The organism is Prevotella sp. ne3005 (assembly GCF_900110085.1).
Lineage (GTDB): Bacteria > Bacteroidota > Bacteroidia > Bacteroidales > Bacteroidaceae > Prevotella.
In genome coordinates this window covers 173,015-230,685 of record NZ_FOCK01000003.1, presented here as the reverse complement: position 1 = coordinate 230,685, position 57,671 = coordinate 173,015, and the positions used below count along the sequence as shown (strand labels likewise).

The following is a 57,671-nucleotide window of genomic DNA, read 5'->3' as shown; positions in this document are numbered from 1 at the left end:
TCAGTTTTGCACCGATGCACTTCCCTTACCTGAACCGTACACAGGAGGAGGCGGTCAACAAAGTGCTGCGTGCCAAGGATGTGGCTATCGTCCACGGCCCTCCAGGTACGGGCAAGACGACTACGCTTGTGGAGGCCATCTATGAGACGCTGCGCCGTGAGAATCAGGTGTTGGTCTGTGCACAGAGTAACATGGCGGTGGACTGGATCTCGGAGAAACTCGTCGACCGTGGTATCAACGTTCTTAGAATAGGTAATCCCACGCGCGTGAATGATAAGATGTTGTCATTCACCTACGAGCGCCGCTTTGAGGCTCATCCCGACTATGAGTTGTTGTGGGCTATCCGTAAGGCTATCCGTGAGCTCCGTGCCCACCGCAAGCGAGGTGATGAGAAGTATCATCAGAAACTGGAACGCCTGAAGGAACGGGCTACAGAACTCGAAGTGCGTATCAATGCTCAGCTCTTTGATGAGGCACGGGTTATCGCCTGTACCTTAGTAGGTTCTGCCAACCGCCTGTTGGAGGGACAGAAGTTTGGTACGTTGTTTATCGACGAGGCCGCACAGGCTTTGGAGGCCGCCTGCTGGATTCCTATCCGCAGGGTGTCAAGGGTGATTCTTGCTGGCGACCATTGTCAGCTTCCACCGACGGTCAAGAGTTTTGCTGCTTTGAAGGCTGGCCTTGGTAAGACGCTCATGGAACGTATCGTGGATAATAAGCCCGAGGTGGTCACCCTACTGAAGATGCAGTATCGCATGAACGAAGAGATTATGCGGTTTTCCAGCGACTGGTTCTATGGTAATCAGGTGGAGAGTGCGCCAGAGGTGAAATTTCGCAGCATACTCGATCTTGATATCCCCATGACATGGGTGGACACCTCACAATTCCAACTTCCTGAGAATGAAGAGTCGTTGTTCAAGGAAGAGTTTGTCGGTGAATCGTTTGGACGTATCAATAAGGCAGAGGCAGAGTTGACGCTGATGGCTCTGGAGAACTATTTCGGTAAGATTGGTAAACAGCGCATCCTTGACGAACGTATTGACGTGGGAGTCATCTCCCCTTATCGGGCCCAGGTGCAGTATCTCCGCCGGTTGTTGAAGAAGAAGGATTTCTTCAAGCCTTACCGCCATCTGATCAGTGTGAATACCGTCGATGGCTTTCAGGGACAGGAGCGTGATGTCATCCTGATCTCACTCGTCCGAGCCAATGACGAGGGGCAAATAGGCTTCCTTCGTGACTTGCGCCGTATGAATGTCGCCATTACCCGTGCCCGTATGAAACTCATCATCCTCGGCGATGCTTCTACCATGACTCGCCACCCCTTTTATAAAAAACTCTACGAATATATCGACGCGCTGTAAGTGCTTTTATTTTCCGTTTTCTCAAAAAAACAGGAAAAACTTTTGTTATGCAATTGATTTTTAGTACCTTTGCAGTCGATTTCACTTTTCATGGAGATGATAAAGATAAAGAAGGTAAACACCAAGAAAGAACTGAAACTGTTCATCCAGTTTTACTACGACCTGTATCGTGACAACGACTGTGCCGTGCCTTATTTGTATTCTGACGAGATGGCGACACTCCGTCGTGACAAGAATCCTTCGTTTGAGTGCTGTGACGCTGATTATTTCTTAGCCTACAAGGATGGTCAGGTCGTGGGGCGTGTAGCAGCCATCATTAACCGTCGTGCCAATGAGCGCTGGAACTGCCGTCAGGTACGTTTTGGATGGTTTGACTTCATCGATGACCCGGAAGTGTCTGAAGCGTTACTGAAAACAGTGGAAGAGTGGGGCCGCCAGCGGGGGATGAATGAGATTGCCGGTCCGTTGGGCTTTATCGATACCGACCGTGAGGGAATGCTCGTCGAGGGCTTCGACCAGCTGTCGACGATGTATATCAACTACAATTACCCCTACTACCCTAAGCACATGGAACGGCTGGCTGGTTTCAAGAAGGACAACGATTATCTGGAGTCGAAGGTGAAAGTGCCCGAAGTTGTGCCTGAGAAGTTTGCCAAGGTCACGGAGATGGTGCGTAAACGCTATGGACTCCGTGTGCATAAGTTCACCCGTAAAGAACTCATTGACGAAGGCTGGGGGCATGAGGTGTTCCGTTTGCTGAATGCCACCTATAAGGATCTATATGGTTTTTCTGAATTGTCCGACTCGCAAGTTAATAAGCTCGTCAACGACTATATCAAGATTGCCGACCTGAATCTTGTGACTGCCATCATGGATGGTGACAAGATGGTGGGCTTTGGTATCACCTTCCCCTCGTTCTCAAGGGCATTGCAGAAGACGCGTGACGGTCGTTTCCTGCCCTTTGGCTGGTGGCATCTGTTGAAGATCCTGAAATGGCACAAGACGCCTATTGTCGATCTGCTGCTCATCGGTGTCCTGCCCGAATATCGTGCCAAGGGCGCTAACGCCCTGATCTTCGACGACCTTATCCGCTGGTTCCAGCGGTATGGCTTTGAGTGGGCAGAGACGGGTCCGCAGATGGAGACCAATGAAGGTGTTCTCTCACAGTGGCAGTATCTGGAGGCCACGATACACAGAAGGCACCGATGCTATCGGAAATCGATCAGTAATCAGTAATAATTGAAATACGATGGAACTGGAGTTTATTCTAAGAATTTTTGTGGCAGCACTATTGGGTGGTGCCATTGGTCTGGAGCGTGAGTACCGTGCCAAAGAGGCGGGTTTCCGCACCCACTTCCTTGTGGCCTTAGGCTCTGCCTTGTTTATGATCGTGTCGGCCTATGGTTTTGAGGGGGCGATGCATACTCCTGAGCACCGTTGGGACGTGTCGCGTGTAGCTGCTCAGGTGGTGTCGGGTATCGGTTTCATAGGTGCAGGTACCATTATCTTCCATAAGAGTGAGAATGTGGTCCGTGGTTTGACTACGGCTGCTGGTCTTTGGGTGACCGCTGCCATTGGCCTGGCCTGCGGAGGTGGTATGTATGTATTGTCTATCGCTTCCACGTTCTTGGTACTTGTAGGACTGGAAGCTTTCAATTTCTTCTTGCATAAGTTTGATAAAAAGAGAAAACACGATTGATTCTCGAAATCCTGTCGATAGGTTTTCTCCCTTTTATGCCCCAATAACAATAATGCTTGTTAATGGGGCATTTTTGTTTTGTAACAGAGACTTTGCCAAATGTAACATTTTTGCCTATTGTTTCCGTTAGGTAAAGTCCGCGATACAAATAATAAAGTGTATGAGTTAAATTTGTAATATCTTTGCACAATGAAAGTTAAAAGCGCGAACCCGGGATGGGCTGTACACTTGAAAAAATATAAGTCAACAAACTTTTTATACATTATAATTTCTAACTAATTCATTAAATCATGTGGAATTTTAAATCACTGCAAAAGCCATTAATGGCACTGTTTCTGCTCTGTTTGTTCCCGCTGGGAGCTATGGCTCAGAGCCTAGTAAAAGGAACGGTGAAGGATGTAGCTGGCGAACCAATCATTGGTGCTAGTGTAAAAGTTCAGGGCGCCAAGACTGGTGCCATTACTGATTTCAATGGTGACTTTAGTGTTCAGGCTGACAACAATGCCACACTGGTTATCAGTTACATCGGTTATACCACAGAGACCGTGAAGGTGAATGGTCGTAACAACATTCAGGTCACACTGAATGAGGACGCCCAGACACTGAACGATGTGGTGGTCATCGGTTATGGTGTTCAGAAGAAGAGCGACTTGACAGGTTCTGTTGCCCAGGTAAAGGCTGAGGATCTGAAGCACCGTTCTACAACTGACGCTGCTGCTGCTCTGCAGGGTAAGGCCGCTGGTGTACAGATCCTGAACAGTTCTGGTAAGCCTGGTCAGGGTGCTTCTATTCGCGTCCGCGGATATTCTTCAAACTCAAGTAACATCGGTCCTCTGTTGATTGTCGATGGTCTTCAGGTTTCAAGCATCCAGTACCTCGACCCCTCAATGATTGAGTCAATGGAGGTGCTGAAGGACGCTGCTTCGGCTGCCATTTACGGTGCTGAGGCTGGTAATGGTGTCGTGCTGATTACCACTAAGTCTGGTAAGAAGGGTCAGGGTACCATTTCTTATGAAGGTAAGTTTACCAACCAGTCTCTTGGCCACGTAGGTAAGCTCCTTAACGCTAGCCAGTTCAAGGACTGGATGACCATGCAGCTCGGTGCAGAGCGCGTCAATGCCGATATGTCTGATGCTCAGACTCAGTATGGTTGGAACCCCAACACCAATACAGACTGGCTTGGTGAGTATTTCGAGAACACTTGGGCACAGCAGCACACGCTGACCTTCCAGGGTGCTAATGACCGCGGTTCTTACTTCCTGAGCGCAAGCTATGTTAATCAGGACGGTATCGTCAAGGGCAACAAGGATAAGTATGAGCGTCTGACTGCCCAGATCAATGCTGACTATAAGATTAAGGAGTGGTTGCAGATCGGTACCAACACCTCTGTTGAGAAATGGTCTACCCGTGGCGTTTCTGAGAACGGTTATGGTTCTTCTTTCGAAATGCTGCTCCTCATCGACCCGCTGACTCCGATGTACTGGACCAAGCCTGAGCAGATGCTGGGTGACTATCGTAATTACTACAATGAAATCCAGGCTGGTAACTCAAACTATACGCTCTTCGGTGACAATAATGGCTACTATGCCACCTCTTATTTCAACCAGCGTCTTGCCGGTGGTAACCCCTTCTCTCAGCGCGATCGTGCAGAGGGTAAGAACAGTGGTGTTAACATCAATGGTACTGTCTTCATGAACATTACACCTATTAAATATGTAACATTCACTTCTCGTCTCGGCTATCGTATCTCATTCAACAACAGCTCTAACTGGGAGTATCCATATTATCTGAATGCTCAGACCAAGGGTGACAACTATAGAATTGAGGGAGCCAGCAACAACTCTACCTGGTATCAGTGGGAAAACTTCATCAACTACAACCAGGACTTCGGTAAGCACAATGTTGGTGCGATGGTCGGTATGTCTTATCGTCAGTACGACTCAAACGGTGTTAGCGCCAATGCACAGGGTCCGGATATCCTGAACGCATACGAGGACAACTATATTTACCTCAATTGTGTAAATGGTAACGAAAGCACTGTTAAGAACTTCAGTGGTATGCCTAACACCACTCGTGCTCTCTCTTACTTCGGTCGTCTTCTCTACAACTACGACAACCGCTACAGCCTGCAGGGTAACTTCCGTGCCGACGCTTTCGACTCTTCTAAGCTGTCTAAGGACAACCGTTGGGGTTACTTCTTCTCTGCATCTGCAGGTTGGACATTCTCTAACGAGAGCTTCTTCAAGAATAACATTGATCCCAGCATCATCTCATTCGGTAAGATCCGTGCATCTTGGGGTACTAACGGTAACGTAAACGTGCTGAACAACTATGCCTACACCGCAGGTATTTCTCTGAACAGCCAGTGGTATCAGTATGGTGCAACCAACGCTGCTTCTTATGGTTCTATGCCTAACGGTATTGCCAACCCCGACCTTACTTGGGAGAAGTCTCAGCAGATTGACCTCGGTCTCGACCTCCGTTTCTTCAGCGATCGCCTCTCTCTGGGTATCGACTGGTATAAGAAGACCACAAAGGACCTTCTCGTTTCTGCTCCTGTAATGCCTGAGTCTGGTTTCTCTTCAATGACTATCAATGCCGGTGAGGTAGAGAATAGCGGTCTTGAGTTTGAACTCACTTGGAAGGATCATATTGGTGACTTCAACTATAGCATTTCTGGAAACTTCGCTACTCTGAAGAATAAGGTTACTTACCTTGATCCTTCTATCGAGCGTATTGCCGGTGCAACTGTTGAGGGTTCTAGCCCTGAGGTTGTTCGCTGCTACTTCGAGAAGGGTGAGCCCATCTGGTACATGCGTGGTTATAAGTATGCTGGTAGAGCTGCTGACGGTACTGCCCTTTATTACACAAAGGACGGTGGTACAACCAACGACCCGCAGGCTGAGGACATGACCAACGTTGGTTCTGGTCTTCCTTCTGTAACTTACGGTATCACACTGAATGCTGAGTATAAGGGTATCGACCTGACCATCTTCGGTGCTGGTGAGGGTGGTAACGATATTTACTACGGTCTCTATCGTACAGGTTACAACAACGTAGCCAAGGGCGTTTATGAGGACTTCAAGGATGGTAACATGCCTACAGCCGCTTCTGTAGCAGGTAGTGGTACATTCTGGCGTTCTTCAGCCATGGTTTATGATGGATCATTCTTCAAGCTCAAGCAGATTCAGCTTGGTTACACCTTGCCAAAGAACATTACTAGGAAGGCTTATATGGAGAATGTTCGTGCATACATCTCTCTCGATGACTTCTTCACATTCACCAAGTATCCTGGTCTCGATCCTGAAAACTGCACTCAGGAGTACAACTGCCCAGGTCTTGACAAGGGTGTATATCCTAACATGAGAAAGATGGTTCTTGGTATAAGTGTTACATTCTAATTGAACAATTTAAAATCGAATAGAAATATGAAAAAGATATTATTTTCCGTTGCTTTGCTGTCTGCAGGTATGATGCTTTCGTCATGCAACGACAAACTTGATGTTGAGCAGAAAGCAACCAGCAGCACTGGTAACTTCTATAAGACTGATGCTGATGCAGAGTCTGCTGTTACCGCTATGTATGCTACATATATAGGTGAGATTGGTGGTACTGAGGGTATCTGGAACGCCTATATCATGGGCTTGAACTATACTTCCGACGATGTATTCTCTGCAGGTGGTGATATCAATGACCACGCCGACTTCCGTGTCCTCGACGAGTTCCGTTATGACACGAGCTCTGGTCCTATCAGTACGCTTTATAACCACATCTATAAGGCTATCTACTCTGCAAACCTCGTTATCAACTATTTTGATGGTGATCTTGCTGATACGCCTTTGAAGAAGCAGGCAGTAGCTGAGGCTAAGGTTATGCGTGCATGGGCTCACATGCTGGCTGCACAGGTATATTATCGTCCACCATTGGTTGACCACCTGATCACAACCGAGAAGCCGACAAATGCTGAGTCTCAGAAGGCTATCTTCGACTTCTGCGTGAAGGATTGTGAAGAGGCTATTAATAATCTTCCCGACCGTAAAGGCCAGACCGATAAGGAAGGTGCTTGGCGCGTAACAAAGGGCTTTGCTCAGTTCGTTGGTGGTAAGGCTGCTCTCTTTGCTGGTGACAATGCTAAGGCTGCAAGTCTGCTGAAGCCGCTGGTAGAGTCTTCTAACTATGCACTGGTTCCGGGTAACCGTTTCCGCGACCTCTTCCATATTGAGGGTGACGGTTGCGAAGAGAAGATCTTCGAGTTCAACTATACGACCAATACTTCTCTCGGTGGTGTCTGGGGTGGTAGCATCCAGCGTGGCCGTTGGATGGTTGCAAACGTGCTCAACTGGCGTGGTGACGATATCCAGGGCGGTGGCAAAAACCCACAGATCTGCTCTACCGGTGGTTGGGGCGGTGGCGCTATCAACCAGGACTTCGCTCACAAGATGCTTGCTAACGATGGCGACAGCTATCGTCGTAAGGCTACATTCCTGACCTCTGACGAGTTCTTCTATGACGAGACACTCTGCGGTTGGCGTAGTGATGCTACCTGCACCACTCGTGCCCAGAAGGAGTTCGACCCGGAGCGTGGTATCACCAAGTCTGCAGGTTCTTTCTCTCGTAGTGACGTGATGGAGGTGAAGATGATGTGTCATCCTAAGGATGTAGACCTCTCTGTAGGTGACAACTGTAACAACACCAACCTGTGTATTGCCCGTCTGGGTGAGGCTTACCTGCTCTACGCAGAGGCTTGCCTTGCAACTGGTAACAACGCAGAGGCTAAGAAGTATATCAACCTTATCCAGCAGCGTGCCGGTTCTAAGACCATCTCTGACAATGTTGACATGCAGGTTCTGATGGACGAGAAGCAGTATGAGCTCTGGTTCGAGGGCTGCCGCTGGTTCGACATCGTACGTTGGGGCATTGCCAAGGAGTGCTACGACAAGGTTCTGGACAATATTCCTCTGCAGTGGGATGAGTACTTCCAGTCAGGTGGCACAAAGCCTCACAAGCTCGTTTACAAGGTTCATCATCCTTGGGCCGATGCTGGTGTAAAGCTTGAGTTTGTAAAGAACAAGAACGAATATTGGCCAATCCCGCAGACTGTTGTCGAGGTTAACGACCAGATGCATCAGGTATGGGGTGCATGGGCCAACTAATGAGACTACACTATAATAATAGTTAGTATTAGACACATTGTTTTGGTATTAAGAAGGTGCCGCGTCGGGATGACGCGGCACCTTTGCTTTTGCAATAAAGAGAGAGAAGAATTATTTCACGGAATAGTTGGGAATCTGAGCAGGCTCTGGAGCGATGGGCTCACCCATCTCTGAGGCCTCAGCATTCTTGTCGTCAAGCTTAAAGAGCATGAAATCAGGCTCCTCAGCTGTGCAAAGCTCCCAGCCTAAGCCTTCACCCTCACCATTGCCGTTAGGATCACTATATTTGGCGAAATTAGTCCAGGCAGTCAGCATCTTCTCTGCCAGATCCCAGTCGCCCTGGGTCCAGGGACGCCAACAGTGCTTCAGACTCTTGAAGACATACCAGAGGTCGCTGCTGTGGAAGGCACCCTTCAGTCGGCTGGTAATCTCTGGATGCTTACCGTCGTCGGGCAACGGACGTGCAAACTCATAAGCCCAGGCCTTGCCACCCTTCTCCTGACGAACCTTACAGAACTCGGCGATGCCAGGCCCCATCGAGCCAAGATCGTTCAGCGTATAGCCAATCATATAGGGCACATCGGCAATCGACCCCTCACGGGCGGCCTCGTCAAAGCTCTTCAGTGATACATAACCGTCGACGATAGGACGCTCCATCACATAGAGGTCGCTCTTGTTGACCATGTTATAGATAGAACAAACGGTATAGAGAATCTCCGTAGAGGCAGCGCGTAGCTTCTGCAGGTCTGTCAGTCCAGCCCAGTCCATCACCTTCTTGGTCTCTGCCTCAGCTTCTTTCAGCGTGGGGTTGTAGGTAAAGAACTTGGCCATCGGCGTAGCAGGCTTGGCCATCTCATTGTCCTTTGTCTGAACGTTCAATCCACCACCGCTCATGATGACGGCCTTGTGGAACAGGCCTCGGGCCAGGGGCGACTCACAGATCGTACGCACACTACCTGCACCGGCACTCTGTCCGAAGATGGTCACATTGTCAGGATCACCGCCAAACTGGGCAATGTTGGCCTTGATCCACTTCAGCGACTGGATCTGGTCAAGGATGCCGTAGTTGCCGGAAACGCCATGGGGACTCTCTGCCGACAACTCGCCATAAGGCATGAATCCGAAGATGCCGAGGCGGTAGTTGATGGTGACGAGCACCACATCCTTCGAGGCCCATTCCTGTCCGTCGAACTCAGGTTCGGTGCCCCAGCCCTCACGATAGCCGCCGCCATGGATCCACAGGGCCACGGGTAGCTTCTTGTCCACCTGGCCAGGAGCCTTGGTGTAGACATTCAGATAAAGACAATCTTCACTGTAGGGAGCCTCGTCTCCATATCCCCACTCAGAAGTGTAGTAACCAGGATAGTGTACGGCCTGATAGCCAGGATGCCCAAAGCGGTCACAGATGCGGATGCTGTCCCAGGGCACCACAGGCTGTGGCTCTTTCCAACGCAGGTCGCCGATAGGCGCGGCGGCATAGGGAATACCTTTGTACACAAATACACCAGGGTTATCTGCAGCGATACCCTGAATCTGACCACCTTCAACGGTCAGTACGGGACATTGGGCACTCTCCTCTCCCGAAGTGCAGCCCAACATCAGTGCCAGTAGTGGCAGTAGCAAAAATAGCTTCTTCATAATGAATGTTAGTTGAAAAATAAGGTTGATTAGAGAATTAATTCTACATTGCAAAGATAATAAAAAAAAGCGATTATTCCTTTGCCATTTGTATCAGAGTTTATGTAGAATGTAACAATCGGTAAAATATTGTCGATGACGATTAAACCATTTCCTTTAGAATGAGTCTAATTAGAGAAATTTTTTGTATATTTGCACCATCATAAATCAATTATTCATAAACAACAACGCCGATGAAAAAATTATTGAGTTTTATTCTCATGGGTATGCCCTTGCTTGCAGGGGCCCAGAACCCGATTATCCGCGACCAGTTCGCGGCTGATCCCACTGCACGCGTATTTAATAATAAGGTGTACGTCTATCCGTCGCACGACATCTTCCCTCCCGAAGGGCAGCGACAGGACTGGTTCTGTATGGAAGACTATCACGTCTTCTCTTCTGAGAACCTGACGGATTGGACCGACCATGGTGTGATCGTCACCCAGAACAAAGTACCCTGGGTGCGTCCTGACTCCTATTCCATGTGGGCACCCGACTGTGTCTACAGGAATGGCAAGTACTATTTCTATTTCCCCTCAGCGCCAAAGGATGGTAGGGGCTTTGGTATCGGTGTGGCAGTGGCCGACAGTCCTGTGGGACCGTTCACCTGTGAGCCTGAACCTATTAAGGGCATTAACGGCATCGATCCTTGTGTGCTTCTGGCTTCCGACGGCAACGCCTATATCTTCTGGGGTGCTGGCCGATGCGCCAAGCTAAAGGACAATATGAAGGAGATCGCCGATGACACCCCGAAGGAAAAGGTGAAGTGGGGCGACCGTGAGTTTGAGATGTATGGCGTGAACTGCCTCAAAGGCCTGCCCAGCCGTCAGGCTGAGGGCCCGTTTGCATTCGAGTACAACGGCAACTACTATCTGACCTATCCTTATGTGAGAGAGAACACCGAGGTGCTTGGCTATGCCATGAGTAAGAACCCGATGGGGCCCTATGAGTACAAAGGTCTGATTATGGCCGAGCAGCCCAACGGTTGCTGGACCAACCACCACAGCATCATCAACTACAAGGGACAGTGGTATCTGTTCTATCATCATAATTATTTCTCTCCGAACGACGACAAGCGCCGTTCTGCCTGCATCGAGAAACTGTCTTTCAACCCCGATGGCACCATCCAGGAGGTGAAGCAGACGCTTCGTGGTGTGGGTATCAATCAGGCTACTGAGAAGATCGAGATCGACCGTTACAGTGAGGCCAGTGCCGATGTGACCACTCAGCTTATCGATACCGTCAATACCTTCCGTAGTTTTGAGGCCACCCTTCCCGTCAAGGGCAGCTGGCTCCGTTATAACGATATCGACTTCAGCTGTCTCACAGATGGTTACCTCGTGATCTCTGCCAAGGCTGCCGACAATACCACCTTCTTCATCCGTGAGAAGGCTGCCAATGGTAAGGTCCTCGCCAAGATCGAGATGACAGTGAAGCCCGAGACGCCTGCAGGCATGCCTGCCATGTTCCGTCGTGACTTCAGCAACCAGTGGCTCACGATGACGGCTCCCCTGGAGTTTGTTCCGAAGGGTGTCAGCGACCTGGTGATTACTTGTGAGGGCGATGCTGGTGTCTCTGTCGATTGGATCCAGTTTAAGAACCGTCCCAAGTACTTCTCACCTGCCACCTCTGCTGCTGCCCAGCCCGATGAAAACGGCTTTATCCGTCGTTGGCTGCTCCTGGAGCCCATCGATAAGCCCAATAGTGGCAATACCGTCTTCACCGACTCTTATCTGCGTGAGCACTTTGGAATGCAGTACTTCAAAGGTCAGCAGACCATCGTACCGAAGGATGGCCAGAAGGTGAAGGTGTCATTCCAGCGCGAAGAGGTTCCCGCCGGTTTCGGACGTGGTTTCGGCCAGCCCCAGGAGCCTGCAAAACCAAAGATAGTAAATGTTAATCAGACGCTTACCTGGCATGCCCTCGACAGTGAGAACTTCAATGTGAAGCTCTTCCGCTTTGCCGAGAAGTGGGGTCAGCAGGTCTATGGCGTGCTCTTCTGGGCCGTTGCCATCATCGACTGCGACGAGGATATAGAGAATGTCCGTCTGGCCGTAGGCTCTAACTCTGCCTCTATGTGGTGGCTCAACGGTGAGGAGGCTCTGCTGCTCTCTGGCGACCGCCGTATGGTGAAGGACGATGCCATGTCCAACCGCCTCACCCTTAAGAAAGGCCGTAACATCCTGCGTGGTGCCATCATCAATGGCCCTGGCATGAGCGACTTCTGCGTTCGCTTCCTCGACGAGAATGGAAATCCTGTTAAGAACTATTCAATCAAAGCACAATAAAATGAAAAGACTACATACAATTCTGGCGGCACTGGCCGTTGCCACAGCCGCAAACGCACAAATTGGCGCTCCTTATATCCACGACCCCTCGACGCTGGCCGAGTGTGAGGGTAAGTATTACACCTTCGGCACTGGTGGCGGTGGCCTGATCTCTGATGATGGCTGGAGCTGGCATAGTGGCGCTGACCGTCCCGGTGGTGGTGCAGCCCCCGACGTGCTGAAGATCGGCGACCGTTACCTCTGTATCTATGGTGCCACGGGTGGTGGACTCGGAGGTGGTCATGCAGGCCGCATCCTGACCATGTGGAACAAGACCCTTGACCCGAAGTCGCCCGACTTCAAGTGGAGCGAGGCTGTAGAGGTGTGCTACTCCGACGGTATGGAGGATCAGGACGCCATCGACCCTGGTCTGCTTCTGGATCCCACCACAGGCCGCCTGTGGGTGAGCTATGGCACCTATTTCGGTACCATCCGTCTCATCGAGCTCGACCCCAAGACGGGCTTCCGTGTAAAGGGCAACAAGGAGAAGGACATCGCCATCGACTGTGAGGCCTCCGACCTCATGTATCGTGATGGCTGGTACTATCTGCTGGGAACCCATGGCACCTGCTGTGATGGTGTGAACTCTACCTATAACATTGTTGTAGGCCGCTCCAAGAACATCGAAGGTCCTTATATCGATAATGTAGGCCGTGATATGTATCATGGTGGTGGTAAGATGGTCATTGCCGCTGAAGAGCGCGCTTGCGGAGCCGGACACTTCGGACGCTTCATCGTTGACGAGGGTGTTGAGGTGATGTCGTTCCACTGGGAGGCCGACTTCGAACTGAGTGGCCGTTCTACGCTCGCCGTCCGTCCACTGGTATGGAAGAACGGCTGGCCCGTAGCCGGCGACAACTTCAAGGGTGGCAACCTGGCCATCCTGAGTGAGCGTCGTGGTTATGCCCTTGAGCTCGCTGTCGACTTCGTCCGCATGCAGCAGGAGCGCCAGGGCTGGTTCAACCGCAACCAGATGGAGCAGCCTGTGAAGCCCATCGCCAACCAGACCTTAGACGAGGTCAAGGGTGCATGGCCCGAGGGTAATATCCCTGCCCGTATCGGTGACTTTATGTTCCGTCCTCATCAGCGTTGGACCATCACCCCAGTCAACGAGGCTGGTGGCTATCTGAGCAATCCGTATTTCAAGATTACCATCGAGGGTACCGACCGCGCTCTGGCTGCCACAGCTGACAAGGAGGTGACTACCGTTCCTGCCTATACCGGAGCCGACGAACAACTCTGGCGCATCGAGCAGCTGACTGACGGTACTTACCGCATCATGCCGAAGGCTATCCCAGGCATTGAGGGCACGAACACCACCTACTGTCTCTACTCAGCTGGTGACTCAACGCCTACATTGGCCAAGTACGACTTCTCGAGCGACAACTCCAAGTGGAACTTCCGCAACCACTAAGTGGGAGAGAGATATATAAAAAAGGTTAATTAATTAAAGGTGTACCGGCTTTTGGTACACCTTTATTGTATCTTTGCGCCATGCTAACAGAAAAGACAATGGAAAAACTGCGCATTCTCGCAGAATCGGCGAAGTACGATGTGTCGTGCTCGTCGAGCGGAACGGTGCGCAGAGGAAAGAAGGGCATGGTAGGCTCTACCGTTGGTGGGGTGGGCATCTGCCACTCCTTTGCTGATGACGGGCGATGCATCTCCTTGCTGAAGGTCATGCTGACCAACTACTGCATGTACGACTGCGCCTATTGCATCAACCGTCGTTCCAACGACATCAGGCGGGCTACGCTCTCCGTCAGTGAACTCGAGGAGATCACCATGGAGTTCTATCGCCGTAACTATATAGAAGGCCTGTTTCTCTCGAGTGGGGTGGTGCGCAATCCTGACTATACCATGGAGCGGCTCACGGCCATCGCCCGAGACCTGCGGCTTGTCCATCGTTTCAATGGCTATATCCACCTGAAGAGCATCCCTGGAGCCTCGCGCGAACTGCTCAACGAGGCAGGGCGCTATGCGGATCGTATGAGTGTGAACATCGAGATTCCGAAAGAAGAATCGCTGAAGCTGTTGGCTCCGGAGAAAAACCACCAGAGCGTGTTCCAACCCATGAAATTGATCCAGCAGGGTGTGCTTGAGAACAAAGAAGACAGAAGGCGCATGCGCCATGTGCCACGTTTCGTGCCTGCAGGTCAGTCTACCCAGATGATTGTAGGTGCCACGAAAGAGACTGATAAGGATATCCTCACCATGTCGTCGATGCTCTACGGACAGCCTACGATGCGACGTGTGTATTACTCGGGCTATGTGAGTGTCAATACTTACGACCCCCGTCTGCCCGTCCTTAAACAGCCCCCGTTGGTGCGCGAGAACCGCCTCTATCAGGCTGACTGGCTCTTGCGCTTCTATCATTTCACAGTCGATGAGATCGTCGACGACCTGCATGCCAACCTCGATCTGGAGGTAGACCCCAAGCTCGCCTGGGCTTTGCGCCATCCTGAGGCCTTCCCCGTGGATATCAACACGGCCGACTACGAACAGCTCTTACGGGTGCCTGGCCTTGGCACGAAGTCGGCATGGCTCATCGTCAACTCGCGTCGCTTCAACCGCCTCACATCCTACGACCTGAAGAAGATGGGGGTTGTGATGAAGAAAGCCAAGTACTTCATCACCTGCCACGAACTCACCTCTACCTACTCCACGCCCATTGTGGGTGTCAACGAACTGCGCCCAGAGCGTCTGCGCCCCTTGCTGATCTCCAAGACCCAGCAGAAACGCATTGCAGAGGAACAACAACTCAAACTTGATTTCGACGAAGAATGACAGTCTATACATTCGATGGTACGATGGATGGGCTTCTGACGGCAGTATTCGATGCCTATGCCCTGCACGAACAACCAGAACAGTTGCTCAAGTCTGGCGATGCCCTGCCCCTGTTCTGCGAGCATCTCTATCATGTGACCACCGATGAAGAAAAGGCCCGGAGGGTGTGGACGGGATTGGAAAAGCATCTGCCCCGTGAGGCGATGAAGCTGATCTCCGTCAGTTGGCTGTCTGAACTCCCGGAACTGCCTACGCCTCTGTTCCTGTATATCTATAAGGTGTTCCGCCAGGGTGATATCTCCCATAACTTCGCTGACGACGACGTACTGTCGGTAATCGACATCGCCCATAGTGTGCTGCATGAGCAGTTGCGCATGAAACAGTTTATCCGCTTTCAGAAGGCGAAGGACGGCACCTACCTCGCTGTGGTCTCCCCCGATCATAATGTGCTGCCCCTGATCACCGACCATTTCAGCGACCGTTTCAACGACCAGCCTTGGCTTATCTACGACGCCAAGCGCCACTATGGCTTTTATTATGACGGCAAGGCCGCTCCCATCCGCGTGACGTTTGAAGACGAGGCTGCCGTACCCTTTAACCTCAACAACGGCAAACTCAATGCAGAGGTGCTCAGCCATGACGACCAACTCTTCCAGGACCTCTGGCGCACCTACTTCAAGGCCATCTGCATCAAGGAGCGCATGAACCCCCGCAAGCAGCTGAAAGACATGCCCCGCCGTTACTGGAAATACATGACTGAGAAGAATGGGCGGTAAGGGTATTTGAGATTATACCCTTACCTTCACCCAATACATCGTACCTGCTTTGGTATGGTGGCTCTGGAACTTGTATTCCGGGCGGTTCAGATAACTGCCTATCTTCTGGAAAGAACCCGTATCCTCCTTATACCCCTTGAACTTGCTCTTCAGCAGGGCGGAGAGGTCCTTCAGACTCATCCACTGGCCTTCCTCGCTCTGAACGTCCGAGGCTGCCACGCGTGGTTTCTGCACCACAGCCATCAGCATCTCGCCGAGTCCGTTCAGTCGCTGATACTGCAGGTTGTGCTCCATCAGTGCTCGCTCCTCTTCCTTCGAAAGCCAGTAGCGCTCGCCCTGACGGATCTCATCCATCAGCTGGGCAAACAGCTGATCGTGCTGGACGGGCGTCTCGAAGTCGATGTCGCCATCGATGAACACACAGAGGAACCTGCGCGAACCAGAAGGATCGGTTAGGGGCGTCTGCTCGTTGGTGGTTCCGATGAACGAGGCATAACGACGATTCGTGGTGTAGGCCTTGCCGTAGGGCGGACGATACTTCAGATCTGCCGTCGACACCAGATACTTCAGCACGATCTGCTGGCGCTGGGTCACACGGTCGAACTCATCGAGGTTGATCAATCCAAACGAGCTCAACCCCAGGTTCAGGTCGTTCTCGTTCTTGAAGTTGATGCGGTCGTTGTAGTAATCCTGCAACTCACGAGGCAACAGGATGCGGCAGAACGAAGACTTGCCACAGCCCTGACGTCCTATAAGAAGAGGTACGAGCGCGTTGCCCGTCAGCTGACCCTTTCCCAACCACATCGCCACCATCGAGCGCATCCATATATGAAAGAGGTGTGTCCACTCCTTCCACTCCGTAGGAACCCTTTCTGCCAAGGGCGTCACCCGATCCTTCCCGTCCCATCGGGGCAGGTGGTCCAAGTAGTCGTTCACAGGGTCGTAACGCTCGATGTCGTCAGAGTTCACGTAGCGTCGGATGTCCTTATCCCAACAACGGATGCCCTGTTCCAGGGCCCTCATGGTGATGGAGTTGCGTGCCTCCTCTGTCAGGTCCTGAAACGAGAAGCCGATACCCGTCCTTGTGCGATACTCCGCCACACCCCGCATCACGTTCTTGCGCAGTTCGTAGTTGCTGTTCAGGAAGATGTTGATCTTCATCGTCAGCAGCGTCTCTGGCGGAATGGTCTTCGTGCGCTGGATGCCCTTCTTCTCCATGTGTCTCTCCACCAGCTCCTCGCGATAGGCATTCTCAAACACCTTCTTCACCAGATCCTCCTCGTCCCAGAACATCGACTTCATCAGCGTCTGACGCATGGCTGGAGCCATCGCCAACCCCGTCTCCATGCAATACTGTGCCAGGCGGGAGAGGATAGCATGGCGGCGCTCGTCCTTGTCTGCGATGCCCTCCGTATCGTCATACGCCTTCGAGAGGCTGAACTCGTAAACGGTGTGCATGCTCTTGTAGCGCTCGTAGCTCTCCGTCTGCTCCAGAGCCGAACGCTGGTGGGTGATCGATTCCGTCGCCTTCTCCGCCTTCGCATAGATGGGCGTCGCCATCGGGTTGTACACCAGTCCCGGGTCGGAGCTCATGTAACAGATGCGCTGAGTGGTGGGTTCGAGCTTTTCGACAGTCACCCCCAGCTGACCATTATAGATCAGTCTCGCCCGCTCGTACAGATTCTCATGGAAGAGGGCTATTTCCGCATCGCTCTCCGGGAGCCTGCTCCCGCCAGGAAACAACTCCCCCTGACACACGATCTTCACCGACTGCCCGTCAGCCCCCACAAACGCCATCAGCGTCTGAGGCATCTCGGCAGCCCCTTTCCTCACGGCATCAGCCTCATCGTGACTCGCCAGGTTGTTCACCTCCAGCAACACCAGTCCTGTGTATCCTCTGGTGATGCGCTCGCCATTGCGATGCTCCTGCTCCAGTGCAAAGCAGATGCGGGGCAGGTTCTTGGGCCAGTTCACGTAACCAGTGAGTGTTCCCTCATCGTTGCGATCAGCAAATGTCATCAGTGGGAAGACGCTGCGGAATTCGCTCACCTGCTCCTTAAACGCTCCGTTACGGATAAAATCTGCCACTTCCTGCAACTCCACGAGCCGCAGGGTTTCCTTGTTCCGATAATTCTTGATAAGTGTTGTTCTTGCTTTCATAATCTTAGTGGTTTGCAAATATGGTGCAAAGATACAAAATTTTAATCGAAAAACCAAATAAATCCTGCACAAATATTGAAAAATGTGCAAAAAATGTGCAAGCAATTCTCCGCCGCGAAGAATTGCTAAAAATTGCTTAAGCCGTCACCTCGCCACTTTTCCTTCTGACTATCAATATATTAAGTGGTGACGGCTTGCCTTTTGAGCCGTCACCCTGCCGTCACCTCAAACCGGTTATCCATCTAAAACTACTATCTCTATGCTTCCTTTAGATAGTCCTTTCCCTTAGTTCCCACGGTGGGAACAATTTGTTCCCACCGTGGGAACTAATCTATTCCCCCTATGGGAACAACCTGTTTACATAGGGGAAACAAGTTGTTTCCCTTATCTTAACTGCCAGTAAACAGCCCGATTTCTTCGGTGACGGCTGGGTGACGGCTCAAAAGCCAAGCCGTCACCACTTAAACGCCTAATACCCAACCACTTAACTACCATGGTGACGGCTTAAGCCATTTTTTATCTCTTACAAATTCAAAGAACGAGGCTTGCATCCCTGCAGGCCTCGTTCTCGTTCAAACACTAACTCTAATTAATCAAAATGGAAAAGAAAAACTACTAACTTAATAACTAAAACCAAAAGCAATATGAAAAAATTATCTGATGCAAAGGTACGGGTATTTTGGGCAGAATACAAATATTTTGGTGTTTTCTTGGTTCGTTTGTTGCGACAGGGTGAGTGATTTGCGACAAAGGGGCGGAATGGTGGAGTATTTTGTCGGAAGGGCTATAAAACGCCCTCTCAACCAAACGGAAAAAACAAGGACGCAGCGGGGTGGCTGCGTCCTTGAAGAGGAGGAGAGAGGGATGTCTTATAAGTTGACGGTGAGTTTCTTCAGGTCTTTGTCCTGAGAACTCGAGCCGTAGAGAATCTCGTATTGTCCGGGCTTGGTGCGCATGGTGTTGGTGGCAGCATCCCAGAACTCGAAGCTCTTCGGGGTGAGTGTCAGTTTGGCTGTTGCACTCTGGCCAGCCTTCACGTCAACGCGCTGGAAGGCGCGCAATGACTTCAGCGGTCCTTCCTTGTCAGACAAGTCGCGGATGTACACCTGTACGATCTCTGTGCCATTCTTCTGTCCCTTATTTGTGACGGGGATGTTCAGCGTAAAGTTTCCACCCTGTCCCTCGATGGCTGCCTCACCAATCTCATAGGTGGTGTAGCTCAGACCATAGCCGAAGGGGAACAAGGCATCGTTGAAGTAACGGTAGGTACGACCCTTCATCGAGTAGTCCTCGTAGTCGGGCAGCTGGCTATCGTCCTTATAGAAGGTTACCGACAGTTTTCCACCGGGGTTGTAGTCGCCAAAGAGCACATCAGCCACGGCTGTTCCACCCTCCTGACCAGGATACCAGGCCTGCAGGATGGCGTCGCAGCTCTCTGTCTCGGGCTGAAGGGCGATGGCAGAGCCGGAACAGTTCACGTAGATGACCTGCTTGCCTGCTGCCTTCAGAGCCTTCAGGAACTCACGCTGCACCTTTGGCAGTTCGATGCTGGTGCGGTCGCCGCCTTTGAAGCCTTCGATGTTTACAGGCATCTCCTCGCCCTCTAGGCTTGGGGCGATACCACCACAGAAGATCACCTTGTCGATGCCCTTCAGCTGGGCGATGGTCTCCTGATAGTCGATAGGCAGTTCACGGGCTACGTCGATCTTCATCGAGGCACCCCAGGTCTTCACAGTCTGGAAGCGCACCTCAATCTTGAACTGCTGTCCCTTTTCAGCCTTCAGTACTGTACGGGTGGGTGTGGCGCGCCATGTGTGCTGGAAGATTTTCCGCTCACCATTGATGTATACTTCGAAATGACCCGTGCTCTCCACGTTCACGACATATTCTCCAGCTTCCTTCGGAGCGAAAGTCGTCTCATACTTAGCCGAGAAATCCTCGATGGGCAGGTTGGGCGCAAAAACGTGCATACCGGCTGTGGTCACGTTGACGGGCTTCGTATAGTTCTCGGTGGTGAAGGGCTTGCCTTCCATCTTCGTGTTGTTCCAGAACGTTCCCTTCAATCCTTTCTTACCGTCGGGCGTCGTACATTCTGTGGCCAGATGGCACTCCATCACACGATCGTTGGTGAGGTCGCAACCTGGCAGATAGACCAGCTTCTTCTGTTTGGCCTTGATACCGTCGAGGATGGTCACTGTGTGGTTGGGTGTACCGTTATAGTTACCCCACATCATCGGCTCGTTGTTGGCATTCGGACCAATCACGGCAATCTTCTCCGCATTCTTCTTCAAGGGCAGGATATTACCTTTGTTCTGTAAGAGTACGATGGTCTGGCGGGCCATATCCAGGGCAATCTGTGCGGAGGCCTTCGTTGACATGGCAGAGTAGGGAATCTTCGACCACTCCACAAGTGAGGGATCGTCCATCTCACCCAGGTCGAAACGACCTTCCAACAGACGGATGACATGCTTATCGACCTCTGCCTCCGTAAGCAGACCTCTCCTGACGGCCTCGGGGATGGTCTTATAGGGATAGCTGAAGCCACACTCTACGTCGGTACCTGCCCAAACGGCTTTTGCCGTACCATGCACAGCATCCGATGATGACTTATGGTTCTCATAGAAGTCGCTCACGGCACCACAGTCGCTCACCACGAGGTACTGGAATCCCCACTCGTCGCGCAGGATCTGCTGGAGCAGACGGGTAGAACCGCAGCAGGGATCGTCGTCCAGACGCTGGTAGGCACACATCACCTCTCTCACCTTGGCATCCTGCACCAGAGTCTTGAAGGCAGGCATGTAGGTCTCCCAGAAGTCGCGCACGGGTACATTATTAAGATTGGCCGTGTGGCGTGTGTATTCCGGACCGCTGTGTACGGCATAGTGCTTGGCACAGGCCCAGAGCTTACGGTATTTCGACTCCTCAGGTCCCTGCAGGCCCTTTACCACCTGGACACCCATCACGCTCGTCAGGTAGGGATCCTCACCGTAGGTCTCCTGTCCACGTCCCCAACGGGGGTCACGGAAGATGTTTACATTCGGCGTCCACACGCTGAGGCTGCGCATCTTCATGTCTTCTCCCTTCAGGTCGTACATGCGGTGGTTGTACTGGGCACGGAACTCCGTGCTGGCCACGTCGAAGACCTTAAAGAGCAGATCGGGGTTGAACGATGCCGCCATACCCACAGGTTCGGGGAAGTTGGTCACATTGCCCATGTTTGCAGCTCCGTGCAGGGCCTCACTCCACCAGAAGAACTTCTTGATACCCAGTCGCGGTATGGCTGGACTCTCATCGAGCATCAGCATGGCTTTCTCTTCCAGCGTCAGTCGGCTACAGAGATCCTTGGCGCGCTCCTTGGCACTCAAGTCGGGGTTCTGGTACGGAAAAGTCTGTGCCGACACTGAAAGGCCGGCACAGAACATAAATACGGTTGATAATAAAGTTAGATAATGTCTTGCTCTGAATAGTTGTACTTGCATAAATATTTTCTGTATTGGGTTCTGGGTGCAAAGTTAATAAAAAAATGAGACATGGGCATTCGCTCATGTCTCACAAACTTTATCTGATGTAACATCGTGTAGAAAACTACTGTTTTTTCAGGCTATATGTCTGTCCTGGCACTGTCTCGATGTCATATTCATAGACTTTTTTCTGGGGCAGGAGTTGGAAGTTTTTCAATTCCTTCGACTTCAATGGCTCTTTAATCTGGGCAGGTGCTAACAGCGGGTTGGGGCAGTTGCCCTTCGCCTCTTTAAGACCATCGCCCGACAGGGGCACATATGAACGCAGGCGCAACGTACCGCCAATCTTCGATCGGATGGTTACTTCTTGCAGCTCACCCTCCTTCCACGTCATATCTACCGTGAAAGCACCGCGGGCTTGTAAACCCTTTACTTCTCCCTCTTGCCAGTCATCGGGCAGGGCAGGCAGGAGGTGTAGGGCTCCGTCGTGACTCTGCACAAGCATCTCGCAGACACCAGCCGAACAGCCAAAGTTACCGTCGATCTGGAAGGGCGGGTGCGCATCGAACAGGTTGGGATAGGTACCGCCCCGAGGTCCCCATTCCGTAGTGGCGGGTATCGGGTTCAGCAGATTCTTGAAAATCTGGAAGGCATGATTGCCGTCGAGCATGCGGGCCCAGAAGTTAATCTTCCAGCCGAGACTCCAGCCAGTGGCCATATCACCGCGCTGTTTCAGGGTGTTGGCAGCTGCCGTAAACAGTTCGGGATGGCTATAGGGCGATATCTGGTTCGAGGGGTAGAGACCGTAGAGATGGGAGATATGACGGTGCTCGTCTTTCGGATCGTCGGCATCGATGAGCCATTCCTGTAACTGGCCGTAACGGCCAATCTGCATGGGTGCCAGCTTTTGTATCGCTGATTGATATTTGGAGATGGAAGACTCGTCCTTGCCTAAGACCTTGGATGCAGCAATGACCTGGCTCAGCACGTCGAATACAATCTGGTTGTCCATCGTCGAACCTGCTGTCACGCAGGTGCCCTTACCTTCTGGACCATGCTCAGGCGATACCGTTGGCACCGTCATCAGCCAGCCTGCGGCATTCTTTAATTCTCCGTCTTTCGGGTATTCCTGCATATAGTCAATCAGGAAGTCGGCAGCGCCTTTCATCACCTCATAGTTGTCTGCCAGGAACTGCTTGTCTCCTGTGTAGAGGTAGTGTTGCCAGAGGTGGGTCGTCAACCATGCTCCGCCCGTGGGGAACATGCCCCAGTTAGTCCCGTCGATGGGTCCGGCAATGCGCCACAGGTCTGTATTGTGGTGGGCTACCCAACCTTTGCAGCCATACATCTCCTGAGCAGTGACGGCACCCGTCTTACTCAGGTCGCGAATCATGGAGAAGAACGGCTGCTGCGTCTCAGCGAGGTTACCCACCAAAGCAGGCCAGTAGTTCATCTCAGCATTGATGTTGATGGTGTATTTCGAGTCCCATGGCGCCTCCATCTTATTGTTCCACACACCCTGTAGATTGGCTGCCTGTCCTCCGGGTTGCGACGAGGAGATGAGCAGATAACGGCCATACTGCATCATGAGCGACACCATATCCATATCCTTTCCGTCGAAGGCTTTTAAACGCTGGTCGGTGGGAAGACTGGAGTTATCGGATTTCGGCAGGGTGAGACTTACCCGGTCGTACTGTTGTTTGTATTTCTCAAGATGCCGTTCCAACAGCTTCAGATAACTTGTCCGCTTGATATCTGCCAGTGTACGGATATTCTTTTGTGTGGGGTTGCCGTTGGTCTTCTGATAGTTCTCGAAGTTCGTGGCGATAGCGATATACAGCGTGGCCGTCGTGGCATTCATCACATTGATGAGGCTGTCGCCGTCAATAATGTCACCATCGGATGTCACCTCAATGCGGCACTCGGCATGCAGGCCGGCAGGGACACCTTCCTGTTCTACATTATTAATAATAGTAGCCAGCTGGTGATTCAGCACCGAGCGCTTCGCCTCCAACGGGCTGTTGAAGTTCACGTTAAACCTTAGCGCTCCCTTCTGGCTGGCCACGATGCGTACCACGATGGCATGGTCGGTCTGCGATGCAAAGGCCGTGCGCTGATAAGTCACGCCATTGGCTTCATACTTCGTGATGGCCAGTGCCGTGCTCAGGTCCAGTTGGCGTTTGTAGTTGCTCACCTCCCTCATACCCTGAAAGCCCAATTTCAGACTCCCCACAGGTAGGAACCGCATACCATGGGGCCCTTTGATGAAGTATTTCTCAATCAGGTCGTGGGCCTCTTTCTCCTTACCTTGGAAGATCAGTTGTCGAACCTCCTGGAGATGCTCTTTCGCCTCAGGACTGTTATTAGAATGAGGTGAACCGCTCCAGAAGGTCTCTTCGTTGAGCTGGATCTCCTCGGTGTCGATACCCCCATATACCATGGCACCTAACTGGGAGTTGCCTATGGGCAGGGCTTCAAGCCACTGTGTGGCGGGTTTGTCGTACCAGAGCTTGTGCTGCTGGGCGTTTACTATTAATGCGCAACATGCGCAGACGAGTGTTGTGGTGATTAACTTTTTCATTTATAGTCAATTTTATTTCCTCTGCAAAGTTACTAAATAATATCTAGATTGCAAAATAAATATCTGAAAAAGAGCAAAAATAAAAAACCTCGGGACCAGTAACGCCTTACTGCCGCCCCGAGGAAGGAAAAACTACTAACTACTAATATAACTAAAACAATTTTAACCTATTCGATTTTTTAATCTGCTGCAAAGATACAACATTTTCTCAAAAGTCTTTTATCCTGATGTTACAATTACTTTTTTATTTGTTTCATCCCTCAAAAAAGTGCATTTTTTCTTCACTTTCTGCTTATTTGAATAGACTTTGAGCCATCTTTTCGAGGCAGCGACGCCATGTCAGGAACTCGTGCGCAGTACCTTCTGAGATAAGACCTTCGGCATTGAAGCCAGCTGCTTTCAGTGACTCGACGCTCTTGTTGATGCCATCGGGATTCTCCTTGGAGCCACAGCCCTCAAAGATATACTTCACACACTTCGGATCCTTGATCTCCTCAGGTGCATACTGACCACCAGAGAGCAGACCCCAGTAACCGAACACCTCAGGACGGCGCAGGGTGATGAGCTTCGTCTCCATGCCACCCATCGACAGGCCAGCCATGGCGCGGTTCCACTTATCGGGCTTAGTGAGGAACTGCTTGTCGATAACGGGGATGAGCTCGTCGATGAGCACCTTTTCAAATTCCTCGGCAGTGAACTTACCGATAGTACCGAACTTGAAGTCGTTGGTCAATCCGTAAGCCATCACGATGATGAAGGGCTTGATCTTACCGTCGGCAATCAGGTTGTCCATGATGATACCGGCCTTACCCTGTACGGGCCAGCTGGTCTCGTTCTCACCCCAACCGTGCTGCAAGTAAAGCACCGGATAGCGCTCCTGCTTGCCCTTCACTACCTTGCCGTAGCCATAGGGCAGATAGACATTGGCAGTCTGCATCTTGCCAGTGCTCTCCGACCAGAAGTTCACCTGCTGGATGTTGCCATGAGGGATGTCCTTGCGCCAAGCATAGAAATCCTGATCAGGAGCAGGAATCTCGATACCGCTCTCCCAACGGCAAGAACCGAAGTAGTTGTGTGTGCCAGGATCATTGAACACGCCACCGTCGATAGTCAGGTGATAGTAGTGGAAGCCGGGATCCATCGGACCCTCTGTAGTTCCTACCCATACACCGTCCTTATCCTTGCGGAGCACAGTGCCGCCACGGCCACCAAGACCCAGGCTGACGATTACTGACTTAGCATCGGGAGCCTCCACGCGGAAGCGGGCAAAGCCCTCACTGTTCACCTGCGGATACTCCTGTCCGGGCTGGTTCATGGGGTTGGGCACCCAGTCATTCTTGGGCACGTAGTTGTCGGCTTTGGCGTCGAAGTCGCGGATCACGGCGAGTGAACGCTTGGCCTTGAAGTTCTCATCGAAAGGCAGCGGGTGGTTGTTTACACCCAGCCAGGAGTCCTTGTCGCTGAGGTTCCAGAAGGTGACGTTCTTGATAACGTCCTTGTGTTTTCTGAAGATACGGAACAAACGATTATATTGGTCTTCCTGAAGTGTTCCAATATAGGGAGCCTGAGGCTTAGCCTCACCACGGGCGAACATCAGCTGACCGCCACTCTCCGTGTTGGTACGGAGGTCGAGCTCGGTGATGTGGATGATATTCACAATCTCCTTGAAACGGGTGATGGCCTTCTCGAGCTGCTCCTCATCGGGGAAGTAGATGTTGTAGTGACCCTGCATGCCGATACCGTCGATGGGCACACCTGCGTCCTTCATCTTCTTCACCATATTATATATACGCTCACGCTTGCCAGGGTCTACGGTGCTGTAGTCATTGTAGATCAGCACGCCGGTAGGATCAGCCTCACGGGCGAACTCGAATGCCTTGGCGATGAACTCGTCGCCGCAGAGCTTGAAATGACGGCTCTGACGATAGGGGCTGGCGGGAACCATCTTGCCATCGACAAACTCGAACGGACGACCGTCGTCTGCCATAGCCTCATTCACCACGTCCCAAGCATAAACGACATCCTTGTAACGGTTTACCACCGTGTGGATATGTTCGCGCAGACGCTCGTAAAAGACTTCCTTCTTTACGGGCTTTCCTTTCTTGTCTGTGAACATCCAGTCGGCAAACTGGCTGTGCCAGCAGAGGCAGTGGCCACGCATCTTGATACCGTTCTCACGGCAGAAGTTGGCAATGCTGTCGGCTAAACCGAAGTTCCAAACACCCTCTTTCGGATGAATCTCACCGGGTTTCCAGGCGTTCTCAGCGGTGACGCTGTTGAACTGTTTCTTGATGATTTCCATCTGGGCGGGATCAGACACGTTGGTCTTGTTCACAGCCACACCGATGGTGAAGTAATCCTTATAGGCATCCTTCAAACCAGGACCCTCAGAGAAATCCACGGGGCGTCCCCACTGTGCTGAAGCGGACATGGCACCCACTACAAATAGCGATAAAGCTAGAACTAATTTCTTCATTTTTTATGTATTGGTTTTCGTTTATTAAAAATTCCGCGTGCAAAGTTACGACATTTATTCCAAACAGACTATTTGTAGAGTATCATATACTTTATTATATGTTTCATATCCCTGCCAAATGTTACTTTTCATCCGTTTGTCTTGGGAGTCATTTGTTCTTCTTGACGCGTTCATCATCGATGATGCCGCTCCAATTGAGGCCGAAGGCGAAGTCATAGACATGACCGTCGGCAATCTGTATGGCAAGGAAAGTGCAAACGTTTGCGCAATGAATGATGCAATAACATGGCTTTTCGGGAACAACGAAACTGAAATCTTTGTATCTTTGCATCATAAATAACTAAAGACAATTCGATTATGAAGATCAACTTTCATCTCGAGTACCAGACAACCTTCGGAGAAGAACTGGCAGTGAACATCCTCATGGATGGTAAGACGGAGCAGCACAAGATGGGGACCTTGGACGGTATCCACTGGACCTGCGAACTGAGCAAGACTATCAAGTCTTGCGCGTACATAGACTATTATTATAACGTGATGCGTGGAGGCGAAGAAGAGCGTCACGAGTGGCTGGTGGAGCCCCACAGACTGGAGCTGCAGGCCAAGAAGGGTACGAACTACAGGGTCTATGACCACTGGCTCGATATCCCTGAGGATGCGTATCTCTACTCGACGGCCTTCACGGAGTGTGTGGCTGCTCGTGGCGTAAAGCTGAGTGAGCCTACCGATTTCGCCAAGACCGTGCGTCTGAAGGTGCGTGCCCCACAGTTGAGGAATTTTGAGCGTCTTGCTATTATTGGCGGTGGTGAGACCTTAGGCAACTGGGAGGCTCTGAAGGCTATCGACATGACGGAGCACGAGAACAACGAATGGGTGGTTAGTCTGGATGCCGACACCCTGCCTCAGACCTTTGAGTTTAAGTTTGTGGGGCTCGATGAGGTGGAGGACGTGACACCCCTCTGGGAGACGGGTATGAACCGTATGGTGACCCTACCGGAGATGGAACAAGGCGACGTGGTGGTCTATGAACTTTCACAGGCTTACTTCCCCCTCTATCCGTGGAAGGGGGCCGGAACTGTGATTCCCGTCTTCTCATTGCGTACAGAAGGGAGCTTCGGCGTGGGCGACTTTGGTGACCTGAAGCTGATGATCGACTGGTGTAACAAGACAAAGCAGCGGATTCTGCAGGTGTTGCCCATCAACGATACGAACATGACACGGACGTGGCAGGACTCCTATCCCTACAACTCCATCAGCATCTATGCCCTGCATCCGCAATATACTGATTTCCGTCAGTTGCCTGCCATTAAGGACGAGACTAAGCGCGCAGCTTTTGAGAAGTTGCGTAAGGAACTGAATGAGTTGCCACAGATCGACTACGAGCGTATGTTTGCTGCAAAGATGGACTATCTGCGTGAGATCTACGCCCAGGAGGGTAGTAAGGTGCTGAAGAGTGAGGCGTTCAAACGGTTCTTCGAGCAGAACAAGGAGTGGTTGGTGCCCTATGCTGCCTTCTGTCACTATCGTGACCTTTATGGCACGGCAACTTTCCAGGAGTGGCCCGACCACCATGAGCTGCCAGCCAAGGAGCGTGAGGCCATGACAAAATCGACCACGAAACTCTATAAGGAAGTAGCCTTTTGGTATTTTGTACAGTTCAACCTCGACCAGCAGATGCGTGCTACCCATGAGCATGCCCGTCAGCAGCGTGTCATCCTGAAGGGTGATATCCCCATCGGCATCAGCCGTGACGGTGTGGAGGCCTGGGTAGAACCGAAATACTTCAACTTGAACGGTCAGGCTGGAGCGCCACCCGATCCGTTCTCTGCTGATGGTCAGAACTGGGGCTTCCCCACCTACAACTGGGACGAGATGCTGAAGGACGGCTGTTCGTGGTGGGTGCGCCGCTTCCGTAAGATGGCCGAATATTTCGATGCCTACCGTATCGACCACGTGTTGGGCTTCTTCCGTATCTGGGAGATTCCCGTACCGTATAAGTCCGGACTGATGGGGCAGTTCTCTCCAGCCCTCGGCATGAGCAAGGAGGAGATTGAGGCCTATGGCGTACAGTTTAACGACGGATTGTTCCTTGTTGACCACAAGCGCGATGACCGATGGCATCCACGTATTGCCGTGCAGTATCAGGAGGCGTATGAGAAGCTCGATGACTGGCAGAAGGCCAACTTCAATCGACTCTACAATGACTACTTCTATCGTCGAAACAACCAGTTCTGGTATACTGAGGCGATGAAGAAACTGCCGAAGTTGACACAGGCCACCCGTATGCTTGTTTGTGCCGAAGACCTGGGTATGGTGCCTGACTGCGTGCCCTGGGTGATGAACGAACTGAGGATTCTGAGTTTGGAAATCCAGTCGATGCCGAAGGACAGTAGCGTGCGCTTCGGTCATCTTTCCCGTAACCCCTACCGTAGTGTCTGCACCATCTCCACTCACGACATGCCGACGCTCCGTCAATGGTGGGATGAGGACGAGGCTCTGACGCAGGACTACTTCAACTCTATGCTCTATCGTGGAGGTGCTGCACCTCATCCGCTACCCGGATGGCTGGCTAAGGATATCGTGAGTCGTCACTTGACTTCGCCCTCGATGCTCTGTCTGCTCTCCTTCCAGGACTGGATCAGCATCGACGAGGGTCTGCGCCTGCCTGATGCCAATGCCGAGCGCATCAATATCCCGGCTAATCCGCGTCACTACTGGCGTTACAGGATGCACTTGAACATCGAGCAACTCTTAGCTGCCGATGACTTCAACAATGAAATCAGCACATTAATTATTCAAAGTGGAAGAAAATAACTAAAAGTAAAAAGGTAAGAAAGTAAAAGGTAAAATAGTAAAAAGATGAAGAACGTATTTATTTCGAAGGTATTGGGAACGGTAATGGGTATTTTACCTTTTTACCTTTTTACCCTTTTACCTTTACCTGCAATGGCAGGTAACGTAAAGTCTCCGAATGGCAATATCGAATTGAAGTTTTCGTTGGACGATCATGGCCGTCCCGTTTATGAGATGACCTACAAGGGTCGTGAGGTGGTCAAACCCTCACATCTCGGTCTGATCCTGGCGAAGGACAAGCATGCCTCGAAGGGCATGAATGAAACTGACCTGATGGACAAATTCCAGATTGTCAAGGAAGAGACCAGTGAGTTTGACGAGACCTGGCAACCCGTGTGGGGCGAGACCAAGAACATCCGTAACCACTACAACGAGTTGGCTGCGACTTTGCAGCAGGTTACCGAACGTCCGGAATACCGTGGTAACGGAAAGAACGAAGGTCTGGCCCTGATTAGTGAGACCCGTGAGATCGTGATCCGTTTCCGGGTCTACGACGAGGGTATTGGTTTCCGATATGAATTCCCCCAGCAGAAAAGCCTGAACTATTTTCTGATCCAGGAGGAGATGACTGAATTTGCCATGGCTGGTGACCACAAGGCATGGTGGCTTCCCGGTGACTACGACACTCAGGAGCAGATGACGCAGGAGACGAAACTCTCGGAGATCCGTGGACGGATGAAGAAAGCCGTAAACTGGGGCAACTCGTCGGTGGCCGTCTTCTCGGAGACCGGTGTACAGACCTCGCTCCAGATGAAAAGCGACGATGGCCTCTACATCAATATCCATGAGGCAGCTTGTCTGGATTATGCCACGATGCACCTCGAGTTGGTGGATGCCGAGACGAAGGCCCTCTCTACCAAGTTGGGTGGTGGCAGCAATGCCTATACCCCCAACCCCAAGCCCTCGAAGTATCCTCTGCCGCAGCCGTTCACCTTTGTGAGTCATCTGACACCCGATGCCACAGGGCTGAAGGGTGCCATGCAGACACCCTGTGAGACTCCCTGGCGCACGGTGATGGTCAGCGATGATGCCCGCGACATGCTCTCTAATAACCTCATCCTGAATCTCAATGAACCCTGTAAGATTGAGGATACGAGCTGGATTCACCCCACGAAATATTGTGGTGTATGGTGGGAGATGATTGTGGGTCGCGGCTCATGGCACTATACCAACGATTTTCCCTCAATCAAACTCGATCAGATAGATTGGGCAAAGGTGAAACCCAACGGCACCCATAAGGCTAATAACGAGAACGTGAAGCGCTATATTGACTTCGCTGCCAAGAACGGTCTCGACGAGGTGCTTGTAGAGGGGTGGAACGTAGGCTGGGAAGACTGGGCCAACATGTGGAAGCGCGATGTGTTCGACTTCGTGACCCCGTATCCCGACTTCGACATCAAGGCACTCAACGAATATGCTCACTCGAAAGGTGTGAAGATCCTGATGCACCACGAAACCTCCAGTTCGACACAAAACTACGAGCGCCATATCAAGGAGGCTTTCGAACTGATGAACAAATACGGCTACGATGCTGTGAAGACGGGTTATGTGGGTGACATCATCCCCCGTGGAGACCATCATTACTCTCAGTCGATGAACAACCACTACCTCTACGTCATCAAAGAGGCCGCTAAGCATCATATCATGGTGAACTCGCACGAGGCTACCCGTCCGACGGGTCTATGCCGCACCTGGCCGAACCTTGTGGGTGGCGAGAGTGCCCGTGGTACTGAGTATGAGGCCTTCGGAGGCTCGAATCCCGACCATACCTGTATCCTGCCGTTTACCCGTTTGCAGGGAGGTCCGATGGACTATACCCCCGGTATCTTCGTCACGAAACTCTCAGAATGGAGCAACAACACCTCTTGGGCACGTATCACGATTGCCGGTTCGTTGGCGCTCTATCTGACGATGTACTCGCCTCTCCAGATGGCTGCCGACCTGCCCGAGAACTACGAGAAGTTTGACGATGCCTTCCAGTTCATCCGTGACGTGGCTTGCGATTGGGATGACTCTAAGTATCTTGAAGCCGAGCCGGGCGACTATATTACCGTGGCCCGTAAAGCCAAGGGAACGGACAATTGGTTTATTGGTGGCAAGTGCGACGAGAACGGCCATAAGACCACCATTAAGCTCGATTTCCTCGACAAGGGCCGTAAGTACCTCTGTACCATCTATGCCGATGCAAAGGATGCCCACTACGAGTCCAATCCCCAGGCTTATGTGATCACAAAGAAGGTTGTCACAGCCAAGGATGTGCTGAAGTTACAGGAGGCTCCCGGTGGCGGCTTCGCTGTCAGCCTGATGGCACAGTAAAAAGGAAGGACGCTAACAATCCATCATATGAATTTACGAAAAACCATCGACCACCTCGTAAACCCCGTGAAGCACAACCGTGCCTCACGGGCTTACGACTTTATCATGCTCTTGGCTATCGCCATCAGCATCCTGCCATTAATGTTCAGAAGTCAGCCCAAAATCTTCTGGTGGTTTGAGCTGATCTCCACCTCGCTCTTTATCGTAGACTACATCTTCCGCTGGGGAACGGCCGACCTTCAGTCGGAACGGAGCAAGATTACTGCCTTCCTCATCTACCCTTTCACACCCATGGCCATTGTAGACCTGTTGACCATCCTGCCTATCTTCCACCTGATAGGCCCTACGTTCAGGGTGGTACGAGTATACAGGTTGTTGAAGATTTTGAGAATCTTCCGTGTCATCAGATATTTCGAGCCCTTGAAGATCATCATGTCCGTCATCCGTCGCCAACGTAAGATTCTGTGGACGGTGTTGGTACTGGCTCTGTTCTATATCTTTGTCACAGCTCTCATCATGTTTAATGCTGAGGAGGAGATCAACCCTGCCACGGGTAAGCTTCTGTTCGACAGCTTCTTTGATGCCTTCTACTGGGCAGCTTGTACGCTGACCACGGTAGGATATGGCGATATCTACCCCATCTCCCACGTCGGACGTGTAATCAGTATCTTCTCGTCGATGGTGGGTATCGCTGTTATCGCCCTGCCCTCTGGTATTATCACGGCAGGATATATGGACGAACTCAATTGCAGAAACGAGAAACCCAAAGACCAAAAAGCCCCAAAAGAATGAAGAAATTGATATTCGCAGGATTACTGTCGCTGTTGTTTCCCCACAAGGTGGTGGCACAGCCTTTTCAGGAGGTGAACTACGCTCCTGAGAAAACCGTCTTTTCACTTTTCGCCCCCAACGACGCGAAAAAGGTCACCCTCCGTATCTATCAGGAGGGACTGGGTGGCAAGGTTCTCAAGACCGTGAAGATGCAACGTACAGGCAACGAACAGTGGACGGCCACCGTCCGTGGCGACCTCATGGGTAAGTTCTATACCTTCGACGTGGGGCTTGGTGAGTGTGCCGGTGTATTTGCCAAGGCCGTAGGCGTCAACGGCAAGCGTGGAGCCATCATCGACATGTCAAAGACCAATCCCGACCACTGGTGCTGTGACCAGCGTCCCGTGGTGAAGTCGCCCTCCGACCTTATCATCTACGAGATGCACCATCGTGATTTTTCCATCGCGCGTAGCGATGCTAAGTATCCCGGTAAGTTCATGGCCCTCACCGAGCCTTGGGCCATCGACCACCTGAAAACTTTAGGTGTGAATGCCATCCATATCCTGCCCAGCTACGACTATGCTTCTGTGGACGAGACACGCCTTAGTGATAATAAGTACAATTGGGGTTATGACCCCTTGAATTACAACGTGCCCGAGGGTGGTTATTCTACCGATCCCTACAATCCCGAGGTACGTATCCGTGAGTTCAAGGAGATGGTGAAAGCCCTCCATAAAGCTGGTATAGGTGTGATCCTCGATGTGGTGTACAACCACACCTACGACATCGAGAACTCAAACTTCCAGCGCACCTACCCTGACTATTTCTATCGCAAGACCGCCGACGGACAATACTCCAACGGCTCAGGCTGTGGCAACGAGACGGCCTCCGACAAGCCGATGATGCGTAAGTTCATGCTCGAGAGCGTGAAGTACTGGATCAAGGAGTATCATATCGACGGCTTCCGTTTTGACCTGATGGGTGTACACGATATCCAGACGATGAACGACATCCGACAGATGGTTGACCAGATTGACCCCACCATCTTCATCTATGGTGAGGGGTGGAGTGCCGGTTCATGTGCTTATCCCCAGGAACAGCTTGGCATGAAGGCCAACATCCCACAGATGCCGGCCATCGCCGCCTTCTCGGATGAGATCCGCGATGCCCTCCGAGGTCCCTTCTCCGACGATACGAAACCCGGATGGTTGGGAGGCAGTGCCGATGAAGAAAGCATCAAATACGGTATCGCAGGTGCCATCAGCCATCCTCAGGTGGATATGACGAAGGTAAACTACTCGACGTCGCCCTGGGCCCTTGAACCCACGCAGATGATCTCTTACGTCAGTTGTCACGACGATATGTGCCTCGTCGATCGTCTGAAGGCTTCTATTCCTGGTATCTCCAACGAGGAGTTGATACGTCTCGACCTCTTGGCACAGACGGCCGTCTTCACCTCGCAGGGTGTGCCCTTCATGCTCAGTGGTGAAGAGTTGTTGCGCGATAAGAAAGGTGTCCATAACAGCTTCGAGTCGCCCGATGAGATTAACCATCTCGACTGGAGTAATAAGACGAAGTTTCCTCAGGTGTTTGAGTATTACAAAAACCTCATCCAGCTTCGTAAGAACCATCCGGCCTTCCGTCTGGGCAATGCCGATCTTGTGCGCAAGCACCTCGAATTCCTCGAAGCCCCCAAGGGTGTTGTAGCCTTCCGTCTGAAGAACTATGCCGGCCGTGACGACTGGCGCGACATCATCGTCATCCTCAATGCCAACAAGACGTCAGTAGAGGTCTCCATCCCAGAGGGCAACTATACCGTCGTATGCTGCGATGGTCAGATCAATGAACAGGGCCTCGGCACCCTCAAGGGTAACAAGGCCATCGCCGACCCACAATCCGCAATCATCATTCACAACTAATATGAAAAGACTTTCTTTATTTTGCTTACTCGTAAGCACAACACTCACATTGATGGCAGCCAAAAAGACAGTGATTGACCGCATAGATCCCACCGACTGGTATGTTGGGATGAAAAACCCCACCGTCCAGCTGATGGTCTATGGTCAGGGCATTCGCGATGTTGCCAGTGTCACCACCGACTATCCGGGTGTCAGGATCGACAGCCTCGTACGCCTCGACTCTCCCAACTACCTGCTCATCTACCTCAACCTCAAGGATGCCCAGCCCGGTACGATGACCCTGACCTTTGGTAAGACAAAGGTCCAGTATCAGCTTAAGGCCCGTGAGAAGAAGGGCGAGGAGCGCATGGGCTTCACTAATGCCGACGTGCTTTATATGCTTATGCCTGACCGTTTTGCTCAGGGTGCCAACCATCCCACTCAGGTCAAAGGTATGCGCACTTATGTAGAAGACCGTACGAAGCCCAGTCTCCGTCATGGTGGCGACCTCAACGGTATCCGTGAGCATCTTGACTATTTCAAGGAACTCGGCGTTACGGCCCTGTGGTTCACACCCGTATTGGAAAACGATTCTCCCGACTCTAAGAATGGTTTTTCCACCTATCACGGCTATGCCACTACGGACTACTATAAGGTAGACCCCCGTTTCGGTTCCAATGCCGACTACAAACGCCTCTGCGACGAGGCCCATGCCAAGGGACTGAAGGTGGTGATGGATATGATTTTCAACCACAGCGGATTTGAACACCCTTGGACCAAGGATATGCCTTCGAAAGATTGGCTCAACACCCCCGATTGGCTTACAGAGAAACAGAGTGGTCGTGACCCGCAGACAGGTTTTACAGCTAACAGCGACGGTTCAGAGCCTGCCAAGTCAGCCTATCTTCAGACCTCTTACAAGCTCACCCCCGTGGTAGACCCCTATGGCTCCCAGATCGACCTCAAGGAGACTGTCGAAGGCTGGTTCGTGCCATCCATGCCCGATCTCAACCAGCATAACCCCCACCTGATGCGCTATCTCATTCAGAACTCCATCTGGTGGATTGAGACCGTCGGCATCGACGGCATCCGTATGGATACCTATCCCTACGCCTATGCCGATGCCATGGCCCAGTGGATGAAGGAACTCGACGACGAGTATCCCAACTTCAACACTGTGGGTGAGACCTGGGTTACCGAGCCCGCCTATACCGCTGCTTGGCAGAAAGACTCGAAGATTGCCAAAAAGAACTCCTACCTCAAGACCGTCATGGACTTCTCGTTCTTTGATAAGCTCAACCAGGCCAAACACGAAGAGACCGATGCCTGGTGGCAGGGACTGAACCGCCTCTATGGCTCGTTTGTCTACGACTATCTCTATCCCAACCCCTCGAGTGTGATGGCCTTCATCGAGAACCATGATACCGACCGCTTCCTCGGCAAAGGTAAAGACACCCTCGCCCTGAAACAGGCTCTCACTCTCTTGCTCACCGTCAACCGCATCCCCCAGCTCTACTATGGTACGGAGATCCTGATGAACGGTACGAAGGAGGTGACCGATGGTCATGTGCGTCAGGACTTCCCCGGAGGCTTCCCTGGTGACGAACACAACGCCTTCACCAAGGAAGGTCGTACGAAGGCCGAGCAAGCCATGTTCGCATGGACGAGTCGTCTGCTCCACTGGCGTCAGGGCAACGATGTCATCATCAAGGGCACACAGACCCAGTTTATCCCCTTCAAGGGTGTCTATGTCATCGCCCGTCAGTATCAGGGACGTACGGCCCTCGTCGTGCTCAACGGTACCTCGAAGCCTGCTACCCTCGAGGTAGAGCGTTATGCGGAGGTTATAGGCGACGCCGCCAAGGTGAAGGATGTGCTCACTGGCCGTTACTTCGATTTATCGAAAAACCTGGAACTCAAGCCCCGTCAGAGTCTGATTCTCGACTTCTGACGAGGCTCCCGAACGGGGTGAATGCAATCTTTCGCCGAAAAATTTGCATAATTACATAACATTTTGTACCTTTGCCAAATGAAACTCTTTCTAACGATTCTATTCACCCTCATTGGCATGGGTGCAATGGCCCAGACTGTGGAGCAGGAACTGAAGGCTAACGTCAATCGTGCGGCCGGCATGTTCTATGCCCGTCCTATCGTCGGCAAGGCACCTAAGGATACACCTCCCCCAGAAGGAAAGAAACCCTTCTACATCAATCACTACGGTTGTGCGGGATCCTATTATCTCGACAAGAAAGAGTATTATGAAGAGACCTACGCCCTTTTTCTGAGGGCAGACAGCCTAGGCAAACTCACGAATCTCGGAAAAGATGTATTACGCCGGGTCACTTTGTTGCGCAACGACGCCAAGGACCGCTGGGGCGAACTCACGCCCAAAGGGGCTCTGCAGAGTAGGGCCTTGATGAAACAGATGGTGGAGCGTATACCCGGATTGCTAGGCAAAGACAGCTATTATAGTGTGCATAGCATTGTGCAGAACCGTTCGATTCTCACCATGCAGGAGGGGCTTCTCCAACTCTCATCGATGCAACAGCCTATTATTGCGCGTAGTAAAGCCTCCAATCAGGAAGTGAGATATATGATTGCGGGCGACAAGGAGTTGTCCGCTCGGGCTAATGACTCACTGACCATGGCGCGTTATAACCGTTTCGTAGCCCTCAACACCAACGACGGGCGTTTGATGGCATCGCTCTTCAACGACCTGAACTACGTGGCCACCTATATCGACGAAGCCAAGTTAGCACGCCAGCTCTTTATCCTGGCGGGTAACGTCCAGCATACCGAGCTCGCTGGCTTGATAAGTCTATATGATATCTTCACCCCCGAAGAGATCCACCAGCATTGGCGTAAGCAGAATGCGTGGCACTATATCAATTACGGAGGTTGCACGCTCAACGGTGGCTATCAGGCCTATACCCGAAGAGCCTTGTTACGCAACATGATGCACATGGGCGACAGCGTGATGGGACGTACCACCCCCCTGATGCACTTGCGTTTCACCCACGAGAGTGCCGTGATGTCGCTGGCCTGTCTGATGGAGCTCGACGGACTCGGCATCCATACCTCCAACCTCGACTCGCTGGAGGCTTATGGATGGGCTAACTACCGTATCTCTCCCCTTGGAGGTGCCATCAACATGATCCACTACCATAGTGGCCCTGACGACCCCGACGTGCTGGTTAAGGTGCTCTTCAACGGCCACGAGGCCAAACTGCCCATTCCGACCGACTGTGCCCCCTATTATCACTGGCAGGACGTGAAGCGCTACTATCTGCGCAAGCTCTACCGTTACGAGAACAAGCGACTCAATGAATCCACAAAAAAATAAAGGCATGATAAGTATGGCAACGAAGCAACTACTTCACGGGAAAGTGCTGACGATACTTCTCACTGCACTTTTCGCTTTCCACTTCTCACTACTCACTTCCCACGCCCAGACCGTAAGGGACCTCATCAGGAAGTATCCTTCCTATGCCTCGTGCAACTACCACATCTATCCTGAGATCACAGCCACGCTGACTCCGCCGCCGGGCGACAAGAAGCCATTCTACCTCTCCCATTACGGGCGTCATGGCTCACGTTACATCAACAGCCGTAGTGGCTATGATATCCCCTATAAGATGATGGCACAAGCCGACAGTCTCGACGAACTGACCGTCTTTGGTGAAGAAGTGTACGCTGAAATGCGTAGGATTATGCGTGACACGGAAAATCGTTGGGGTGAGCTCTCTGGTTATGGCAAACGACAGCTGGAGGCTATCGGTCACCGCATGGCGCAGCGCTTCCCGGAGATATTCTGTCCAGGAGCTAGGGTTACCGCCGTTAGCACCGTCGTGCCCCGTTGTATTGAGTCGATGGGTTCTGCCGCGTTACAGCTGCTGCAGGTGTGCCCCCAGTTGAACATCACGATGGAGTCTTCCCAGCGCAACCAGTGGTACATGAACTATCAGGACCGAAAACTCCGTAGAAATTATATGACACCCGAGGCGCAGAAAGCCTACGATGCCTATACTGCCAGTAGAATGGGTAACAGCCAGCTGATGGAACTCATCTTCAAGAACCCCGACATCGTGAAAGAAATTGTCGACGAAGACTACTTCAACTACTACTTGATGAAGATGAGCCTCTTCCAGCTTAACACCAGCTACAATCAGGACACCCACCTGATCAAGCTCTTTTCAGAAGATGCACTCTACAATATGTGGCAGGTCGACAACGCCCTCTGGTATATCCAGCATGGTGCCTGCAAGCTTAATGGCGGTTGCCAGCCCTATAGTCAGCGCTATCTGCTCCGACATCTCATCGAAGAAGCCGATAGCTGCATCCAGCTGGACCAGCCCGGTGCTCAGTTGCGCTTCGGCCATGAGACGGTGATCCTGCCCCTGCTATGCCTTATCGGCGTTGACGGTTATGATCTGGAGACCGACAACCTCGACGAGCTCGAAGAGAAAGGGTGGTGGTGCTCCAGCGTGTTCCCCATGGGTTGCAACTTGCAGTTCGTTTTTTACCGCAGCAACCCGAAAGATCAGGATGTGCTTTTCAAGGTGCTCCTCAATGAGGCTGAGGCCACGCTGCCCATCAAGCCTGTCACCGGACCTTATTACCGGTGGACCGACTTCCGTCAGTTCTGCTTCGACAAACTGGCCAAGTATAAACAGAAGAAATAAATCCCCAGAACCAACTAAACCCCAATAGCGATATGAGAAAATCTAGACTGTTTATCATTTTCAGTATGGTGGCCGCGCTCTTGTCTGCCTGCCATCAGGGAGGAGACGTGAAATCCAGCCAGGAAGCCGACCAGCTCATCGAGAAGACACGCCAATCCCGCGACTTCCAGCACCTCATCACCCTCGCCGACAGCCTTAGACAGGAAGGACTCATCACCGCCGCCAAAGCCTTCTACTGGCAGGGCTACGCCTGTGACCATCAGATGCGCCAGCGTACGGCCGACTTCTACTGGAACCGTGCCATCGAGGCTGCAGCCAAATCTGAAAACCCTGAAGAGATGGACTTCTACGCCAAATCAGCCTGTCGTCTGGCCAATGTGCTCATGACACGTGGCGATTATGAGGGTACCGTGAAAATGGCTGTTCCCGTGGTCAGAAGACTCGAAGCCCTCCAGTGCGACACCACCAGCGACTATGTCAACACCCTTATCTATATCGGCTGTTGTCAGCTCGGCCTCGGCATGTATGGCGACTCTATCAACGACAACTTCGCCCGTGCCTACAAGAAGCACACCTCCGACATTGAGGTAAAACACTCCGACGATGCCTATAAAAATGCTTTTGCAGGTGTTATCAACATCGTTTATGCTTTCAATAACACCGGGCACTATGACGATGCCCTGAAGTGGAACGAGCGCTATGGTAAGCTCATTACCGAATATGAGCAGCGCCTGGATGCCAAACCCGACTATATCGACAAACAGTGGGCCCGCTACGACATCTACCAGGCTATAGCCCTGGCAGGACTCAATCGCAATGATGAAGCCGAGGATGCCTACAATGACTATCTCAAGACCGCCTACAGCAAGACGCCCGAGGGTAGTATCGTCAGCAATGACTACCTTGAGCCCCAAGGCCGTTGGAAGGAGGTTGCAGCCAACTACGAGAGTCTCGACAAGATCGTCGATGAGTTTAATGCCAAGCACTCCCTCGAGAGTGTGCAGAAAGCTGCTTTGAAGAAATACCGTGCCAACCTGCTTGCAGGTCGTCGCGATACCGCCATGGCCGTCAGTATGCAAATCAGTGAGATGCTCGACTCTGCTATCGCCCGCTCACGTCGTACCGACGCCGAGGAGATGAAGGTCATCCGTGAGAAAGAACTCGAAATTGTGGCTGAGCGCGATGAACTGGCCCGTAAGCACACGCTTGGCATTTACGGCGTCTTCGCAGCCGTCATCGCCCTGCTTATCCTCTACATTTTCTACCATATCTACGTCAGATACCGAATGAAGCAAGGCTATAAGCAGCTCAAGGCTGACTTTACACAGGTGGAGGCCAGTTCTGCAGAGAAAGAGCGCCTTGACACCGAACAGCGCATGGCTCACAACATCCTCATCTCCGACCAGCCACAGCCCTTCCCCACAGTCGGAGACCTCAGCTACGGTGCCACGCCGATACCAGCTGCATCGATCTTCTCCGACTTCTACGACTACCGTCTGGTGGGTGGCCGTCTCTATCTTTGTGCGGCATCCGCCCTTGGTAATGAGGTGAATGCAGCCCATGCTGCATCGCTCGTTAGGTCGCAGTTCCGTGCGATGGCCAGCCTTGAGACCTCCCCCGACCGCATCGTCACCGCTATCAACGACACGATGGCAGCAGGCGATCACACGCCCGTGAAACTCTTCATCGGTGCCCTCGACCTTGCCTCTGGCGAGCTCATCTACTGCAATGCCGGCCATCCGTTGCCTGTGATAGCCGGCGAGACGTTCCGTCAGCTCGCCGATGGTGATGATATCGCTGTGGGCATCGAGTCCGGTGTCGCTTTCTCGCTACAGCAGACCGTCATCGAGCCTACCAGCCTGATTTTCCTCTATACCAGGTCGCTGCTCGATGTCCGCGATGCCAAGGATAAGGCCTTCGGTGAGAAACGTATGCTCGGCGAGGCCTTGCAAGCCAAGAAGACCAGCACCACGCCTGCCGACTTTGTCGGCCGCATGTCCGAAGCCATCTACCGCTTCTCCGACACAAAAGTCACCCTTCCACCGATGCTTGCCATCCAGTACAAATAAACAAATGAATCCCCACTCAATCCGAGTGGGGATTCTTCTTGTCATCTCGACTAAGCGTAGCGCATGGAGAGATCTCTCGACTACGCTCGAGATGACAAAGGGAGACATGGAGAGATCTCATGTTTGTATAAACGCGGTCTTTCTTCGGTTGCCTTGGGGTCGCACGGCGAAGTGGATCCACCAGCTGCCTCGTTTATTCTTCTCGATTAGCAACTCGTCGTAGTTGCGCTTGGTGCCCTTGGCACCACATCGTGCATGGGCTTGTAAACTCAAGGGGCGTCCGATTAATTTCGGGCGCCCCTGTTGTTTGTTATTATTTATATTATTAATAATGTATATTAGAATTTGTAGCGGACACCGGCCTGCAAGAAGCCCTGGTCGCCGATACCAAGCTCGGCAAAGCCGCGGAACTTGCTACCGAACTCTACACCGACAAATGAGAGCTGGAACATGAAGTAGGCACCGTTGTCGTCTTTCTTTTCATTGACCTCTTTACCGTCTTTATAATTCTTGAAATTGTCTTTGACGCTCAGGAAACCAACACCTGCAGAAACCTTGGAGTAGAGACCGAAGTTGTTTTTGTTGATCCAGTAGCTCTTGAAAGAGGGCATCACCGAGAAGAAGTTACGCTTGCGATCGCCAAGCTTCTGATGGCTGCTTCTATCCAGCACGTCGCTATCCCATTTAGAATAGGTGAACGATGCACCAAGAGCCAGACGGGGGTTGTTGAAGTGATAGAAGTATTCCAAGGAGATGGGGCCCAGGATGGTACCGTCGTCATACTCTGTATTGGTGAAGACCAGACCGATACCTTCGCCAAGGCCATCGCCAAACTGGGCAATACTTCCGAGACCATAAGAGAGGCTGAGCTCATGATGAAGATCCTCATTCTGAGCATTTGCGCTCATGGCAGTCATTATGGCGACTGCAACCATTAAAACCATTTTTTTCATTTTTCTTCTTTTTTTGGTTGTCATTTGTTTTTTATAATTACTGGCGTTCCTCATGCTCTCGCATGTAGTCACGAGGAGACATGCCGTAGTATTTCTTAAAGACAGTAGAGAAGGATGCCGAGTTGGAGAATCCGCAGGCGTACATCACCTCTGTGACGTTCATGCCCTGGGTGGTAAGCAGTTGGGCAGCCTTCTTCAGGCGGATGTTACGGATAAAGTCATGAGGCGTCTGGCCGGTGAGCTCCTTCATCTTACGATGGAGGTGGACACGGCTGATGCCGGCCTTCTCGGCAATCATGTCAACGCTGAGGTCGGAGTTGCTCAGGTTTTTGTTGATACACTCCATGACACGGTCGAGAAGCTTTTCGTCGGGCGACTTCAGACGGATATCGTCTACTTGCTCCTCGAGGTCGTCGTTGCGCTCGTATTTCAGGCGCAGCAGTCGGCGTGAGCCGATGAGGTTGTGGACGGTGCGCCGGAGGATATCCATGTTGAAGGGCTTGACGATATACGCGTCAGCACCCGTTTCCAGACCCTCAAGTTTGTCTTCATCGCGGCTCTTGGCGGTGAGCATGACTACGGGCACGAAGTTGACACTGGGGTTGGTCTTGATCTTCGAGCAAAGGGCGTGACCGTCCATCTCGGGCATCATGACGTCGCTGATCACGAGGTCGGGGATGGTGCGTAGTACTTCGCCAAGGGCTTCCATACCATTGCTGCAGGTGCGCACGTCGTAGTCTTTCTCAAATTCTTTCTCGAGGTAGGAGCGAATCTCGTCGTCGTCTTCGGCGATGACGATGACCTGTCGGCGGTTCTGGGGAACTTCGACTTGGGGGGCAGCCTCTTCGATGGCGGCAACCTCTTCTTCCAAGGGCAACAGCTCTTCGGCGGTGGTCTCGACATCAGCGGCGTCGACCATCTCGTCGCTGGTCAGATGAGCATTGCCCATCGGGATGGAGATGACAAACTCGCAGCCTTTGACGAGGTTGTGGGCAGAGATGGTGCCGTGGTGGAGCTCGACGAGCGAGCGCGTCAGGTCAAGGCCGATGCCTGTGCCCACATTGCGGTCGTTGGCCGTCGAGGCGGTCTGGTAGAAACGTTCGAAGATTTTGTCGAGCTTATCCTCGGGGATTTTCTCACCGTTGTCTCGAATGGCGATGGTGGCCTGCTGGTCATCGTGGAAGAGACGGATGCCTACTTCGCCGCCAGTTGGCGTGTATTTGAAGGCGTTAGAGAGCACGTTCATCACCACCTTGTCGAAATTCTTACGGTCAATCCAGACGGGGAGCCGGTCGATATCATGTTCGTAGGTGAGGGTGATTTGCTTGGCCTTGGCTTGATTCTCGAAGAGGTCGTAGATGTCCTTGACGAAGCCCACAAGGTCGGTCTCCGACATGCGCATCTGCATCTGGCCCTTGTCAATCTTTCGGAGGTCCATCATCTGGTTGATAAGGCTGAGGATACGCTCGGCATTACGCTTGATGGTCTCATAGACATTGCGGCGAGCGGGATCGTCGTCGTTTTTGAGCAGCGAGAGCAGAGGTGTGATGATGAGGGTCATCGGGGTGCGTATCTCGTGGCTCATGTTCATGAAGAAACGCAACTTGGCCTCGCCCATCTCCTCGGCGTGGATATGTGCCTGGAGGCGGAGATTGTTCTGCTCACGGTGGCGGCGGTAGGCCAGATATTGCCAGACGAAGAGGCCAAAGACTACGCAATAGAAGAAGTAAGCCCATGCCGAACGGTACCAAGGACTGTGGATGACCACGGTGAACTCGCGCTCAGCGGTCTCGATATTATTGCGCTCAGCCTTCACGCGGAAGCGGTAAGTGCCTTCCGGCAGGTGGGAAAACGTGAGTACGTTGATGCCCGGGTGGAGGCGGATGAAGGGCTCGCCGTTGATGCTATATAAATAAGATATGTGTTCGGGGTTCTCGTAGGTAAGGGTAGAGAACTGCACCGAGAAGGTATTGTCATGGTAGTCGAGTTCGAAGCGGCGGCTGGCATAGACAGTGGTGTCGGTGATCTGGTAGTCGCCCGACATGGCATTGCCTCCGATGGGGGTGCCGTTGACGTTGAAGGCGGTGAGCTGCACATGAGCTTCCCACTTGCTCTGTACGATATCCTGAGGACGGAACCAGGTGATGCCACCCGTGCCGCCGAAGTAAAGGATGCCGTCGGTTGAGATGGTGGAAGCACCGTCGCTGAACTCATTGCTCTGCAGACCATCATCGGCGAAGTAGTTCTGGAAAAGGCCTGTCTTGGGGTCGAGGCATGCCAGACCGTGGTTGGTGCCCATCCACAGACGGCCGTTGGGGTGGCGCTCGATGGTGCCCACGCCATTGTCGGGGAGACCGTTCTTTGTGTCAAAGTGCTTCAATACCTTTCCGTCAAGACTATAGCAGTAGAGTCCGTTGTTAGTGCCCACCCAGATATGACCGCCATATTCGCGGGCGATTCTTACGGGCTGGGAGTAGTTGGGACAGTTGGTACCAAAGGCCTTGACCCAACTGTCGCTCTCGATGTCGAGGCAACAGAGACCCATGGACGTGGCGGCGTAAATGCGTTTGCCGTCGGGGGAGATGTTTACCTGCGAGACGTAGTTGTTGGTGATGCTGTTCATCTTCCGGTCGGTCTCTGCACCTTCCTGCATGCTATATTTTTTGAGGATGTTGCCTTTGGTGTCCATGCAGATCAGACCGTGTTTGAATGAGGCGAGCCATAGTTGCCCCTGGGTATCGCACTCCATATCCATGACGATGAAATTCTTGTCGTCGGGGTATACCACCGGATGGAACTGCTGGGTGGAGGGGTCGATCCAGCCGAAGCCGTCGCCATAGGAGCCCACCCAGATGTGGCCGTTGATATCTTCTGTGAGCGACATCACTGTGGAGGGAATGCCGCTGAGATAATGTTTCAGGAGACTACCCTGATTGTTGAAACTGTAGAGCCCGTCCTTGTCGGTACCTATCCACACGCGCCCTTGGCGGTCGACAAGGGTGCTGATGACACAAGCACTGCCGATGAGGTTCTGGTCGCCCATCTTGTAGCCCATATAGTTGAAACCCTTGAAGGCGATGGGCTGGCGGTAGAGGCCTTTCTGCAGGAGTCCGAACCAGAGGTTGCCGCTCTTGTCCTCGGTGATGGAGCATATCTTACTCTTAGAGAGGTTCACCTCCATGCTGAAGAAGGGGTTGTCGAGCACATGGTTGCTGGCGGGTTCGTAGATGGCCACACCTTGGCCGTCATAGCCGATGATGATACTACCGAAGTGGTCGCAGAAGAGCGATGACACGGAGTGGTTGTTTGTGCCCTCGATATGTACGAAGTCGGTGCCTTGCAGACGGAAGACGCCTGAGTTGGTGGTGCCGACGTAGATCACGCCGTCGTGGTCTTCGCAGAGACCGAAGAATTGCAGTTCGGTACGGTCGGCGAGATAGCGCCTTACCTTGTTCCCGTCATAACAGAGCAAGCCTTTGCTGTCGGTAACGAGCCACAGGCGTCCTTTCTTGTCTTCGATCATCGAGTTGATGGTATGGAGGTCGGCCAGCTCGCCACCCATCTGTTGGGCGTGGCTTTTGTCGATGAACTTCATCACACCGAGCCCCGAGGTCCCTGCGAGCACATCGCCGTTGGCGCGTTCGAAAAAGCAGGTGGCATAGCAGCTGCCCTTCTGACCCTTGAGGTCGGTCATCGTCACATTATAGAAGTTGCGGCCGTCCCAGGTCTGTAGTGCACCGTACATACCAAAGTAGAACAGACCATTACGGTCCTGCAGGAGCGTGTTCACGTAGTTGCTGGCCAGCGCCCTGTTGGAATCATTCTCTCGGCGGATGACCCGGAACTGGTATCCATCGTATCGGTTGATGCCATCGCGGGTGGATGCCCATAGGAATCCCTCGCTGTCAATATACACCTGAGTGACAAAACTGCTGGAGAGTTGCTTGTCAGGATTGAAAAATTGTCCCATCTGAGCAGACACGCTCGAGGATAGGAATACAGCGATAATAGTTAGTAATATCTTAGGCCACATGTCTCGTGTTCAAGTAAAATTTTGGGCAAAGGTAATGGTTTTTTTTCTTTTCAGCAAGAAAAAGCAACAAAAAATAAAGTTCATGAAACATATTTGAACACATTATTATAAAAAAAGTAGTATCTTTGCACCCAGAATCAAGATGATAACTGACATGATTAATAAAAATCTACAAAGGCTGACTCACTGTCTGGCCATTTTCCTCATGTCGGCGTTGCTCCCATTAGGTAGTCGTGCAGCCGACACGTTTATAACCTTCCAACCCGCCCAGGGTGCCCTTCAACTGAAGGATGTCTCCATCAGCTATGCCGACGGAGAACATAGTTGTGTGCAGATAGCTGTCGCTAATCTCCTGCGCGATTTCGAACAGGTGACGGGTGTGAAACCTCAGCGTGGTGGGAACGATGCTAGTGTCGTGATTGGAACCATTGGCTCGAATCCACAGATCGACCAGTGGGTGAAGCAGGGCTTGCTGAAGGATCTGAAGGGCAAGACTGAGAAATATATCATCAAGACCATCGGCAAGCAACTCGTGATTGCGGGCAGCGACAAGCGCGGTACGGTCTATGGCATCTACGAGTTGTCCAGACAGATTGGTGTGTCGCCCTGGTACTACTGGGCTGACGTGCCTGTGGTGAAGCACCCGGAGTTGTATGTCAAGGAGGGCGAATATACCGATGGAGAACCAGCCGTGAGGTATCGTGGCTTGTTCCTTAATGACGAGGCACCCTGTTTGACCACGTGGGTGAAAAACACCTTCGGCACTAACTACGGCGGCCATCAATTCTATGAGAAAGTATTTGAACTCATCCTGCGCCTGAAGGGTAACTATCTCTGGCCTGCCATGTGGGGCTGGGCTTTCTATGCCGACGATCCCGAGAACCTAAAGACGGCCGACAAGATGGGTGTTATGATGGGAACCTCGCATCACGAACCCATGGCTCGCAACCATCAGGAGTATGCTCGTGACCGAAAAGGGTGGGGCGCCTGGAACTATTCCACGAATAAAGAGAACCTCGACCGCTTCTTCCGGGAGGGTATCGAGCGTATGAAGGGTACTGACGACATAGTGACTATCGGTATGCGTGGTGATGGCGATGAGGCCATGGGCAACGGCACCGACACTAAGCTCCTGGAGACCATCATCGACAACCAGCGTCGTATCATCAAGGAAGTGACCAAGCGTCCGGCTAAGGAGACGCCCCAGATATGGGCTTTATATAAAGAAGTACAGGACTATTACGATGCCGGACTTCGTGTGCCCGACGACGTGACGGTGTTGCTTTGCGACGATAACTGGGGTAATGTGCGGCGATTGCCGACAGCCGAGGAGCAGAAGCGTAAGGGCGGCTGGGGCCTCTATTACCATGTGGACTATGTGGGTGCGCCCCGAAATACGAAGTGGATCAATGTCACCCCCATCCAGAATATGTGGGAACAGTTGCAGTTGGCCTATAAAGGTGGTATCCAGAAACTTTGGATCCTGAACGTGGGCGACCTGAAACCGATGGAATATCCCATCCAGTTGTTTATGGACATGGCGTGGAACCCCAATAAATATAAGGTAGACAATCTGCTTTGCCATACCTATGAATTCTGTGCCGAGAGTTTTGGTGAAGACCAGGCTTGTGAGGCTTCGCAGATCCTGAACCTTGTGAGCAAATACAACGGCCGCATCACCTCGGAGATGCTCGACGCCAGCGCCTATACCACCGATGAGTTTGCCCAGGTGGTGGGCGAATACCAGGCTCTCGAAGTCCGTGCCCTTCGTCAATTCATCACCCTGAAGCCCGAGGCCAGGGATGCTTATCGTCAGATTATCCTCTTCCCTGTTCAGGCGATGGGGGCCGTCTACGAGATGTACTATGCCCAGGCAATGAACCTGAAACTTGCTGCCTTGGGCGATCCTGAGGCCAACTGCTGGGCAGAACGCTGTCGTCAGGCTTTCAAGCGCGACTCTCTGCTGAACCTGCAATACAACAAGGAGATTGCCGGTGGCAAGTGGGATGGTATGATGATCCAGAAGCACATCAGCTATAGAACGTGGAACGATAACTTCCCTGCCGATGTCGTGCCGATGCTGAAGAAAGTGGAGACGTCCGCCCAGGGACCGACCTTCTCACCTGCCGACGGTTATATCAGCATCGAGGCCGAGCACACCTATAGCCGTGAGAACGCCTCACAAGCCCAATGGACGGTAATCCCCTTCATGGGGCGTACGAAGAGCGGCATCGCCCTAATGCCTTATACGCAGAAGACCGACGCTGCCACCCTGACCTATCGTTTTAAGGCCGACGGGGCAAAGACGGCAAAGGTTCATGTGGTCACCAAGTCAACCCTCGACTTCCTCGACAAGGGTGGTCTGGTCTATGATGTGGCCATTGATGGAGGCAAGCCTGCCAGCATCAATTTCAACAGTAATCTGAACGAGAAACCAGAGAATATCTACAGTATCTACTATCCCACCATCGCCCTTCGCGTGGTAGAGAAAGAGGTAGAGCTGCCCATTGCCGAAGGCGATATTCACACGCTGACCATCCATCCGCAGGATCCCGGCATCGTGTTCGAGAAGATTGTCATCGACCTCGGTGGCTATCAGAAACAGTTCCTCTTCGGAAAAGAATCACCCAAAAGTTATAAATAATACTTTATGAAAATTGTAGATGCACACAGCCACTTATGGCTGAAACAGAATACCACATGGAACGGATTACCCATCAAGTCGCGTAAGAATGGCCGTTCCATCTTCTTAGGCGAGGAGGTGCAGATGTTGCCTCCCTTCATCATCGATGGCAAAAATACGGCAGAGGTATTCCTCTCCAACATGGATTATGCGCAGGTGTCGGCGGCCGTGGTGGTACAGGAACTGATTGATGGTTGTCAGAACCGTTACCTCCAGCAGGTCGGTGAGAAATATCCTAACCGTTTCATCACCTGTGGCATGGTGAACTTCTTCCAGCCCAACCTGCCCCTTCAGGGTCAGATACTCATCGACAGCGGTTTCAAGGGACTCGCCATTCCCGGTCATAGGCTCCTGACTGATGAACTCCGGATACAACTGAACTCGCAGGAGATGATTAAGTTGTTCAAACAGATGGAGGAGCGTGATGCGTTTCTCTCCATCACCCTTGCCGACGGCAAACAGCAGACGGAGGAGTTGCGTGATGTGATTAGGACTTGTCCGAGATTGCGCATCGCCATCGGTCACCTCTGTATGGCCAATCCACCTGCCACCCCTTGTTGGGAAAACGAAGACTGGAAACGACAGGTCATGTTGGCACGTTACGATAATGTCTTTATCGAGACGGGAGGTATCACATGGCTCTACAACAGTGAGTTCTACCCCTATCCCTCTGCCGTGCGTGCCATCAAGGAGGCTGCCGGCCTTGTGGGTTTCGACAAGCTGATGTGGGGTAGCGACTACCCCCGCACCATCACGGCCATCACCTACCGCATGTCTTACGACTTCATCCTGAAGACCCCGGAACTCCGAGACGAGGAGAAAACCCTTTTCCTCGGAGAGAATGCCGCACGCTTCTACCAGCTACAGGACCTTGTCGACCTGCCCTACATTAAAAACATGTCTGAATAGAGAACATTCAAACACAGTAATAATAACTAACAACAAACGATTATGAAAAAGCTTCTGACAATTGTTCTGACGTTTTGCGCGCTGATGACTGCCGCAGCCGTACAGGGGCAGTCGCTCCTGAAGACCCATGTGGAAACAGGTGATATCGAGGGTGTCGCCGAGGGAGAACTGGCCGTCTATAAGGCTATCCCCTATGCCCAACCCCCAATTGGAAACCTGCGTTGGAAGGCTCCACAGCCAGCTAAGAGCTGGGAGGGTGTGCGAAAGGCTGATGAGTTCGGCCCCATGCCTCCACAACCAACACGTCCGGGTCGTACGGCCGATATGATGAGTGAGGATTGTCTCTATCTCGGCATTGTCACTCCTGCAATGTCTGCTAACGATCGCCTGCCCGTCTTAGTGTGGATCCATGGTGGTGGCTTCCAGACCGAGTGGTATGGTGGTGACATGTGGAGAAACCTTGCCCAGCGTGGCATTGTTGTGGTCAGCATCGAGTATCGCACTGGAGCACTCGGTTTCATGGCCCATCCCGAACTGACTAAGGAGAACCCCGAAGGTCATTCAGGCAATTATGGTATCCTTGACCAGATTTTCGCCCTCCAATGGGTACAACGTAATATTACCAACTTTGGTGGTGATCCCTCGAAGGTTACCATTGCTGGCGAGAGTGCAGGTGCCATCAGCTGTAGTCTCCTCTGTGGTTCACCCCTTGCCAAAGGGCTCTTCCATGGCTGCATTAGTCAGAGTGGTGGCTCGTTCGCCCCTTGGAGCGATGCCCCCCGTTCGTTAGGTCTGGATGCCTCACAAAAGGGTGCCGAGCAACAGGGCCTTGCCTTTCAGAAACACCTGAAGAAAAAGAACCTCAAGCAGATGCGTCAGATGGACCCGATGCTGCTTTGTGACGGTAACGTGGGTTTTGCTGGCTTTTGGCCTTGTGTCGATGGTTATGTGATTACCGACGATCAGTATCGTCTCTATGAGCGTGGCGAATATAACGACGTGCCCATCATCGTGATGACCAACAGTGACGAAGGTGCTCTCTTCGCACCTGGTAACATGACGGCCGAGAACTTCCAGAAGAGTGTGAAGGGCATCTTCGGCGACTGGGCTGACGAGGCACTGAAATACTATCCTGGCAATAACGATGACGAGGCTTGGCATGGCTTTGGCGATGCCTTTCGTGACATGGGTTTCGCATGGCCTTCATATGCATGGGTAAACCTTCAGACCAAAACGGGTAAGAGTCCTGCCTATGCCGCTTTCCTCGCCCAACCCTCAGAGGTGAGCTTTTCACAGGATCCCCGTCGACGTGGCGTGGCCCATGCCGATGATATTATGTATCTGAACAGCCACTTCATCATGCAGAATGATAAATACCCCATTGAGGCCGCTGTCTCTGAAATCATGCAACAATATTGGGTGAACTTCATTAAGACCGGTAATCCCAATGCTAAAGGTCTGCCTTACTGGCCTACGTTCGACGATTCGAAACCCACTACGATGCAGTTCTCTAATGGTGCTTCGCTCATCATGCGCCCCAACCGTGAGCAGATAGACTTCGTAGAGCGCTATTATAAGGCTAAGCGCGAGGAGACAGAGTCACAAAGAAAGTCAAAATAATGAAACGCTTTTTCCTTATCTTCGCTTTGGTTCTGACAATGGCTCAGGCTAGGGCGCAAACGCTGAAAGTTGAGTTCTTCACGCCCAGTATCGTCCATATTATCAAGGAACAGCCCACCAAGAGTCTGGTGGTGACGGCCCAGCCCGAACAGGGCGTGGCCATCCAAAATGGCAATACATGGAAGAGCGGCCAACTCACCGTGAAACAAGATGCCAATGGTGCCTTGACCTTCCTCGACGCAAAGGGTAGGGTGCTGTTGCGTGAGCGTTCATGCTCCATCACAGACGGCAAGGTCAGTCAGACCTTCCGTCTCGACAAGGACGAGGCCATCTACGGTCTTGGTACTATTCAGAATGGAAAGATGAACCGTCGTGGTGAGCATAAGCGCATGGAACAGTCGAATCTTGAGGATTTCCAGAATGTGCTCCAGAGCATCAAGGGCTGGGGCCTCTATTGGGAGAACTATTCGCCTACCCAGTTCGATGACGATGCCAACGGTATGACCTTCACCTCGGAGGTGGGCGAGGGCATCGACTATTACTTCATGTACGGTGGTTCTGCCGATGGTGTTATCGCCCAGATGCGCCATCTTACAGGCGACGTTCCGATGTTCCCTTTGTGGACCTATGGCTTCTGGCAATCGAAAGAGCGTTATAAGACCGCTGCAGAGACTGAGGGTATTGTCGATAAATACCGTGAGTTGCAGGTGCCACTCGACGGTATTATCCAGGACTGGCAGTATTGGGGGTCCAACTACCTGTGGAATGCTATGGACTTCCTCTCCGAGGACTTTGCCAATGGCCCTCAGCTCATCAAGAATGTCCACGCCAAGCATGCCCACTTCATGATTTCCATTTGGGCCAGCTTCGGTCCCATGACGCGCCAGTTTCGTGAACTGGATGAAAAGGGGCTCCTGTTGCCCATCGAGACGTGGCCACAGAGTGGTATCTCCCATATCTGGCCACCGAGGATGGACTATCCCTCTGGAGTGAAGGTCTACGATGCATTTAGTCCCGAGGCTCGCAATATCTATTGGAAATACCTGAAGACCCTCTTCGACTACGGTACTGATGCCTGGTGGATGGATTCCACGGATCCCGACTTCTTCAATCCCCGCGAGAGCGACTATGAGCACCCTGTTACGGGAGGTACATGGCGCTCACTCCGTAATGCTTTCCCCTTGGAGACTGTCCGTGGTGTCTACGAAAAGCAGCGTCGGGTGTCGGAGGAGAAGCGCTTGTTCATCATGACGCGCTCTTCGTTCGCCGGTCAACAGCATTATGGTTCCAACATGTGGAGTGGCGACGTGAACTCATCATGGGACATGCTCCGTAAGCAAGTGCCCGCAGGATTGAGTTTCTCACTCACGGGCAATCCCAATTTCAATACCGACATAGGTGGTTTCTTCTGTGGTTCTTACAATACCCGTGGACCGGGTTCTGCTCCCCAGAATCCCCAGTTCCAGGAACTCTATGTGCGTTGGATGCAGTACGGACTGTTTTGCCCGGTGTTCCGTAGCCACGGAGCCGATGCCCCTCGTGAGATTTGGCAATTCGGTGAGAAAGGGACACCCGTCTACGATGCCATCGAAAAGATGATTCGCTTACGCTACCGTTTAATACCTTATCTATATAGTACTGCTTGGCAAGTAACGTCCAACAACGAGAGTTATCTGCGTCCGTTGTTCAGCGATTTCGCTTCCGACAAGAAAGTGTGGGATGTGGCCGATGAGTTTATGTTTGGTCGCAGCATCCTTGCTTGCCCCATCGTCAATCCCCAGTATACGGAGGAAAAGGTTATCCGCACGGATGCCATGACGGGTTGGGATCGCCAGGAGGCGCGGGGCGAGTCTGCCGTTCAGGTAGACTTTACTACCAGTAAAACCGCAATAAAGTATCTCCCAAAGGGAGCCCTGTGGTATGATTTCTGGACGGGTAAGGCCTATCAGGGTGGCAAGAGCGTCACCCTCGAGACCACGTTCGATCGTGTGCCCATGTTTGTACGTGCCGGTAGTATCCTGCCCTTAGGTCCTGAGATGCAATATGTGGGCGAGAAAACGTGGGACAATCTCGAATTCCGTCTCTACCCCGGTGCTGACGGCACTTTTACCCTTTATGAAGACGAGGGTGATAACTACAACTATGAGCGTGGCGTTTATGCCACCGTCGTCTTCTCTTGGAGTGACAAAGCCCGTACGCTCACTATAGGGGCCAGAAAGGGCGAATATCCCGGTATGCTCTTGAAGCGTCAGTTCACCGTTGCGCTTCCCGACGGCACTACTAAGACCATCGATTACGATGGCAATCAGACGACAATCACATTCTAACGCATATCTGACCAACCAAGTATGAGACAACCATTATTCAAAACACTACTGACGGCAATGCTCTTTCTGCCCGCAACAGGAGCTCTCGCCGACGATTATCTGACGCTCCACACCGAGCCTATACAGAACCCTATGCTGTGGGCCGATGTGCCTGACCCAGACATCATCCGCGTGGACGATACCTTTTATTTGGTCTCCACCACGATGCACCTTATGCCCGGTGCTCCTATCATGAAGTCGAAGGACCTGAAGAACTGGGAGACCGTGGGCTACATCTTTGACAAACTCACTGACTCACCGAAATACGACTTGCAGCAGGGAACAGCTTATGGTCGTGGCCAGTGGGCCACCTCTCTGAAATATCACAATGGGAAGTTCTATGCACTCCTCGCTCCCAACGAACAGGGTAGCATGGGCGATACATATATCTTCTCTGCCGAGAAGGCCGAAGGCCCCTGGACCATCGTGTCCCGTATGCGCCACTTCCACGATTGTTCGTTGTTCTTCGACGACGATGGGCGTGTCTATGTCATTTATGGCACGGGTGAGATGATGGAGCTCAAACCCGACCTCTCTGATGTCATTGAAGGTACCCATCAGCAGATTTTCCAGCGCGAAGAAGACGAGAAAGGGCTCCTGGAGGGCTCTCGTGTCATCAAGCACAATGGCAAATATTATCTGCTTATGATCTCCCACACCTATGCCCCTGGACGCCACCGTCGCGAGGTATGCTACAGAGCCGACGATATCCATGGCCCTTGGGAGAAACAGGTGATCCTGGAGAGTGAGTTCGGCGGTTTTTCTTATGAGGCTCAGGGTACCATCGTCGACACACAGGATGGCGACTGGTACGGCATCATTTTCCAAGACCGCGGTGGCGTGGGGCGTGTGCTCACAGTCATGCCCTGTCGCTGGATCGATGGTTGGCCTATGCTGGGCGATGAGAATGGTAAGGTGCCCGACACTGTGCGCCCCCTGAAGAGTGGTGAACCCGAGACTGGTATCGTCAAGGCCGACGATTTCTCTTCCTCAAAGCTTGGCCTCCACTGGCAATGGAACCACAATCCCATTGATAAGGCGTGGAGTCTCACCGAACGTCCTGGATTCCTTCGCCTGAAGACCAACCGCATCGTTAAGGATATCTACCTCGCTCCCAACACGCTCACCCAGCGCATGGAAGGTCCTGGCTGTAGTGGTGCCGTCGTGATGGATCTCTCGAAGATGAAGGACGGAGACTGTGCGGGTCTGGCCGCTTTCAATAGCGATACAGGCGCCCTCACTGTCAAGAAACTGGGTAAGAAACTCGTGCTCGAGATGAACGAGCTGAAGGTTGCCCTCAGTGATCGCGACAAGGAGGTGACCGATGTCGTAACAAAGACTATTGAGAGTATCGAACTGAAGCAGTCTAAAGTCTGGCTCCGCATCGATGCCGACTTCCGTCCACAGAAGGAGCAGAAGGGTATGATGCCCGGCACCGACCTCGCCAAGTTCTATTATAGCCTTGACGGTGAACAGTGGACGAAGATAGGCTCTGATTATAAGATGGGCTTCGACTGGCGTCGGTTCTTCATGGGCCAGAAGTTTGGTATCTTCTGTTATGCCACGAAAAAGGCTGGTGGCTATGTGGATATCGACGAATTTCAATATAAGAAAGATTAATTATTCATTAAACTCATACAACAATGAAAAAACTATTATCAACGATTCTGCTGGGCCTCTGTGTCATGACGGCAAATGCCCAGAAACCCGATCCCAATTTCTACATTTTCCTTTGTTTTGGACAATCGAACATGGAGGGCAACGCCCGTCCAGAGGCTCAGGATCTGGCTAGCCCAGGTCCCCGCTTCCTCTTGATGCCCGCCGTCGACTTCCCTGAAAAGGGTCGTAAGATGGGTGAGTGGTGCGAGGCTTCGGCTCCTCTCTGCCGTCCTAACACCGGCTTGACCCCTGCCGACTGGTTCGGCCGTACCCTTGTGGCTTCATTGCCCGAGAACATCAAGATCGGTGTCATCCACGTGGCCATTGGTGGTATCGACATCAAGGGATTCCTTCCGGACAGTATCGACAATTACGTGAAGAACAAAGCGCCCAACTGGATGAAGGGCATGCTCGCCGCCTATGATAACAATCCCTACGAACGTCTGGTAACGTTGGCCAAGAAGGCCCAGAAGGATGGCGTCATCAAGGGTATCCTCATGCATCAGGGCGAGACCAATACTGGCGATCCCAAGTGGGCGGGTATGGTGAAGCAGGTATACGACAACCTTTGTGGAGACCTGAACTTAAAACCCGAGGAGGTGAATCTCTACGCTGGTAATATCGTTCAGGCTAATGGCCAGGGTGTCTGTATCGGTTGTAAGAAGCAGATCGACGAACTCCCCCAGACCCTCCACACTGCTCAGGTCATCTCTTCCGATGATTGTACCAACGGTCCTGACCGTCTGCACTTTGATGCCGCCGGCTATCGTGAGCTGGGTTGCCGTTATGGCGAGGCAGTAGCCCGTCATCTGGGTTTTGAGCCCAAGCGCCCCTATATCGAAATGCCTAAGAGAATCGAGGTGCCTGCAGATGCCAAGACTGTCGAGAATGCCATCCCCGGCAACGAGTTCCCTAAGATTGACAGCGAGCGTCGTGCCTATTTCCGCATTGAGGCTCCTCAGGCCCGCAAGGTGGTGGTCGACATCTGCAGCAAGAAATACGATATGCAGCCCGATGGTAAGGGTGGCTTCATGGCCGTTACCGATCCTCTGCCCGTGGGTTTCCACTATTATTTTATGAACATCGAGGGTGTCAACTTCATCGATCCTGCCTCCGAGACCTATTTCGGTTGCAACCGCGAGGCTGGTGGTCTGGAGGTTCCCGAGGGACCTGAGGGTGACTACTACCGTCCGCAGCAGGGCATCGCCCATGGTCAGGTACGTAGTATCTATTATCATAGCGAGCACTCAAAGATTGGTGAGTGGCGACATGCACTGGTTTATACTCCTGCCGAATACGAGACAGGTAAGAAGAAGTACCCCGTGCTCTATCTGCAGCATGGTATGGGTGAGGGCGAGACCAGCTGGGCGCTCCAAGGAAAGATGCAGCATATCATGGATAACGCTATCGCCAAGGGTGAGGCTGTTCCTATGATTGTGGTGATGGAGAGCGGAGATATCAAGGCACCTTTCAACTTCGCTGGTGGTGGCTCTAATGAACAGGGTCGCAGTGAGTACGGTGCTTCGTTCTATCCCGTTCTACTTAACGACCTGATTCCTTATATCGATAAGAACTTCCGCACGAAGGCCGACCGTGAGAACCGTGCTATGGCCGGACTCTCTTGGGGTGGTCATCAGACTTTCGATGTGGTGCTTCAGAACCTTGACAAGTTTGCTTGGATGGGTACATTCAGTGGCGCTATCTTCGGCCTCGATGTCAAGACCGCCTACAATGGTGTCTTTGCCAATGCCGACGAGTTCAACAAGAAGATTCATTACTTCTATATGAACTGGGGTAGCGAGGACTTCATCAAGAGTCAGCCCATCGTGGATAGCTTGCGCGAGCTGGGTATCAAGGTCGACTCTTCTGTATCCGAGGGTACAGGTCACGAGTTCCTCACCTGGCGTCGTGGCCTCCATGAGTTCATCCCTCATCTGTTTAAGAAGTAATTCCAAATGGTACAACGAAAAGAGGTGGTCACAATCCGTGATCACCTCTTTGCTTTCTTTGTCCCGTCGTACCCAGAGCCGGGGTCGAACCGGCACGGGTTGCCCCACTGGTGTTTGAGACCAGCGCGTCTACCGATTCCGCCATCTGGGCTGGTTGTAACGCAGCAGGACTCTGAAAGCGGGTGCAAAGGTACGACAAAAAAATGAAATGACAAAGGATATTGGGAAAAATCTTATCAATAGAAAACAAAAAGGTAAAAAAAGCGTAAAATATTTGGGCATGTCATTAATAATGCGTACCTTCGCAGCAGTAAAATATTACTAAAACCCATACATGGAAATAACAGACAAGAAAAACTACTGCATCATTCTGGCTGGAGGGCGTGGAAGGCGCTTGTGGCCCGTCAGTAGAGAACAGCATCCCAAGCAGTTTGTGGACTTATTCGGAACGG

General features: G+C 52.1%; 32 protein-coding genes, 1 tRNA gene and 1 pseudogene (2 of these 34 running past the window's edge). 25 read left to right on the top strand and 9 right to left on the bottom strand.

Features of this window, described 5'->3' with window-relative positions; genetic code table 11:
- The 5 genes from BMY16_RS05770 to BMY16_RS05750 all read left to right on the top strand — a co-directional run.
- A protein-coding gene (locus tag BMY16_RS05770) for an AAA domain-containing protein (protein WP_091840816.1) crosses the window boundary here: on the top strand, positions 1-1,361 show its 3' portion. Its footprint begins 520 nt before the window's first position; 1,361 of the gene's 1,881 nt are visible here — the last part of the coding sequence; the start codon falls outside the window, past its left edge; it ends in the stop codon at positions 1,359-1,361.
- Between the two features lie 96 nt (positions 1,362-1,457).
- Entirely contained in the window at positions 1,458-2,597 is a 1,140-nt protein-coding gene (locus BMY16_RS05765; protein WP_091841036.1) for an N-acetyltransferase, read from the top strand.
- A 43-nt stretch (positions 2,598-2,640) separates the two neighbouring features.
- Positions 2,641-3,060, top strand: a complete 420-nt coding sequence (locus BMY16_RS05760) for an MgtC/SapB family protein (RefSeq protein WP_244512926.1) — start codon at positions 2,641-2,643, stop codon at positions 3,058-3,060.
- Positions 3,061-3,383: 323 nt separating this feature from the next.
- Positions 3,384-6,461, top strand: a complete 3,078-nt coding sequence (locus BMY16_RS05755; protein ID WP_244512924.1) for a SusC/RagA family TonB-linked outer membrane protein — start codon at positions 3,384-3,386, stop codon at positions 6,459-6,461.
- A 27-nt stretch (positions 6,462-6,488) separates the two neighbouring features.
- Positions 6,489-8,213 carry a RagB/SusD family nutrient uptake outer membrane protein gene (locus tag BMY16_RS05750; protein WP_091840810.1) on the top strand — a complete coding sequence of 575 codons (1,725 nt, stop codon included), beginning with the start codon at positions 6,489-6,491 and terminating at the stop codon, positions 8,211-8,213.
- A 111-nt stretch (positions 8,214-8,324) separates the two neighbouring features.
- Here the strand turns inward: BMY16_RS05750 and BMY16_RS05745 are convergent, their stop codons facing one another.
- Entirely contained in the window at positions 8,325-9,851 is a 1,527-nt protein-coding gene (locus BMY16_RS05745) for a carboxylesterase/lipase family protein (RefSeq protein WP_091840809.1), read from the bottom strand.
- Between the two features lie 233 nt (positions 9,852-10,084).
- Here BMY16_RS05745 and BMY16_RS15975 point away from each other — a divergent pair.
- The 5 genes and pseudogenes from BMY16_RS15975 to BMY16_RS05720 all read left to right on the top strand — a co-directional run.
- A pseudogene (locus tag BMY16_RS15975) lies at positions 10,085-11,101 on the top strand (family 43 glycosylhydrolase); the annotation flags it as partial.
- A 375-nt stretch (positions 11,102-11,476) separates the two neighbouring features.
- On the top strand, positions 11,477-12,178 hold the full coding sequence (locus tag BMY16_RS15970) for an acetylxylan esterase (RefSeq protein WP_411267770.1): 702 nt from the start codon (positions 11,477-11,479) through the stop codon (positions 12,176-12,178).
- 1 nt (position 12,179) lies between these two features.
- On the top strand, positions 12,180-13,631 hold the full coding sequence (locus BMY16_RS05730; RefSeq protein ID WP_091840807.1) for a family 43 glycosylhydrolase: 1,452 nt from the start codon (positions 12,180-12,182) through the stop codon (positions 13,629-13,631).
- Positions 13,632-13,729: 98 nt separating this feature from the next.
- Positions 13,730-15,004: a putative DNA modification/repair radical SAM protein gene (locus BMY16_RS05725; protein ID WP_411267766.1), complete on the top strand. Its 1,275-nt coding sequence runs from the start codon at positions 13,730-13,732 to the stop codon at positions 15,002-15,004.
- Positions 15,001-15,780, top strand: a complete 780-nt coding sequence (locus BMY16_RS05720) for a TIGR03915 family putative DNA repair protein (protein ID WP_091840803.1) — start codon at positions 15,001-15,003, stop codon at positions 15,778-15,780. The genes BMY16_RS05725 and BMY16_RS05720 overlap by 4 nt, the downstream gene beginning before the upstream one ends.
- Before the next feature lie 12 nt (positions 15,781-15,792).
- On the opposite strand, the gene BMY16_RS05715 is transcribed toward BMY16_RS05720, so the two are convergent.
- The 5 genes from BMY16_RS05715 to BMY16_RS15300 form a co-directional block, all read right to left on the bottom strand.
- On the bottom strand, positions 15,793-17,940 hold the full coding sequence (locus BMY16_RS05715; protein WP_091840802.1) for a VapE domain-containing protein: 2,148 nt from the start codon (positions 17,938-17,940) through the stop codon (positions 15,793-15,795).
- 869 nt (positions 17,941-18,809) lie between these two features.
- Positions 18,810-21,362: a xylan 1,4-beta-xylosidase gene (xyl3A, locus tag BMY16_RS05710; protein WP_091840800.1), complete on the bottom strand. Its 2,553-nt coding sequence runs from the start codon at positions 21,360-21,362 to the stop codon at positions 18,810-18,812.
- Positions 21,363-21,525: 163 nt separating this feature from the next.
- Positions 21,526-23,982 (bottom strand): glycosyl hydrolase family 95 catalytic domain-containing protein, encoded by a 2,457-nt coding sequence (locus BMY16_RS05705; protein ID WP_091840799.1) that lies wholly within the window; start codon positions 23,980-23,982, stop codon positions 21,526-21,528.
- Positions 23,983-24,274: 292 nt separating this feature from the next.
- Complete coding sequence (xyn10D/fae1, locus tag BMY16_RS05700; RefSeq protein WP_091840797.1) at positions 24,275-26,458, bottom strand: bifunctional endo-1,4-beta-xylanase/feruloyl esterase; 2,184 nt, start codon at positions 26,456-26,458, stop codon at positions 24,275-24,277.
- A 148-nt stretch (positions 26,459-26,606) separates the two neighbouring features.
- On the bottom strand, positions 26,607-26,792 hold the full coding sequence (locus BMY16_RS15300; RefSeq protein ID WP_139207136.1) for a hypothetical protein: 186 nt from the start codon (positions 26,790-26,792) through the stop codon (positions 26,607-26,609).
- A 23-nt stretch (positions 26,793-26,815) separates the two neighbouring features.
- Between BMY16_RS15300 and BMY16_RS05690 the strand changes: the two genes are divergently transcribed.
- The 8 genes from BMY16_RS05690 (at position 26,816) to BMY16_RS05655 (ending at position 41,047) form a co-directional block, all read left to right on the top strand.
- The gene (locus tag BMY16_RS05690) at positions 26,816-29,272 is read left to right on the top strand and encodes a 4-alpha-glucanotransferase (RefSeq protein ID WP_091840794.1); all 2,457 of its coding nucleotides are present in this window, start codon (positions 26,816-26,818) and stop codon (positions 29,270-29,272) included.
- Positions 29,273-29,356: 84 nt separating this feature from the next.
- A complete protein-coding gene (locus BMY16_RS05685; protein WP_244512951.1) occupies positions 29,357-31,627 on the top strand; it encodes a glycoside hydrolase family 97 protein in 2,271 nt (756 codons plus the stop codon).
- Between the two features lie 27 nt (positions 31,628-31,654).
- Entirely contained in the window at positions 31,655-32,419 is a 765-nt protein-coding gene (locus BMY16_RS05680) for an ion transporter (RefSeq protein WP_091840790.1), read from the top strand.
- Positions 32,416-34,317 (top strand): type I pullulanase, encoded by a 1,902-nt coding sequence (pulA, locus tag BMY16_RS05675; protein ID WP_091840789.1) that lies wholly within the window; start codon positions 32,416-32,418, stop codon positions 34,315-34,317. Before BMY16_RS05680 ends, pulA begins: the two co-directional genes overlap by 4 nt.
- A gap of 1 nt (position 34,318) precedes the next feature.
- Entirely contained in the window at positions 34,319-36,247 is a 1,929-nt protein-coding gene (locus BMY16_RS05670) for a glycoside hydrolase family 13 protein (RefSeq protein ID WP_091840788.1), read from the top strand.
- Positions 36,248-36,325: 78 nt separating this feature from the next.
- The gene (locus BMY16_RS05665) at positions 36,326-37,639 is read left to right on the top strand and encodes a hypothetical protein (protein ID WP_091840787.1); all 1,314 of its coding nucleotides are present in this window, start codon (positions 36,326-36,328) and stop codon (positions 37,637-37,639) included.
- 13 nt (positions 37,640-37,652) lie between these two features.
- Positions 37,653-38,978 carry a histidine-type phosphatase gene (locus tag BMY16_RS15445; RefSeq protein ID WP_170836020.1) on the top strand — a complete coding sequence of 442 codons (1,326 nt, stop codon included), beginning with the start codon at positions 37,653-37,655 and terminating at the stop codon, positions 38,976-38,978.
- Positions 38,979-39,010: 32 nt separating this feature from the next.
- The gene (locus BMY16_RS05655) at positions 39,011-41,047 is read left to right on the top strand and encodes a PP2C family protein-serine/threonine phosphatase (protein ID WP_091840783.1); all 2,037 of its coding nucleotides are present in this window, start codon (positions 39,011-39,013) and stop codon (positions 41,045-41,047) included.
- Between the two features lie 338 nt (positions 41,048-41,385).
- Here the strand turns inward: BMY16_RS05655 and BMY16_RS05650 are convergent, their stop codons facing one another.
- Entirely contained in the window at positions 41,386-42,000 is a 615-nt protein-coding gene (locus BMY16_RS05650; RefSeq protein ID WP_139207135.1) for a hypothetical protein, read from the bottom strand.
- Between the two features lie 37 nt (positions 42,001-42,037).
- Complete coding sequence (locus tag BMY16_RS05645) at positions 42,038-45,970, bottom strand: hybrid sensor histidine kinase/response regulator transcription factor (RefSeq protein ID WP_244512919.1); 3,933 nt, start codon at positions 45,968-45,970, stop codon at positions 42,038-42,040.
- A 217-nt stretch (positions 45,971-46,187) separates the two neighbouring features.
- On the opposite strand from BMY16_RS05645, the gene BMY16_RS05640 reads away from it, so the two are divergent.
- The 6 genes from BMY16_RS05640 to BMY16_RS05615 are packed head-to-tail and all read left to right on the top strand — an operon-like array spanning position 46,188 to position 57,219.
- Positions 46,188-48,677, top strand: coding sequence for a glycosyl hydrolase 115 family protein (locus tag BMY16_RS05640; RefSeq protein ID WP_091840779.1), 2,490 nt, complete (start codon positions 46,188-46,190; stop codon positions 48,675-48,677).
- Positions 48,678-48,683: 6 nt separating this feature from the next.
- Complete coding sequence (locus BMY16_RS05635; protein ID WP_091840777.1) at positions 48,684-49,625, top strand: amidohydrolase family protein; 942 nt, start codon at positions 48,684-48,686, stop codon at positions 49,623-49,625.
- 42 nt (positions 49,626-49,667) lie between these two features.
- Positions 49,668-51,245, top strand: coding sequence for a carboxylesterase/lipase family protein (locus tag BMY16_RS05630; RefSeq protein ID WP_244512918.1), 1,578 nt, complete (start codon positions 49,668-49,670; stop codon positions 51,243-51,245).
- Positions 51,245-53,572 carry a glycoside hydrolase family 31 protein gene (locus tag BMY16_RS05625; protein WP_091840774.1) on the top strand — a complete coding sequence of 776 codons (2,328 nt, stop codon included), beginning with the start codon at positions 51,245-51,247 and terminating at the stop codon, positions 53,570-53,572. Before BMY16_RS05630 ends, BMY16_RS05625 begins: the two co-directional genes overlap by 1 nt.
- 21 nt (positions 53,573-53,593) lie before the next feature.
- Entirely contained in the window at positions 53,594-55,231 is a 1,638-nt protein-coding gene (locus BMY16_RS05620) for a glycoside hydrolase family 43 protein (protein ID WP_091840773.1), read from the top strand.
- Between the two features lie 23 nt (positions 55,232-55,254).
- The gene (locus tag BMY16_RS05615; protein ID WP_091840771.1) at positions 55,255-57,219 is read left to right on the top strand and encodes a bifunctional carbohydrate acetyl esterase/feruloyl esterase; all 1,965 of its coding nucleotides are present in this window, start codon (positions 55,255-55,257) and stop codon (positions 57,217-57,219) included.
- Positions 57,220-57,288: 69 nt separating this feature from the next.
- On the opposite strand, the gene BMY16_RS05610 is transcribed toward BMY16_RS05615, so the two are convergent.
- Positions 57,289-57,370 (bottom strand) — tRNA-Leu (locus tag BMY16_RS05610).
- A gap of 183 nt (positions 57,371-57,553) precedes the next feature.
- Here BMY16_RS05610 and BMY16_RS05605 point away from each other — a divergent pair.
- Positions 57,554-57,671, top strand: partial view of a mannose-1-phosphate guanylyltransferase gene (locus BMY16_RS05605; protein WP_091840770.1) — the 5' end (the start) only. Its footprint extends 977 nt past the window's final position; only the first 118 of its 1,095 coding nucleotides appear in the window; the start codon lies at positions 57,554-57,556; its stop codon lies off the right edge, out of view.

Excerpts from the sequence above, each read along its gene's own strand:
- BMY16_RS05765 (WP_091841036.1), top strand. The coding sequence starts at position 1,458 with ATGATAAAGATAAAGAAGGTAAACACCAAGAAAGAACTGAAACTGTTC.
- BMY16_RS05755 (WP_244512924.1), top strand. The coding sequence starts at position 3,384 with ATGGCACTGTTTCTGCTCTGTTTGTTCCCGCTGGGAGCTATGGCTCAG.
- BMY16_RS05750 (WP_091840810.1), top strand. The coding sequence starts at position 6,489 with ATGAAAAAGATATTATTTTCCGTTGCTTTGCTGTCTGCAGGTATGATG.
- BMY16_RS05745 (WP_091840809.1), bottom strand. The coding sequence starts at position 9,851 with ATGAAGAAGCTATTTTTGCTACTGCCACTACTGGCACTGATGTTGGGC.
- BMY16_RS05730 (WP_091840807.1), top strand. The coding sequence starts at position 12,180 with ATGAAAAGACTACATACAATTCTGGCGGCACTGGCCGTTGCCACAGCC.
- BMY16_RS05725 (WP_411267766.1), top strand. The coding sequence starts at position 13,730 with ATGGAAAAACTGCGCATTCTCGCAGAATCGGCGAAGTACGATGTGTCG.
- BMY16_RS05720 (WP_091840803.1), top strand. The coding sequence starts at position 15,001 with ATGACAGTCTATACATTCGATGGTACGATGGATGGGCTTCTGACGGCA.
- BMY16_RS05715 (WP_091840802.1), bottom strand. The coding sequence starts at position 17,940 with ATGAAAGCAAGAACAACACTTATCAAGAATTATCGGAACAAGGAAACC.
- xyl3A (WP_091840800.1), bottom strand. The coding sequence starts at position 21,362 with ATGTTCTGTGCCGGCCTTTCAGTGTCGGCACAGACTTTTCCGTACCAG.
- BMY16_RS05705 (WP_091840799.1), bottom strand. The coding sequence starts at position 23,982 with ATGAAAAAGTTAATCACCACAACACTCGTCTGCGCATGTTGCGCATTA.
- xyn10D/fae1 (WP_091840797.1), bottom strand. The coding sequence starts at position 26,458 with ATGAAGAAATTAGTTCTAGCTTTATCGCTATTTGTAGTGGGTGCCATG.
- BMY16_RS15300 (WP_139207136.1), bottom strand. The coding sequence starts at position 26,792 with ATGATGCAAAGATACAAAGATTTCAGTTTCGTTGTTCCCGAAAAGCCA.
- BMY16_RS05690 (WP_091840794.1), top strand. The coding sequence starts at position 26,816 with ATGAAGATCAACTTTCATCTCGAGTACCAGACAACCTTCGGAGAAGAA.
- BMY16_RS05685 (WP_244512951.1), top strand. The coding sequence starts at position 29,357 with ATGGGTATTTTACCTTTTTACCTTTTTACCCTTTTACCTTTACCTGCA.
- BMY16_RS05680 (WP_091840790.1), top strand. The coding sequence starts at position 31,655 with ATGAATTTACGAAAAACCATCGACCACCTCGTAAACCCCGTGAAGCAC.
- pulA (WP_091840789.1), top strand. The coding sequence starts at position 32,416 with ATGAAGAAATTGATATTCGCAGGATTACTGTCGCTGTTGTTTCCCCAC.
- BMY16_RS05670 (WP_091840788.1), top strand. The coding sequence starts at position 34,319 with ATGAAAAGACTTTCTTTATTTTGCTTACTCGTAAGCACAACACTCACA.
- BMY16_RS05665 (WP_091840787.1), top strand. The coding sequence starts at position 36,326 with ATGAAACTCTTTCTAACGATTCTATTCACCCTCATTGGCATGGGTGCA.
- BMY16_RS15445 (WP_170836020.1), top strand. The coding sequence starts at position 37,653 with ATGGCAACGAAGCAACTACTTCACGGGAAAGTGCTGACGATACTTCTC.
- BMY16_RS05655 (WP_091840783.1), top strand. The coding sequence starts at position 39,011 with ATGAGAAAATCTAGACTGTTTATCATTTTCAGTATGGTGGCCGCGCTC.
- BMY16_RS05650 (WP_139207135.1), bottom strand. The coding sequence starts at position 42,000 with ATGAAAAAAATGGTTTTAATGGTTGCAGTCGCCATAATGACTGCCATG.
- BMY16_RS05645 (WP_244512919.1), bottom strand. The coding sequence starts at position 45,970 with ATGGGACAATTTTTCAATCCTGACAAGCAACTCTCCAGCAGTTTTGTC.
- BMY16_RS05640 (WP_091840779.1), top strand. The coding sequence starts at position 46,188 with ATGATTAATAAAAATCTACAAAGGCTGACTCACTGTCTGGCCATTTTC.
- BMY16_RS05635 (WP_091840777.1), top strand. The coding sequence starts at position 48,684 with ATGAAAATTGTAGATGCACACAGCCACTTATGGCTGAAACAGAATACC.
- BMY16_RS05630 (WP_244512918.1), top strand. The coding sequence starts at position 49,668 with ATGAAAAAGCTTCTGACAATTGTTCTGACGTTTTGCGCGCTGATGACT.
- BMY16_RS05625 (WP_091840774.1), top strand. The coding sequence starts at position 51,245 with ATGAAACGCTTTTTCCTTATCTTCGCTTTGGTTCTGACAATGGCTCAG.
- BMY16_RS05620 (WP_091840773.1), top strand. The coding sequence starts at position 53,594 with ATGAGACAACCATTATTCAAAACACTACTGACGGCAATGCTCTTTCTG.
- BMY16_RS05615 (WP_091840771.1), top strand. The coding sequence starts at position 55,255 with ATGAAAAAACTATTATCAACGATTCTGCTGGGCCTCTGTGTCATGACG.